The organism is Pseudomonas haemolytica, from assembly GCF_009659625.1.
Classification (GTDB): domain Bacteria; phylum Pseudomonadota; class Gammaproteobacteria; order Pseudomonadales; family Pseudomonadaceae; genus Aquipseudomonas; species Aquipseudomonas haemolytica.
The window spans coordinates 169941-227044 of record NZ_VOIW01000003.1; the positions used below are offsets into that span (position 1 = coordinate 169941).

General features: G+C 61.4%; 51 protein-coding genes and 1 pseudogene (2 of these 52 cut by a window edge). 15 read left to right on the forward strand and 37 right to left on the reverse strand.

The features are described from left to right. On the forward strand, positions 1-315 hold the 3' portion of the coding sequence (locus FRT59_RS11180; protein ID WP_153871232.1) for a CobW family GTP-binding protein. It extends 648 nt beyond the left edge of the window; 315 of the gene's 963 nt are visible here — the last part of the coding sequence; its start codon lies beyond the left edge, outside the window; the stop codon is at positions 313-315. On the opposite strand, the gene FRT59_RS11185 is transcribed toward FRT59_RS11180, so the two are convergent. Beyond that, positions 309-704, reverse strand: a complete 396-nt coding sequence (locus tag FRT59_RS11185; RefSeq protein ID WP_153871233.1) for a DUF3301 domain-containing protein — start codon at positions 702-704, stop codon at positions 309-311. The two genes, FRT59_RS11180 and FRT59_RS11185, sit on opposite strands and share 7 nt — an antisense overlap. Positions 705-821: 117 nt before the next feature. On the opposite strand from FRT59_RS11185, the gene pdxY reads away from it, so the two are divergent. Beyond that, positions 822-1694: a pyridoxal kinase PdxY gene (gene pdxY, locus FRT59_RS11190; RefSeq protein ID WP_034116511.1), complete on the forward strand. Its 873-nt coding sequence runs from the start codon at positions 822-824 to the stop codon at positions 1692-1694. 79 nt (positions 1695-1773) lie between these two features. Here pdxY and FRT59_RS11195 read toward each other — a convergent pair whose 3' ends face one another. Then, on the reverse strand, positions 1774-2259 hold the full coding sequence (locus FRT59_RS11195) for an acyl-CoA thioesterase (protein ID WP_034116510.1): 486 nt from the start codon (positions 2257-2259) through the stop codon (positions 1774-1776). Between the two features lie 297 nt (positions 2260-2556). Between FRT59_RS11195 and FRT59_RS11200 the strand changes: the two genes are divergently transcribed. Then, entirely contained in the window at positions 2557-4320 is a 1764-nt protein-coding gene (locus FRT59_RS11200) for a cation:proton antiporter (protein WP_034116509.1), read from the forward strand. A 16-nt stretch (positions 4321-4336) separates the two neighbouring features. Here FRT59_RS11200 and FRT59_RS11205 read toward each other — a convergent pair whose 3' ends face one another. From FRT59_RS11205 to uvrD, 3 genes are all read right to left on the reverse strand, one after another. Continuing rightward, positions 4337-4744, reverse strand: a complete 408-nt coding sequence (locus FRT59_RS11205) for an SMI1/KNR4 family protein (RefSeq protein ID WP_017739032.1) — start codon at positions 4742-4744, stop codon at positions 4337-4339. 135 nt (positions 4745-4879) lie between these two features. Continuing rightward, entirely contained in the window at positions 4880-5749 is an 870-nt protein-coding gene (locus tag FRT59_RS11210) for a Tim44 domain-containing protein (protein ID WP_153871234.1), read from the reverse strand. Positions 5750-5937: 188 nt separating this feature from the next. After that, positions 5938-8121: a DNA helicase II gene (uvrD, locus tag FRT59_RS11215; protein ID WP_153871235.1), complete on the reverse strand. Its 2184-nt coding sequence runs from the start codon at positions 8119-8121 to the stop codon at positions 5938-5940. A 279-nt stretch (positions 8122-8400) separates the two neighbouring features. On the opposite strand from uvrD, the gene FRT59_RS11220 reads away from it, so the two are divergent. The 3 genes from FRT59_RS11220 to FRT59_RS11230 all read left to right on the forward strand — a co-directional run bounded on the left by FRT59_RS11220 (position 8401) and on the right by FRT59_RS11230 (position 12728). Then, complete coding sequence (locus tag FRT59_RS11220; RefSeq protein WP_153871236.1) at positions 8401-11274, forward strand: putative bifunctional diguanylate cyclase/phosphodiesterase; 2874 nt, start codon at positions 8401-8403, stop codon at positions 11272-11274. A gap of 163 nt (positions 11275-11437) precedes the next feature. Then, entirely contained in the window at positions 11438-12304 is an 867-nt protein-coding gene (gene hexR / locus FRT59_RS11225) for a transcriptional regulator HexR (RefSeq protein ID WP_003177007.1), read from the forward strand. Between the two features lie 226 nt (positions 12305-12530). Further along, the gene (locus tag FRT59_RS11230; protein ID WP_153871237.1) at positions 12531-12728 is read left to right on the forward strand and encodes a PA3496 family putative envelope integrity protein; all 198 of its coding nucleotides are present in this window, start codon (positions 12531-12533) and stop codon (positions 12726-12728) included. On the opposite strand, the gene FRT59_RS11235 is transcribed toward FRT59_RS11230, so the two are convergent. Beyond that, the gene (locus FRT59_RS11235) at positions 12658-13632 is read right to left on the reverse strand and encodes a LysR family transcriptional regulator (protein ID WP_153871238.1); all 975 of its coding nucleotides are present in this window, start codon (positions 13630-13632) and stop codon (positions 12658-12660) included. The two genes, FRT59_RS11230 and FRT59_RS11235, sit on opposite strands and share 71 nt — an antisense overlap. A gap of 195 nt (positions 13633-13827) precedes the next feature. On the opposite strand from FRT59_RS11235, the gene FRT59_RS11240 reads away from it, so the two are divergent. Together FRT59_RS11240 and oadA are read left to right on the forward strand one after the other, a co-directional pair. Next, positions 13828-15243, forward strand: coding sequence for an acetyl-CoA carboxylase biotin carboxylase subunit (locus tag FRT59_RS11240; RefSeq protein WP_003195732.1), 1416 nt, complete (start codon positions 13828-13830; stop codon positions 15241-15243). 11 nt (positions 15244-15254) lie between these two features. Further along, entirely contained in the window at positions 15255-17063 is a 1809-nt protein-coding gene (gene oadA, locus FRT59_RS11245; protein ID WP_034116504.1) for a sodium-extruding oxaloacetate decarboxylase subunit alpha, read from the forward strand. 83 nt (positions 17064-17146) lie between these two features. On the opposite strand, the gene FRT59_RS11250 is transcribed toward oadA, so the two are convergent. Both FRT59_RS11250 and FRT59_RS11255 read right to left on the reverse strand, forming a co-directional pair. After that, complete coding sequence (locus FRT59_RS11250) at positions 17147-18430, reverse strand: autotransporter outer membrane beta-barrel domain-containing protein (RefSeq protein WP_153871239.1); 1284 nt, start codon at positions 18428-18430, stop codon at positions 17147-17149. Between the two features lie 95 nt (positions 18431-18525). Then, positions 18526-18735: pseudogene (locus tag FRT59_RS11255) on the reverse strand (hypothetical protein); the annotation flags it as partial. Between the two features lie 184 nt (positions 18736-18919). Between FRT59_RS11255 and FRT59_RS11260 the strand changes: the two are divergent. Together FRT59_RS11260 and FRT59_RS11265 are read left to right on the forward strand one after the other, a co-directional pair. Beyond that, entirely contained in the window at positions 18920-20245 is a 1326-nt protein-coding gene (locus FRT59_RS11260; RefSeq protein ID WP_153871240.1) for a type II toxin-antitoxin system HipA family toxin, read from the forward strand. Then, the gene (locus tag FRT59_RS11265; RefSeq protein WP_153871241.1) at positions 20242-20514 is read left to right on the forward strand and encodes a helix-turn-helix domain-containing protein; all 273 of its coding nucleotides are present in this window, start codon (positions 20242-20244) and stop codon (positions 20512-20514) included. The genes FRT59_RS11260 and FRT59_RS11265 overlap by 4 nt, the downstream gene beginning before the upstream one ends. Before the next feature lie 50 nt (positions 20515-20564). Here FRT59_RS11265 and FRT59_RS11270 read toward each other — a convergent pair whose 3' ends face one another. The 3 genes from FRT59_RS11270 to FRT59_RS11280 are packed head-to-tail and all read right to left on the reverse strand — an operon-like array spanning position 20565 to position 22328. Next, the gene (locus FRT59_RS11270; protein ID WP_153871242.1) at positions 20565-21236 is read right to left on the reverse strand and encodes a GNAT family N-acetyltransferase; all 672 of its coding nucleotides are present in this window, start codon (positions 21234-21236) and stop codon (positions 20565-20567) included. Positions 21237-21246: 10 nt separating this feature from the next. Beyond that, complete coding sequence (locus tag FRT59_RS11275) at positions 21247-21693, reverse strand: GNAT family N-acetyltransferase (protein WP_153871243.1); 447 nt, start codon at positions 21691-21693, stop codon at positions 21247-21249. Further along, on the reverse strand, positions 21690-22328 hold the full coding sequence (locus FRT59_RS11280) for an FMN-binding negative transcriptional regulator (RefSeq protein ID WP_153871244.1): 639 nt from the start codon (positions 22326-22328) through the stop codon (positions 21690-21692). The genes FRT59_RS11275 and FRT59_RS11280 overlap by 4 nt, the downstream gene beginning before the upstream one ends. 87 nt (positions 22329-22415) lie before the next feature. Here FRT59_RS11280 and pdxR point away from each other — a divergent pair, with 87 nt between their 5' ends. Further along, the gene (gene pdxR / locus FRT59_RS11285) at positions 22416-23954 is read left to right on the forward strand and encodes a MocR-like pyridoxine biosynthesis transcription factor PdxR (protein ID WP_153871245.1); all 1539 of its coding nucleotides are present in this window, start codon (positions 22416-22418) and stop codon (positions 23952-23954) included. A gap of 2 nt (positions 23955-23956) precedes the next feature. Here pdxR and FRT59_RS11290 read toward each other — a convergent pair whose 3' ends face one another. From FRT59_RS11290 to aspA, 26 genes are all read right to left on the reverse strand, one after another. Next, positions 23957-28591, reverse strand: coding sequence for a dermonecrotic toxin domain-containing protein (locus tag FRT59_RS11290; protein WP_153871246.1), 4635 nt, complete (start codon positions 28589-28591; stop codon positions 23957-23959). A 125-nt stretch (positions 28592-28716) separates the two neighbouring features. After that, on the reverse strand, positions 28717-29808 hold the full coding sequence (locus FRT59_RS11295) for a polyamine ABC transporter substrate-binding protein (RefSeq protein WP_153871247.1): 1092 nt from the start codon (positions 29806-29808) through the stop codon (positions 28717-28719). After that, the gene (locus FRT59_RS11300) at positions 29805-30839 is read right to left on the reverse strand and encodes a histone deacetylase family protein (RefSeq protein WP_153871248.1); all 1035 of its coding nucleotides are present in this window, start codon (positions 30837-30839) and stop codon (positions 29805-29807) included. Before FRT59_RS11300 ends, FRT59_RS11295 begins: the two co-directional genes overlap by 4 nt. A 133-nt stretch (positions 30840-30972) precedes the next feature. Next, positions 30973-31965, reverse strand: a complete 993-nt coding sequence (locus tag FRT59_RS11305; protein WP_153871249.1) for an AraC family transcriptional regulator — start codon at positions 31963-31965, stop codon at positions 30973-30975. Between the two features lie 50 nt (positions 31966-32015). Further along, a complete protein-coding gene (locus FRT59_RS11310) occupies positions 32016-32993 on the reverse strand; it encodes an asparaginase (RefSeq protein WP_153871250.1) in 978 nt (325 codons plus the stop codon). Between the two features lie 83 nt (positions 32994-33076). Next, positions 33077-34528, reverse strand: coding sequence for an alanine/glycine:cation symporter family protein (locus FRT59_RS11315; protein WP_034116697.1), 1452 nt, complete (start codon positions 34526-34528; stop codon positions 33077-33079). A 308-nt stretch (positions 34529-34836) separates the two neighbouring features. Continuing rightward, a complete protein-coding gene (locus FRT59_RS11320; RefSeq protein WP_153871251.1) occupies positions 34837-36066 on the reverse strand; it encodes a hypothetical protein in 1230 nt (409 codons plus the stop codon). A 475-nt stretch (positions 36067-36541) separates the two neighbouring features. Further along, positions 36542-37501, reverse strand: coding sequence for a PDR/VanB family oxidoreductase (locus FRT59_RS11325; protein WP_153871252.1), 960 nt, complete (start codon positions 37499-37501; stop codon positions 36542-36544). After that, entirely contained in the window at positions 37494-37901 is a 408-nt protein-coding gene (locus tag FRT59_RS11330; RefSeq protein WP_034116490.1) for a Rid family hydrolase, read from the reverse strand. Before FRT59_RS11330 ends, FRT59_RS11325 begins: the two co-directional genes overlap by 8 nt. Next, positions 37898-38932, reverse strand: a complete 1035-nt coding sequence (locus tag FRT59_RS11335) for an aromatic ring-hydroxylating oxygenase subunit alpha (protein WP_153871253.1) — start codon at positions 38930-38932, stop codon at positions 37898-37900. Before FRT59_RS11335 ends, FRT59_RS11330 begins: the two co-directional genes overlap by 4 nt. A 21-nt stretch (positions 38933-38953) precedes the next feature. Then, entirely contained in the window at positions 38954-39181 is a 228-nt protein-coding gene (locus tag FRT59_RS11340) for a recombinase-like helix-turn-helix domain-containing protein (RefSeq protein ID WP_034116488.1), read from the reverse strand. A 1-nt stretch (position 39182) separates the two neighbouring features. Beyond that, a complete protein-coding gene (locus FRT59_RS11345; protein WP_034116487.1) occupies positions 39183-39500 on the reverse strand; it encodes a hypothetical protein in 318 nt (105 codons plus the stop codon). Positions 39501-39502: 2 nt separating this feature from the next. After that, positions 39503-40645 (reverse strand): FAD-dependent monooxygenase, encoded by a 1143-nt coding sequence (locus FRT59_RS11350; protein ID WP_153871254.1) that lies wholly within the window; start codon positions 40643-40645, stop codon positions 39503-39505. A gap of 13 nt (positions 40646-40658) precedes the next feature. Further along, positions 40659-41624: a VOC family protein gene (locus FRT59_RS11355; RefSeq protein WP_153871255.1), complete on the reverse strand. Its 966-nt coding sequence runs from the start codon at positions 41622-41624 to the stop codon at positions 40659-40661. Beyond that, positions 41624-43117, reverse strand: coding sequence for an aldehyde dehydrogenase (locus FRT59_RS11360; protein ID WP_153871256.1), 1494 nt, complete (start codon positions 43115-43117; stop codon positions 41624-41626). The genes FRT59_RS11355 and FRT59_RS11360 overlap by 1 nt, the downstream gene beginning before the upstream one ends. A 10-nt stretch (positions 43118-43127) precedes the next feature. Then, positions 43128-43931, reverse strand: a complete 804-nt coding sequence (locus FRT59_RS11365; protein WP_034116483.1) for an aspartate dehydrogenase — start codon at positions 43929-43931, stop codon at positions 43128-43130. 10 nt (positions 43932-43941) lie between these two features. Continuing rightward, positions 43942-45624, reverse strand: coding sequence for a thiamine pyrophosphate-binding protein (locus FRT59_RS11370; protein WP_153871257.1), 1683 nt, complete (start codon positions 45622-45624; stop codon positions 43942-43944). Then, a complete protein-coding gene (locus tag FRT59_RS11375) occupies positions 45617-46414 on the reverse strand; it encodes an SDR family oxidoreductase (RefSeq protein ID WP_153871258.1) in 798 nt (265 codons plus the stop codon). The genes FRT59_RS11370 and FRT59_RS11375 overlap by 8 nt, the downstream gene beginning before the upstream one ends. A 1-nt stretch (position 46415) precedes the next feature. Continuing rightward, positions 46416-47249 (reverse strand): IclR family transcriptional regulator, encoded by an 834-nt coding sequence (locus tag FRT59_RS11380; protein WP_034116480.1) that lies wholly within the window; start codon positions 47247-47249, stop codon positions 46416-46418. Continuing rightward, positions 47246-48124, reverse strand: a complete 879-nt coding sequence (locus FRT59_RS11385) for an alpha/beta fold hydrolase (RefSeq protein WP_153871259.1) — start codon at positions 48122-48124, stop codon at positions 47246-47248. The genes FRT59_RS11380 and FRT59_RS11385 overlap by 4 nt, the downstream gene beginning before the upstream one ends. Before the next feature lie 4 nt (positions 48125-48128). Continuing rightward, entirely contained in the window at positions 48129-48668 is a 540-nt protein-coding gene (locus FRT59_RS11390) for a cupin domain-containing protein (protein ID WP_034116478.1), read from the reverse strand. 13 nt (positions 48669-48681) lie between these two features. After that, a complete protein-coding gene (locus FRT59_RS11395) occupies positions 48682-49449 on the reverse strand; it encodes an SDR family oxidoreductase (protein WP_411829004.1) in 768 nt (255 codons plus the stop codon). Further along, positions 49446-50219, reverse strand: coding sequence for an ABC transporter permease (locus FRT59_RS11400; protein ID WP_153871260.1), 774 nt, complete (start codon positions 50217-50219; stop codon positions 49446-49448). Before FRT59_RS11400 ends, FRT59_RS11395 begins: the two co-directional genes overlap by 4 nt. 28 nt (positions 50220-50247) lie before the next feature. Next, the gene (locus tag FRT59_RS11405) at positions 50248-51240 is read right to left on the reverse strand and encodes an ABC transporter substrate-binding protein (protein ID WP_153871261.1); all 993 of its coding nucleotides are present in this window, start codon (positions 51238-51240) and stop codon (positions 50248-50250) included. A 39-nt stretch (positions 51241-51279) separates the two neighbouring features. Next, positions 51280-52116 (reverse strand): ABC transporter ATP-binding protein, encoded by an 837-nt coding sequence (locus FRT59_RS11410; RefSeq protein WP_233094206.1) that lies wholly within the window; start codon positions 52114-52116, stop codon positions 51280-51282. 427 nt (positions 52117-52543) lie between these two features. Beyond that, positions 52544-53968: an aspartate ammonia-lyase gene (gene aspA, locus FRT59_RS11415; RefSeq protein WP_153871263.1), complete on the reverse strand. Its 1425-nt coding sequence runs from the start codon at positions 53966-53968 to the stop codon at positions 52544-52546. A gap of 182 nt (positions 53969-54150) precedes the next feature. Between aspA and FRT59_RS11420 the strand changes: the two genes are divergently transcribed. The 4 genes from FRT59_RS11420 to FRT59_RS11435 all read left to right on the forward strand — a co-directional run. After that, positions 54151-55074 (forward strand): LysR substrate-binding domain-containing protein, encoded by a 924-nt coding sequence (locus FRT59_RS11420; protein WP_034116472.1) that lies wholly within the window; start codon positions 54151-54153, stop codon positions 55072-55074. 248 nt (positions 55075-55322) lie between these two features. After that, complete coding sequence (gene purE / locus FRT59_RS11425; protein WP_003176980.1) at positions 55323-55814, forward strand: 5-(carboxyamino)imidazole ribonucleotide mutase; 492 nt, start codon at positions 55323-55325, stop codon at positions 55812-55814. 11 nt (positions 55815-55825) lie between these two features. After that, the gene (locus FRT59_RS11430; RefSeq protein ID WP_034116471.1) at positions 55826-56908 is read left to right on the forward strand and encodes a 5-(carboxyamino)imidazole ribonucleotide synthase; all 1083 of its coding nucleotides are present in this window, start codon (positions 55826-55828) and stop codon (positions 56906-56908) included. Positions 56909-57017: 109 nt separating this feature from the next. Beyond that, positions 57018-57104: the start of a GlsB/YeaQ/YmgE family stress response membrane protein gene (locus FRT59_RS11435; RefSeq protein WP_005792540.1), read on the forward strand. 159 nt of this gene lie beyond the right edge of the window; the window shows 87 of its 246 coding nt (coding positions 1-87); it begins with the start codon at positions 57018-57020; its stop codon lies beyond the right edge, outside the window.

Sequence of the window (57104 nt, forward strand, 5' to 3'; positions counted from 1 at the left end):
ATTTGGAGTGAGCCTGCGTTGCCGATCTTTTTGAGCCAGAACCAGGAGGGTGGCTGGAGTGTTGGTTGGCGTTGGCATCCGAGCCAGCAATTCGATGTCAGCCGCCTGCATCACTGGCTATCAAGCCTCGACTGGCGCCGTGCCAAACTGGTTATCCACAGCCTCCAGGGCTGGGTCTCGGCCAACGCTGTGGATAACAGCCTATTGGCCTGGCAAGCCAGTGAATGGCGGCGGGATTCGCGGATTGAATTGATCTTCAGCGAACCACAGGACGTGGCCGCATTGCAGGCTGACCTGGCAGCCTGCCGTTACTGACGTTTCTTGGTGGCATGGTCCTGGCGCCATTGGCTCAATTCGATCACCTCGGCGCTGGGCAACGGCTCCTTGGCCTCGAACGGGTAGGGCGCCAGTTCGATCTGCGCACTGTGGGCACCGAACTGGGTGATGACCCCGGAATGACGGGTTTCCCCGGTCACGGTGAACTCGAAATTGTAGATACGTGCCAGGCGCCGCCGGCCATTGGCATCCTTCACGAAACCGATGCGTTTTAGCGCCACCGCACCGTCGAGCAGCTCGATATCGAGCTTGGCGCAATGCTGCTTGACCCGCTCCAGAGCCCGTTCACGCAGGCCGTGGTTGTGCCAAACCCAGGCGGCGCCGGTCGCCAGCAGCATCAATACGAAGATGTTTCCCAGGGTCAGCATTCCATGAACTCCAACAAAGTGAGAGCAGCTTAACTGTGTCGCCGGTCTGTCGTACAGGTTGCGTTTAGTCGCATACTGCGCGGCCAGAATTTCAACGGCTTTACGGAAACCTCCCGCATGAAACGCACACCTCATCTGCTTGCGATCCAGTCTCATGTGGTCTTTGGCCACGCCGGAAACAGCGCCGCCGTGTTCCCCATGCAGCGGGTCGGGGTGAATGTCTGGCCGCTCAACACGGTGCAATTCTCCAACCACACACAGTATGGACAGTGGGCGGGCGAAGTGTTGGCGCCGCAGCAAATTCCGGCGCTGGTGGAAGGCATTGCCGCGATTGGTGAGCTGGGCAACTGTGATGCGGTGCTGTCCGGGTACCTTGGCAGTGCAGACCAGGGCCGCGCTATTCTTAGCGGTGTGGCACGTATCAAGGCGCTCAACCCCAAGGCGCTGTACCTGTGCGACCCGGTGATGGGCCACCCGGAAAAGGGCTGCATCGTGCCGCAGGAGGTCAGCGATTTCCTGTTGGATGAGGCTGCGGCCATGGCGGATTTCCTCTGCCCCAACCAACTGGAGCTGGACAGTTTTGCCGGGCGCAAGCCGCAATCGCTGTTCGATTGCCTGGGCATGGCTAGGGCGCTGCTGGCGCGTGGGCCGAAGGCGGTACTGGTCAAGCACCTGGATTATCCAGGCAAGCTGCCGGAGGGTTTTGAGATGCTGCTGGTGACCGAAGGCGGCAGCTGGCATCTGCGTCGGCCACTGCTGGCATTCCCGCGTCAGCCGGTGGGTGTGGGCGATTTGACTTCAGGCCTGTTCCTGGCGCGGGTGCTGCTGGGCGACAGCCTGGTGGCAGCCTTTGAGTTCACCGCCGCAGCGGTGCATGAAGTGCTGCTGGAAACCCAGGCTTGCGCCAGTTATGAACTGGAGTTGGTTCGGGCTCAGGATCGCATCGCCCATCCGCGTGTGCGGTTCGAAGCCACGCCGATCAGTCTGTAAGTATGCAAAACCAGTGTGGGAGGGACGGTGCGACGATTCGACTTGCTCCCACATTTGGATTGGGTTTGCAGATTTTGAACTAAGGCGCTTCGTCTTTGATTTCCCGGTAGCGCTTTTCCAGCTCCTGGCGAATCTGCCGGCGTTGCTGGGCCTGCACAAAGCGGCGTTTGTCTTCGCTGTTCTGCGGCTGCAGGGGCGGCACGGCGGCGGGTTTGCGTTGGTCGTCTACAGCCACCATGGTGAAGAAGCAGCTGTTGGTATGGCGCACCGAGCGCTCACGGATGTTTTCGGTCACCACCTTGATGCCCACTTCCATCGACGTATTGCCGGTGTAGTTGACCGACGCCAGGAAAGTCACCAGCTCACCGACATGGATCGGCTCGCGAAAAATCACCTGGTCCACCGACAACGTGACCACATAACGACCCGCATAACGGCTGGCGCAGGCGTAGGCCACTTCGTCGAGGTACTTGAGTAGCGTGCCGCCGTGGACATTGCCTGAGAAGTTGGCCATGTCAGGGGTCATCAGTACCGTCATCGACAGCTGGGCGTTTCCGGGTTCCATAGCACACTCACGGGTTGTAGGCATTGGTTTGGGGGGGCGGGCACCTCTGCGGGTGCTGGAGTCTTTGCAGCGCCATCCCTAACGGGACGCCAGTGGGCGGCTTGCCGTCACGCATGCATCGATCTGTTTCCATATATTGCACCGGCTTTTCAGCAGAAGTCGCGGTGTTAACCTTCAAAAGCCCATCTCAGGGCTTTTCTTACGTTCAAGGCAGACTTTTCCTTCCGCTCTTTGAGGCCGTACAAAAGCGCGGCCGGAAGTGGGAAAAGCGCCGATACCCTCAAGGAGCCCCTCGCCATGCACGCCATCAGCTTCATCCAGGACTTGGCCGTGATCATGCTGGTGGCAGGGGTGGTCACCATCCTGTTTCACCGCCTCAAGCAGCCGGTGGTGCTGGGCTATATCGTCGCCGGCTTCATTATCGGCCCCCACACCCCGCCGTTTGGCCTGATCCACGATGAAGACACGATCAAGACCCTGGCTGAGCTTGGGGTAATCTTCCTGATGTTCTGCCTGGGCCTGGAGTTCAGCCTGCGCAAGCTGTTCAAGGTGGGGGCCACGGCGTTTATCGCGGCGTTCCTTGAGATCGTGCTGATGATCTGGATTGGCTACGAGATCGGCCGCTGGTTCGACTGGAGCACCATGGACTCGCTGTTTCTCGGCGCGATCCTGGCGATTTCCTCGACCACCATCATCGTCAAGGCCCTCAATGACCTGAAGATGAAAGACCAGCGTTTCGCCCAGCTGATTTTCGGTGTGCTGATCGTCGAGGACATCCTGGGTATCGGCATCATTGCCTTGCTGTCGAGCATCGCCGTCAGTGGCACAGTCAGCTCCGGCGAGGTGTTCTCCACGGTCGGCAAGCTTTCTCTGTTCATGATCGTCGCGCTGGTGATCGGCATTTTGCTGGTGCCGCGCCTGCTGGCTTATGTGGCCAGGTTTGAAAGCAACGAGATGCTGCTGATCACCGTGTTGGGCTTGTGTTTCGGTTTCTGCCTGCTGGTGGTGAAGCTGGAATACAGCATGGTGCTCGGGGCGTTCTTGATTGGCGCGATCATGGCTGAATCCCGGCAATTGATTAAGATCGAGCGCCTGATCGAGCCGGTTCGCGACATGTTCAGTGCGATCTTCTTTGTCGCGATTGGCTTGATGATCGACCCGAATATCCTGCTGCAATACGCCTGGCCGATTGCGGTGATCACCGTCGCCGTGGTGCTGGGCAAGATGCTTTCCTGCGGCCTGGGCGCATTTATCGCCGGCAATGATGGGCGCACTTCGCTGCGGGTCGGCATGGGGCTGTCACAGATTGGTGAGTTTTCTTTCATCATTGCGGCGCTGGGGATGACCCTGCAGGTGACCAGTGATTTCCTCTATCCGGTAGCAGTAGCGGTTTCGGCGATTACGACCTTGCTCACCCCCTACCTGATTCGCGGTGCCGACCCGTTGTCATTGAAGATCGCGGCGGTAATGCCCAAGCGCATGAGCCGTGTATTCGGCATGTATGGCGAATGGCTGCGCAGCATTCAGCCTCAGGGCGAGGGCGCGATGCTGGCCTCGATGATCCGCAAAATCATCCTGCAGGTAGGGGTAAACCTGGCGTTGGTGATCGCGATCTTCTTTGCCGGCAGCTTTTTCGCCGCGCGCATCGGTGGGTATCTGGAAGGCTGGGTCAGTGACCAAAGCTGGCAGAAGGCATTGATCTGGGGTGGGGCACTGCTGTTGTCGCTACCGTTCCTGATTGCGGCGTATCGCAAGCTCAAGGCGCTGTCGATGTTGCTGGCGGAGATGAGCGTGAAGCCGGAGATGGCCGGGCGGCATACCCAGCGTGTGCGAAGGGTGATTGCGGAACTGATCCCCATTTTGTCGCTGCTGGTGATCTTCCTGCTATTGGCAGCCTTGTCGGCCAGCATTCTGCCGACCAACAAGTTGCTGGTGTTGATTGCCGTGGTCACGGCGGCGGTAGCGGCGGTGCTCTGGCGCTGGTTTATCCGTGTGCATACGCGGATGCAGGTTGCCCTGTTGGAAACGTTAGATAACCACAAGGATACGCCGGACCACTAAAGGCTGGGTGTGGCGCTCAGCTTTCCAGCCAGACGTCCCGCGCCCAGTGCCATACCGATTCCCAGGTTTCTTCGGTGACGAGCTCTTCCTCGCCGGACCACAGCACCACGGTGCCGTCTTCTTCGACGCAGTAGTAGTCGTCGCCGTCCTGGCAGATCGGGATCATGCTGCGGTCGACGCCAGCATCCCAGGCGTTGGCGGCAACGTCCGGCAGGTAGGTGTGGGATTGTGGGTCGGTGACGGTCACCGGTTCCAGGCTGCCATACACCACGTCGCTGACGGTGAGCAGGAACTCACGGAAGACAAACGGGATATCGATGAACAGTTGTTCTTCGATTTCCACCAGTTGGTCTTCGTCAGGCAGCTCCAAAGGAACCGGTACCGGTTCGTTGGCTTCACGCAATTGTTCGATGATTTCTTCCACGGCCGGGATCCTCTTGCTAGATGGCGCGGTTTATAGGGGCGTTTTATACAGTAGCTCGCTATAAGTGCAACCGTGAAATAGAAAACCCCGGACAAGTCCGGGGTTTTTGTTATCGCTTGCTCAAACGTGCTGGTTTCAGCCGTTCTGGCGGATACCGGCGACCAGCCATGGCTGATTGTCACCCTGTGGGCGTTCCATGTTCCAGCTTTCGCTGAACACTTCACCCTGGTCGAAACGCGAGGTCTTCGACACGCCGCTGAATGTCAGGGTGGCGATGGTCTTGTCGGCGCGATCATCCACACCGTCCAGTTGTACGCGCAGGTCGTCGATGTAGGTCGACTGGAATGCTTCACCGATTTCGGCACGTTCGCGCTTGAGGAACTCCAGCAGTTGCGGGGTCACGAACTCGGAGATCTTGTCCATTTCGTTGGCGTCCCAGTGCTGTTGCAGGGACTGGAAGTGGCTGCGGGCCGCTTCGACGAAACGTTCTTCGTTGAACCAGGCCGGTGCATTGATCACCGGACGGGCGGCGGCAGGGGCTGCCGAGCCACCGAAGATCGAACCCATGGCTGGCTTCTGCTCGAACACTTCACGCTGCATCGGCGCGCCGGCTGGAGCCAGGTGCTCCTGCTGCTTGCGGCGACGGGCGGCGATAAAGCGGAAGATCACGAAGGCGATGACGGCCAGGATCAGGATGTCGAAGATCTGCATACCCTCGAAGCCGCCGCCCATGAACATGGAAGCGAGCAGGCCACCGGCGGCAATACCGGCCAGAGGGCCCAGCCAGCGCGAAGCACCGCCGGCCTTGGCAGCAGCGCCAGCGGCACCGGCTGCGCCCGCAGTGGCGGCAGCACCGCCGGCACCCGCGGCTGGAGCCATCTGGCTGGTCTGGTGAGTCGGTGCCGCGCCCGAGCTTTTGCCGCCACCGAAGCGTTTGGCGTTGGCGTCGATGCTCATCGTCAAGCCGATGCACAGCGCCATGGCGATGCTAAGAAAACGTTTCATAAAGGGAATTCCCATTTGTGGATTGCACGCGCGCCATGTTGCACAGGTGTCGTGACAGTGGCTAGCGGCATAATGTTTCGGGCTTTTGCGTAAGACCGAATCCGAAGGGTCTGTAGGACGTACGACAGATATTGGCCCGCGCTTGTTAAAAACAAGGGCAGGCCAAAACCTTCATGTAGGCAAATGTTTCAGACCGCTTCGAGCTTCGCGTAACCCATCATCAGCCACTTGCTGCCTTCGGCGAAGTTCACCTGCACCCGGGCCTGGGCGCCGGCGCCTTCGAAGTTGAGGATCACGCCTTCGCCGAAGATCGCATGCTTGACCTGCTGGCCGAGGCTGAATGGGGTTTCCGGAATTTCGGAACCGGCAAACATGTTGCTGGAGTTCTGCTGCTGGCCACCGCCGAACGGACGGCTGACGCTGTTGGACAGGCGCACTTCCTGGATCAACCCCTTCGGCACTTCACGTACGAAGCGCGATACCTTGTTGTAGGTCTCGCTGCCGTACAGGCGTCGGGTTTCGGCGTAGGTCATCACCAGGTTCTGCATCGCCCGGGTAATGCCCACATAGGCCAGGCGGCGTTCTTCCTCAAGGCGGCCGGGTTCTTCCAGGCTCATCTTGTGGGGGAACAGACCTTCCTCCATGCCCACCAGGAACACATACGGAAATTCCAGGCCCTTGGCGCTGTGCAAGGTCATCAGCTGGATGCTGTCTTCATGCTCATCGGCCTGGGTATCGCCTGCTTCCAGCGACGCATGGCCAAGGAAGGCGGCGAGCGGCGTCAGCTCTTCGTCTTCCTCGGTGTTTTCGAAGGCGCGGGCGGCGCTGACCAGCTCCTCAAGGTTTTCTACCCGGGCCTGGCCTTTCTCGCCTTTTTCCGCCTCGTGATAGGCGATCAGCCCGGACTGCGCGATCACGGTCTGGGTCATCAGGTGCAGAGGCATTTCTGCGCACTTGGCGGCCAGGTTCTCGATCAGCTCGACAAACACGCCCAACGCCCCGGCAGCGCGGCCGGTCAGGCCTTTGTTGGCGATCAGCAAGCGCATGGCTTCCCACATCGACACATCGGCATGGCGCGCATGATCGCGGATCGCTTCTACGGTTTTCTCACCGATGCCGCGGGCCGGGATATTGATCACCCGCTCCAGCGCCGCATCGTTGCCGCGGCCTTCCAGCAAGCGCAGGTAGGCCATGGCGTTCTTGATTTCGGCACGTTCGAAGAAGCGCTGGCCGCCGTAGATACGGTACGGAATACGCTCGCGCAACAGGGCTTCTTCCAGCACCCGCGATTGGGCGTTGGAACGGTACAGGATCGCGATATCGCTGCGGGCCAGGCCGGTCTTCAGTGCGCTTTCGATGGTTTCCACCACGTAGCGTGCTTCATCGTGCTCGTTGAACGCCGCGTACAGGTTGATCGCCTCGCCTTCGCCGCCGTCGGTCCACAGCTCTTTGCCCAGGCGCCCGGTGTTGTTGGCGATCAAGGCGTTGGCAGCCTTGAGGATCCCGGCGGTGGAGCGGTAGTTCTGCTCCAGGCGGATGGTCACCGCGTCCGGGAAGTCTTCGGAATACTGGTAGATGTTCTCGATTTTCGCGCCGCGCCAGCCGTAGATCGACTGGTCGTCATCGCCCACCACCATCAGGCTGTCGCCGCCCTTGGCCAGCAGGCGCAACCAGGCGTACTGCACGGCGTTGGTGTCCTGGAACTCATCCACCAGGATGTGGCGGAAGCGTTTCTGGTAATGGGCCAGCAAACCTGGGTTGTCACGCCACAGGTCGAGAGCGCGCAGCAGCAGCTCGGAGAAGTCGATGACGCCGGCGCGCACGCAGGCTGCCTCGTAGGCTTCATAAATGCTGCGCATGGTGGCCAGGAACAGGTCGCCGCTGGCCTGGATATGTTGCGGGCGCAGGCCCTCATCTTTCTGGCCGTTGATAAACCATTGGGCCTGGCGCGCCGGCCAACGTTGTTCATCGAGGCCCAGTTCGCGGATCACGCGCTTGACCAGGCGTTGCTGGTCGTCGCTGTCGAGAATCTGGAAAGTCTGGCTCAGCCCCGCTTCCTGCCAATGCGCCCGCAGCAGGCGGTGCGCCAGGCCGTGGAAGGTACCCACCCACATGCCGGCCGGGCTAATGCCCATCAACTGCTCGATGCGGTGGCGCATCTCGGCAGCGGCCTTGTTGGTAAAGGTCACCGACAGGATCGAATGCGGGGACGCGTTTTCGACCTGGATCAACCAGGCGATACGGTGCACCAGCACTCGGGTTTTACCGGAGCCAGCACCGGCCAGGACCAACTGACGGCCAACGGGGGCCGCTACGGCCTGACGTTGGGCATCGTTGAGGGAGTTCAGCAAAAGAGAGAGATCATCGCGCATCGACGCATTCTATGGGCCTAAGGGAGCTCGGGCAAATCCCAATGCCAGGTGGTCGACGGAAAACATCCGGCACGCTACCGACCGGGCGAACATTCTGTCGGGAGGGATGACCGGTTGGTCATGGACTGCAGCCCGCGCCGCGTCTTGCTCAAGCTGTCTGGGCCAAAGGTTTGCGGCCAGTTTCTGCGAGTTTTTTATGACCTGGAGCAGTTTGGCCCAGGCGCCTGCTTGTGTATGCTCCGTCGACGTTTCGGGCTCACCATTATAAGAACACCGCCTATGACCCTTAGCACCGACCTGTTTGGCCCCTCGGCGGCGCCGGCGCAGGTCATCCGTAAACACTATGCAACCGAAATGGCGGTCGAGCGCACGCGCCTGCTGTACCAGGGCTCGTTGCTGCCGACGCTGCTGATGCTGGTCAACGGCCTGGTCTGCGCCTGGTTACTGTGGAACCCGCAGCAATACCTGCTCGACAGCATCTGGTTGCTCTGGCTGCTGGCCTTGGTGGCGATGCGCGTGATTCAGGTGGCGGCCTTTGATTCGGCGATGCCCAGCCGTCAGGCCCAACCGGTGTGGCGGCGAATGTTTATGCTCGGCTCGGCGGCCAGTGGCCTGACCCTTTCCTTTGCGGCCATCGTCCTGGTGCCCGCTGACAGCTTTATGCATCAGGCCTGGGTGTTTGGCCTGATTGGCGCCGCTTCATTGTCGGCCAGCGTGGCCTACGCCGTTAACCTTTGGGCCTTCTTGTCCTTTGCCTTGCCGTGCCTGTTGCCGGCCATCGTCTACCTGTTCTGGAATGGCACACCTCAGCAGCAGGGCTGGGGCGTGCTCGGCCTGATCCTGCTGGCGTCACTGAGCCTGGTGGCATGGCAAGTCAACCGCCTGATCCAGCGCGGGCTGTCGCGCCGCTTCCAGAATCAGGCGCTGATCGAGCATTTGCAGCAGGCGCAGCAGCGCAGTGAGCAGTTGAACCTGGAGTTGGTACGCGAAGTGGAGCAGCGCCGCCAGGTAGAGCAGGACCTGCGCGAATCCCAGGTCGACCTGCAAGACCGCGTGGCGCTACGCAGCCACGAACTGGATGCCGCCAGCCTCGCTCTGAATAAAAGCGAAGCGCGGCTCGCCATGGCCCTGCAAGCCAGCGAGCTGGGCTTGTGGGATTGGAACCTGCAAACCGACGAAGTCCACCACACCCAACTCAAGGAGCTGTTCGGCCTGGAGCCCGAGTACGTCACGGCGATGCTCAGCCACCTCAAGCCGCGCCTGCACCCCGACGACCTGCCGTTGCTCAAGCGCGCGCTGGTGGAGCATCTCAAAGGCCGCAGCGAGGACTACCAAGTGGAGTACCGCGTGCGCCATGGCGATGGGCATTGGGTGTGGATCCAGGACCGCGGGCGTGCGGTAGAGCGTGCGCCCAATGGCCGTGTGACCCGCATGCTCGGCACGCGCCGCGATATCAGCGCCAGTAAAGCCCTGGAAGAACAGCTACGGCTCGCCTCGACGGTGTTCGAGGCGGCCAGCGAAGGCATCGTGATCCTTGATCCCGAGTACGTGCTGATCGCGGTGAACCAGGCATTCAGCCGTGTCACCGGTTTTGACATCGACGACATGCTCGGTCGCAATGTGGTGGAACTGCCCAGCAGCCGCGATGCGCGACGCCACTTCCCGGTGATCCGCCAGGCGCTGCTCAGCCACGGCACCTGGCAGGGCGAGTTGGTGGAAACGCGCAAGAACGGCGAGCTCTACCCGCAGTGGCTGCAATTGAACGTAGTGCGCGATGTTCGGGGAAACGTCAGCCATATCGTGGGCTTTTTCGCCGATCTGTCGGCGCGGCGCGAATCCGAGGAGCGTATGCGCTACCTCACCCACTACGACGAGCTGACCGGCCTGGCCAACCGCTCGTTGTTTCGCGAACGGCTACGCGAGGCGCACCAGCGCGTTCGCCAGGGTGGCCGCAGCCTGGCACTGCTGCATATCAACCTGGATCGTTTCAAGTTGCTCAATGACAGCTTGGGTCATGAAGTGGCCGACCAACTATTGCAGAAAATGGCCCGGCGTTTGATCAATGCGCTGCCCGAAGCCGACACCATCGCGCGCCTGTCCGGCGATGAGTTTGCCGTGCTCTTTGATGCCTATGGCAACTTGTCGAGCCTGGCGCGCGTGGCGACGCGGCTGCTGGCAAAACTGCGCGTGCCGGTGACGGTGGAAGGGCATGAGTTGGTGGTCAGCGCTTCCATGGGCGTCAGCCTGCTGCCGGACAATGCGCGGGAAATTTCCGCGTTGGTCAGCCAATCGAATATGGCCATGCAGCATGCCAAACATTTGGGCGGAAATAACTTCCAGTTCTACACCGACAGCCTGCAAGCCAGCACCCTCGAACGTTTGCAACTGGAAAACCACCTGCGCAAAGCCATCGAGGAACGCCATCTCAGCGTGTTCTACCAGCCCAAACTATGCCTGGCTACCGGCAAGCTGAATGCCGCCGAGGCGTTGATCCGCTGGGAGCATCCGCACTGGGGCATGGTGCCACCGGGGGACTTTATCGGCCTGGCCGAAGAAACCGGCTTGATCGTGCCGTTGGGCGAGTTCGTGTTGCGCCAGGCCTGCTGGCAGGCCTGCGAGTGGCAGCGCCAGGGGCTGGCGCCGATTCGGGTATCGGTCAACCTGTCGGTGCATCAGTTGCGCCAGGGCAAGCTGGTCAGCCTGGTACGCCAGGTGCTGGAAGAAACCGGCCTGGATCCGCAATACCTTGAGCTGGAACTGACTGAAAGCCAATTGCTCGACAGCGTTGAGCACATCATCGCCACCTTTCAACAGTTGCGCGATTTAGGGGTGAAACTGGCCATCGACGATTTTGGCACCGGTTATTCGTCCCTCAGCTACCTCAAGCGCATTCCGGTGGACTACGTGAAGATCGACCAGACCTTTATCCGTGGCCTGGGCCAGGGGCGTGAGGACGCGGCTATCACCCGTGCAATCATCGCCATGGCCCATGGGTTGGCGCTCAAGGTCGTGGCTGAAGGCGTGGAAGATCAGCAGCAGCTGGATTTCCTGCGCGGTGAGCAATGCGACGAAGTGCAGGGTTATCTGATCAGCCAGCCGATGCCGGCCAAAGGGCTGGCAGATTTGTTACGGAAAAATGCAGATTTTTCTTAACGCAGCGTAGGCCGCCTTTATGGCTACATAGCGCCTGCCCGCTGAAACCAGAGGGGAGCAGGGCGATTTAGTGATGCATCGAACGGGCAAAACGACAATTCCTGTAGTATAACTACAAGCTTGCTACATCCCTGGCGCCTGCCAATAACAAGAGTCCTGCCCTTTGAACCTGTTGCAACATATCGCCCAGTCGCGCCACCTGTTACGCAAATCGGAACTCAAGGTTGCCGATCATGTGCTGCTTGACCCTGCGGCTGTGATGCACAGTTCCATGGCCGACCTGGCCCACAGCGTGGGCATCAGCGAGCCCACCATCGTGCGCTTCTGTCGCGCCATTGGCTGCTCCGGGTTCCAGGATTTGAAACTCAAGCTGGCGCAAAGCCTGGCGGCCGGTGCCAGCTTTGGTCAGTTTGCGATCCATGAAGACGACTCTGTCGCCGACTACAGCCTGAAAATCTTCGACACCACCTTGCACACCTTGATGGAAGTGCGCGAGAAGCTCGACCCGGTGGAGCTGCAAAAGGCTGTGACGGCCATGTCCCAGGCCCAGCGCGTCGAGTTCTATGGCTTTGGTGCCTCAGGTGCGGTGGCTGCCGATGCCCAACACAAATTCTTCCGCCTGCTGCTGACGGCCGCGGCCTACAGCGACCCGCACATGCAGGCGATGTCGGCGGTGACCTTGAAACCCACTGACGTGGCGATTTGTATATCCCAGTCCGGCCGCTCCAAAGACTTGCTGATCACCGCCAACCTGGTGCGTGAGAGCGGCGCCTCGCTGATCACCCTGTGCCCGAGCCAGACGCCGTTGGCGGAACTGTCCACAGTAAACCTGGCGATCGACGTGCATGAAGACACCGAAATCTATACGCCGCTGACCTCGCGTATTGCCCACCTGGTGGTGATCGATGTGCTGGCGATGGGTGTGGCCATGGCCCGTGGGCCGAGCCTGGTCAACCACCTCAAGAGCGTGAAGCGCAGTTTGCGCAGCCTGCGGTTGTCGCCCAAATCCGTCAAAGCCCTCGACGACTAAAAAACTGTACACAGCACCCAATGTGGGAGGGGCGGTGCGACGATTCGACTTGCTCCCGATAGCAGTAGGTCAGTCAATGAGTTTGTGACTGAAACTCCGCTATCGGGAGCAAGCCCCCTCCCACATTGGAATCTATTGTGTTTCCAGAATCTTCATCAGGCTGTCATCGCCCGGTCATCCCCCGCGCCCATCCTGTACTCCCCGTACTCGCATTGGGAGACTCCAAATGACCCGGCACTCCGAAGACAGCAACAGCACCGTCAAGACCCGTCGTCAGCAGGAAGACCAGCGCCGCATGGCGTTCCGTCGCGCCATCGAAGACCGTTGCCAGGAGCGCCAACTGCTCCAGAGCATCAGTGACTACCCGGAGCTCCATTGGCAGGCACCCGTGGCTGCCCAGCGAAGCGCTCAGCCAACGCGCTGATTTGCACACGTTCGCTGCGGATAAAGCCCAGGAATGCATGGGCCACTGGTGACAGGCGTTTAGCCTTGGCCTGCACCAGGCACCAACTGCGGTACAGCGGCAGTTCTTCCACCGGCAGCTCCTTGAGCCCGCCGGTGGCCAGTTCCAGGTTGACCGCGTGGCGCGTCAGCAAAGCCACGCCCAACCCTGCGCTCACACATTCACGCTGCGCCTCGGCCGAGGCCACTTCTACTGTCTGGGTGAAGTGCACGCGTTTTTCCTTGAAGTATTCCTCGCAGGCCAGCCGCGTCCCGGACCCCGGTTCGCGCAGCAGCAGCGTGTAAGGCTCCAGGTCTTGCAGGCGCAGCGGCCCTTGCAGGCTCAAAGGGTGGTCGAGGGGAGCCACGGCGACAATCGGATTATTAAGAAACGGCAGGAATTCCAGGCCCATGTCCTGGGGCACCATGGACATGATCACCAGGTCATCGCGGTTGTCCGAAAGCCGGCGAATGACTTGGGCGCGGTTGACCACGGTCAAATGCAATTGCACCTCCGGGTGCTGGCGCTTGAAGGCGGCAAACAGGTGCGGCACGAAGTACTTGGCGCTGGATTCCACCGCCAGTTTCAGTTGGCCCTGCAGCGAGCCCTGCATGTCCGAGAGCTGCATGTCGAGGTTTTCCAAGCGCCCGAAAATATCGCGGCTGGCCCGTTGCAGGGCCTCGGCGGCCTCGGTCATGTAGAGCTTTTTGCCGACATAATCGAACAGCGGCTGGCCGATCAGTTCTTCCAACTGGCGGATTTGCAGGCTGACCGCTGGTTGTGTGAGAGACATTTCTTCGGCTGCACGGCTGTAGGAGCGCAAATCGCAGACCTCATGGAAGATCTGCAATTGACGTAAAGTCAGTCTCATCAATGACTTACGCATGTTCTACATCCTCTCATCCCAGGCTATGCGGCCAACTATAAGTCTTTGCTTATACACAACCCAATAATTATTGATTTTTGTTAATTCTCCGGTGCGCATAGTGTGTGTCTCGCGACTGTCATGAAACATTTGGTCACGCGCCGACCCGGCTTCAGCGGGTCGAAGACGCAGCAATCGGCTCAAGGGAATTTCCAAGTGATAAAAAAGATCCTGATCGCCAACCGTGGTGAAATTGCCGTACGAATCGTGCGTGCCTGCGCCGAGATGGGCATTCGCTCGGTCGCGGTTTACTCGGACGCCGACCGCCACGCGTTGCACGTCAAACGTGCTGACGAAGCCCACAGCATTGGTGCTGAGCCGCTGGCCGGCTACCTCAACCCGCGCAAGCTGGTGAACCTGGCAGTGGAAACCGGTTGTGATGCGTTGCATCCCGGCTATGGCTTCCTGTCGGAAAACGCCGAACTGGCAGACATCTGCGCCGAACGTGGGATCAAGTTCATTGGCCCATCCGCTGAAGTGATTCGCCGCATGGGCGACAAGACCGAAGCGCGCCGCAGCATGATCAAGGCCGGTGTGCCGGTGACGCCGGGCACCGAGGGCAACGTTGCCGACATCCATGAAGCCCTCACCGAAGGCGACCGCATTGGTTACCCGGTGATGCTCAAGGCCACCTCCGGTGGTGGCGGTCGCGGCATCCGTCGTTGCAACAGTCGCGAAGAACTCGAACAAGCCTTCCCCCGTGTCATCTCCGAAGCCACCAAGGCCTTCGGTTCGGCGGAAGTGTTCCTGGAAAAATGCATCGTCAATCCCAAGCACATCGAGGCGCAGATCCTCGGTGACAGCTTTGGCAACGTGGTGCACCTGTTCGAGCGCGATTGCTCGATCCAGCGCCGCAACCAGAAGCTTATCGAGATTGCTCCTAGCCCCCAGCTGACCCCCGAACAGCGTGCCTACATCGGCGACCTGTCGGTGCGTGCGGCCAAGGCCGTGGGTTACGAGAACGCCGGCACCGTGGAGTTCCTGCTCGCCGAGGGCGAGGTGTACTTCATGGAGATGAACACCCGGGTGCAGGTGGAACACACCATCACCGAAGAAATCACTGGCATCGATATCGTCCGTGAGCAGATCCGCATCGCTTCGGGCCTGCCGCTGTCGGTCAAGCAGGAAGACATTCAGCACCGTGGTTTCGCGTTGCAGTTCCGTATCAACGCCGAAGACCCGAAGAACAACTTCCTGCCCAGTTTCGGCAAGATCACCCGTTACTACGCACCCGGCGGCCCCGGCGTGCGCACCGACACGGCGATCTACACCGGCTACACCATCCCGCCGTTCTACGACTCCATGTGCCTGAAACTGGTGGTATGGGCGTTGACCTGGGAAGAAGCCATGGACCGCGGCCTGCGTGCCCTGGATGACATGCGCCTGCAAGGCGTGAAGACCACCGCCGCCTACTACCAGGAAATCCTGCGCAACCCGGAATTCCGTAGCGGCCAGTTCAATACAAGCTTTGTGGAAAGCCACCCTGAGCTGACCAACTACTCGATCAAGCGCAAACCCGAAGAGCTGGCCCTGGCCATCGCCGCCGCCATCGCCGCCCACGCAGGCCTGTGAGGAACATTCCAATGACTAAAAAGATCTTCGTAACCGACACCATCCTGCGCGACGCCCACCAATCGTTGCTGGCCACCCGCATGCGTACCGACGACATGCTGCCGATCTGCGACAAACTCGACAAAGTCGGCTACTGGTCGCTGGAAGTCTGGGGCGGCGCGACCTTCGACGCCTGCGTACGCTTCCTCAAGGAAGACCCGTGGGAGCGCCTGCGCAAACTGCGCGCCGCGTTGCCCAACACCCGCCTGCAAATGCTGCTGCGTGGTCAGAACCTGTTGGGCTACCGCCACTACAGCGATGACGTGGTTAAAGCTTTTGTCGCCAAGGCTGCGGTGAATGGTATCGACGTGTTCCGCATCTTCGACGCCATGAACGACGTGCGTAACCTGCGCGTGGCCATCGAAGCGGTCAAAGCTGCCGGCAAACATGCCCAGGGCACCATCGCCTACACCACCAGCCCGGTGCACACCGTCGAGGCCTTTGTGGCTCAGGCCAAGCAGTTGGAGTCCATGGGCTGCGACTCGATCGCGATCAAGGACATGGCCGGCCTGCTGACGCCGTACGCCACAGGCGAACTGGTCAAGGCGCTGAAAGCCGAGCAGAACCTGCCGATCTTTATCCACTCCCACGACACCGCGGGTTTAGCCGCGATGTGCCAACTCAAGGCCATCGAAAACGGTGCCGACCATATCGACACCGCTATCTCCAGCTTCGCCTGGGGTACCAGCCACCCGGGTACCGAGTCGATGGTCGCCGCCCTTAAAGGCAGCGAGTTCGACACCGGCCTGAGCCTGGAGCTGCTGCAGGAAATCGGCCTGTACTTCTACGCCGTGCGCAAGAAGTACCACCAGTTCGAAAGCGAATTCACCGCCGTGGACACCCGCGTGCAAGTCAACCAAGTACCCGGCGGGATGATTTCCAACCTGGCCAACCAGTTGAAAGAGCAGGGCGCCCTTAACCGCATGGGCGAAGTGCTGGCCGAGATCCCACGTGTACGTGAAGACCTCGGCTTCCCGCCGCTGGTCACGCCGACCTCGCAGATCGTCGGCACCCAGGCGTTCTTCAACGTGCTGGCCGGCGAGCGCTACAAAACCATCACCAACGAAGTGAAGCTCTACCTGCAAGGCGGCTACGGCAAGGCGCCGGGCACGGTGAACGAGAAACTGCGTCGCCAGGCCATTGGCAGCGAAGAAGTGATCGACGTGCGCCCGGCTGATTTGCTCAAGCCGGAAATGACCAAGCTGCGCGGCGAAATCGGCGCGTTGGCGAAGTCCGAAGAAGACGTGCTGACCTACGCCATGTTCCCGGACATCGGGCGCAAATTCCTCGAAGAGCGCGACGCCGGCACCCTGGCGCCGGAAGTGCTGCTGCCGATCCCTGAAGCCGGTGGCGTGGCCCGTGCGGGTGGCGAAGGTGTGCCGACCGAATTCGTCATCGACGTGCACGGCGAAAGCTACCGCGTGGACATCACCGGTGTCGGCGTGAAGGCCGAAGGCAAGCGTCACTTCTACCTGTCCATCGACGGCATGCCGGAAGAAGTGGTGTTCGAGCCGCTCAACGAGTTTGTCAGCAGCGGCGGCAGCAAGCGCAAGCACGCCACTGAGCCGGGCCATGTCAGCACCGCGATGCCGGGCAACATCGTCGACGTGCTGGTCAAGGAAGGCGACGTGGTCAAGGCTGGCCAGGCCGTGCTGATTACCGAAGCCATGAAGATGGAAACCGAGGTACAGGCAGCGATTGCCGGCAAGGTGACCGCTGTTCATGTGGCCAAGGGCGACCGGGTCAACCCTGGCGAAATCCTGATTGAAATCGAAGGCTGATCACAGCCTTCGAGACTAACGTTTAATCCTCGGGGGGGCAGGTGCCCTCCTTTTTTTTGCCTGCCGTTGAGCGATTGGCAGGCTTAGAAGATCATTTTCCACTGCCCCATCAGGCCTTGGTTGCTGCTATCGGTACCGGCTTGGCTGGTATAGGTCAGGCCGATGCTGTGGTCTGCCGATAAGGCGAGGTCCAGGCCCGCTTGCAGGTCGAGGCTATTGCGATCCAGGGCAGTGCCCGTGATGGTGAAGCCGTCAATCAGGTCCGGCGCATGGCGCGAGGTTTGGCGCACCTGGCTGTCAACGTCGCCATAGCGGTGTTTCCAGCTCGTGCTGAGGTGGGGCGTGAGGCTCAAATTGTTATCAAACCGATACACCGTTGCCAGGCGCAGGCCGAGGGTACTGTTCAGGTTTTGCTGGGTCTGTGAGCCAACGTTCAACGCAGTCAGGCCACCACGCTCTTTGAAGCCTTCGCGTTGATAACGTTGGTAGCCGATGCCGGCGAAAGGCTCGACACTGAAATCGGCGCTGCCCAGTTGATAGCCCAGCTCGGAGAACAGGGTTTGGCTGTTGGCGTTGTAGTTGCCTTTGAGCTGCTCCTTGTAATTCAGGGCGGCGACATTGCGTTTGTTTTGCCCGGCATGGTTGCTGTAGACCGCCCCGAGGCGCAAGGCGAATGGGCCGTCCTGGCGCACCGCGTAGCCACCCAGGTGCCAGCTGTCGAGGTCGGCGGCAAAACGTGGGGCGTCGAAGCGGCTGGAGGTTTTTGCACCCATGACACCGATGCGCCAGGCGTGGTCGAGTGCCCAGTCAGCGCCCAAGAGCAAGCCTTGGGTACCATGTTTCAGCCCGGCGCTACCGCGCTGTGAGTTAAGGTTGCCGCCGTTGCCCAGGCCCTGTACCCAGAAGTGGCCGTCGTCATTAGCAGGCAGCGTGCGCAAGGTGGAGAGCAATTGGTTGCTCAGGTGCTGCGTGGTGTTCTGTGTCGCGCCAGCCAGGTTGGCGTTTTGGCTACCGGCCAATTGTTCAAGGACTGCGCCGATACCACCGGGCTGTTTGCTCAGTTCCTCAAAGTCTTTTTGCAGGTCTTTGAGTTCTTCCGCGTCCCAAAAGCCGGAGCTCACAAGGTCCATCAATGCCGGCTCCAGGACTTTGGCAACCTGCAGGCCGTTGTGCGAGGTGGCCTGTTGGGTGATGTGTGCCGGGTAGGGCGGTGGGAGGAGCGGGCCCCCGTCTGTGGGGATGGCCGCGTCATAGAATTGATTCAAACTGGGCTTGTATTCGATATCGCCTCGCGCTTGCGCAGGTTGAAAACTGGCGACAACCGCAAGGCTGATGGCAACTGCGATTCTTTGGCGTGCAAAAGACATGAATTCCCAACCTCTGATGTATGAGGCCGGGAATTTAGCGAGCTGGCGTGGCGATAACTGTCAGGTTATCGACTCCTGGTTTGCGGGAGTTGTCTCTAGTACGGCGCGATTAAAAAACTCATCTGCCATTGGCCGGTCAGTGCATGATTGCGGCTGTTGCTGCCCAGTTCACCGGTGTAGCCCAGGCCCAGGCGATGCCGGGCTGACTGGCCCACCTCCAGGCCCGCTTCCGGCAGCAGGCTGTCGCGATCCAGGGCGCTGCCCTCCACGTTGAAGGCCGTGCCGCCGGCCAGGAAAGCCTGGCGTGGAACGTGTCGAGGAGATGACGGGGAGCTTGATTTGCAATTTAATGCGTAAATTCTTCAAATTTCGTTTTTAATCTGCATTAAAGTGCATTTTTCGCGCGTGCACACAGAACCTATCTGCACTATATTGCAATCAGAGAGCGATTTTTTAATTTGTGAATGCATTAAATTGCAGGTAAACGCCATGGTCAGCCTGACTCTACAAATCTATACCAAGGGAAAGTGGCAGGACGCCATGCTCCTGACTTTTGATACGCCGCAACAGGGGTTCAAAAGCCGGTGCAGCTTTGGTTATGACCAGCGCTACCTGGTGAGCCACCTCGATGAGTTGGCGACTCCCTTCGCTACGTCCGTGAGCACCGGATTCCCCCTGCAATGGGAAGGCGGTAGGTCCCAGCATGCGCCCGCCTTCGTGCATGACATCGCACCGGCGGGTGCCGCTAAACGTTTTCTGATGGCGCGTATTGGCCGGGAAAAACCAGATGACATCAGCGCAGAGCTTTTTCTGCTGATGCGCAGCACGCCCGCTCCCATCGGCCATATGCGGATCAAAGAATCGATTGAGGCCTTGGACAATCAGCCTGCCATAGGATTTGAGCGTGATGAAGTCATCCAGCGGGATAACCGTTTTCTCGAATATGCCTATGAACAAGGCGCGGCTATCGGAGGAGCCACAGGCGCGGGCGGCGAGGCGCCGAAGCTGCTGCTGACGGAAAACCACGGCGGTTTGTTGTTCCCGGATGCAGTTCTGGATGACGAACAGGTCAAGCAGCATTGGTTCGTGAAGTTTGCGCGCAACAAAGGCACGCAGATGGATCAGGATATTCTTCGTAGCGAATACCACTATTACAAAGCTTTGCAGACCTTGGGAATTGATACCGTGCCTTCGTCAGGATTGTCACTGGAGGAAGCAGGCAAGCCCAGTTTGTGGATGCAACGCTTTGATCGAGGTGTCACTGAGCATGGGGTCGAGCGCTATGCCGTGGAGTCGATTTACTCATTGGCGGGTGTCACTGAACCTGGCAGTGCCATGGCGCATCGCGAGGTTGTGGAGCTGCTGGTCGGGTTGTGGCGGGAGGCGGGCCAGTCCAGTGAAGTACCGGCCTTGGTTGCTGAGTACCTCAAACGCGATCTGCTGAACAAAATCCTCGGTAACTCGGACAACCATGGTCGCAATACCTCGATCATTCGTGAAGCGAACGCCTTGCGCCTTGCCCCTATTTACGATTTGGCGCCGATGGTGATGGACGACGAGGGCATCACGCGCACGACCAAATGGCCCAGGGCGCTTGAGCGGGCGGGCGACGTGAACTGGAAGGGTGTGTGTGATGTGTTGGGCGACCTTGTCGACAGCCGGAAGTTGTTCGAAGACCTGAGGGTAGCGGCGCAACAGTTTTCAGCCTTGCCAGAAATCCTCAATGCCAGCGGCCTGCCGGCTGTGACGATGAATCATCCGGGCATTGCCTTGAAAAATTTGCCGCAGCGCCTGAAAGAGTGGGGACTGAAATGAGCCTGACCGTTGAGGAACGAACCCGGCTGATAGAAAGCATCCAGGATGCCTTGGCGGATGGCACGCTGGAAATCGCCGCAGCGGTACGCCGCCTGCGCACCGAAGTCACCGGCCTGCATCAGAGTCAATTCGCCAAGATGTGCAAAATCTCCGTGCGTACGTTGGTGCATATTGAGCATGGCGAAGGGAATCAGACGCTGAAGTCGTTGAATGCGGTATTCAGGCCGTTTGGTTTGAAGATGGGCGTGGTGAGGGTCCGCAGAAGCTAAGACATGCCTGGACTTGTGGTGAGAGGGCAAGCCACTCACCACAACAATCATCAGGCCCGGCACTCGGCCAACGTTTTCACCTGCCCATCACCGCTCTGATTCCCTTCCGACAACCATTCTTCAAAGCCCGCGCCCACCTTCGGCCATTCCGAATCGATGATCGAATACCACGCGGTATCCCGGTTCTTGCCCTTGACCACCGTATGCTGGCGGAACACCCCTTCAAAGCTGAAGCCCAAGCGCTCGGCCGCGTACTTGGAGCGGGCGTTGGCGTTGTTGCATTTCCATTCCAGGCGGCGGTAGCCCTGCTCGAACGCATGCTTGGCCAGCAGGTACACCGCCTCAGTGCTTTTGGGCGAGCGCTGCATTGGTGCGCCGAAGGTGACGTGGCCGATTTCGATGCGGCCTTGTTCGGGGACGATCGACATCAGGCTGAGAATGCCTTGGACCTGGCCGGTCGCGCGGTCGATCACGCTGAAAAAATACGGGTCGTTATGGGCCGCGTGATTGTTCAGCCAGGCATCAAACGTGCTGCGTTCAGGGAAGGGGCCATAGGGCAAATAGTCCCACAGCTTGGGATCGGCACCAGGGCCTTGCAGGGCGTTGAACAGGTCATCGCCGTGGCGCGCAGGGTCAAGTTTTTCCAGGCGGATAAACCGCCCTTCAAGCCGTTGCACCGTGGGCGCAGGGACGCCTTTCCAGTTGGCGAGGGAAGTGGGCATGCTGCGCTCCTTAAAGACCTTTGCGAAATTGGATGAAGCCAGGGCGTTCGGCGATGCGTTCGTAGAGTTGGATCGCGGTGGCATTGGTTTCGTGGGTTAGCCAGTGAACCTTGCAGCAACCGTCAGCCTTGGCGGTGGCGTAGACGAATTCGATCAGTTTGCGGCCCACACCGGTGCCGCGTTGATTCGGGTCTACCAGCAAATCCTGCAGGTAGCACGCGTTCTCGATGCTCCAGTTGGAGCGGTGGTAGATGAAGTTGACCATGCCCACCGCCTTGCCGTCCTTCCAGGCCAGGGCCGAGTGGGTTGGCTCGCTGGTATCGATCAAGCGCTGCCAGGTGCTCTGGCTGACGGCGTCCGGCAGTTCGGTGTTGTAGAACGTCAAATACGCCTGCCACAGCGGCAGCCAGGCGGCCTGGTCGGCGGCGGTGACCGGGCGGATGTCGATCGGGCTCATTCTGAAACTCCTTGGGGAATAAAGCGGGCGAGGGTCTGGTCGCGCACATCCACGCTGGCGGCCAGGCCTTCGCGCACGCCGTTAATGTCGGCCTCGCTGCGGTTCTGGCTGAGTTTGCGCTTGCCGACCAGTCGCTCGATCGGCAGGGCAAAGCCGACGATAGCCTTGAGCATGCCGTCAATGTAGTCGGCCGGGGCGTCGCTGACTTTCCACGGCTGGGTGCGCTGGCCTTCATGGCGGTCGGTCAACGCCGTGACCACGGCCAGCAAGCGTTCGGCGTCGGTAAACACTTCGGGCTCGCCGTAGGCATGCACGGCGATGTAGTTCCAGGTGGGTACCACTTTGCCGTGTTCGGCCTTGGCCGGATAAAACGCCGGGCTGACGTAGGCGTCGGCACCGGCAAAGATCACCAGGGCCTGGCTGCCATTTTGCAGATCACGCCACTGCGGGTTGGCCTTGGCCAAGTGCCCGTAGAGGGTGCCATGGGCGCCTTCATCGGGGTTGAGCAACAGCGGCAGGTGACTGGCTTGCAGGCCTTGCTCACCAAAGGTCACGAGTTGCGCCAGGCGGGTGTGCTGGATCAATTGCTGGATTTCGGGCAAATCATCGAGGGCAAAGGCGCGGGGTGTGTACATGAAAGTTTTCCTTGGCGAATGCCTGCATCCTAGGCAGGCTAATGGTTCGTTGTAAGAGCCATCTAGCGCCAATTTCATAGGTCCAATATGCCGCCTGTTTCGCCGCCGTTGTCATTCAACCCTGCCGGGATCGAGCTGGATCGCCGCCAGGGCCTGACTCGGCAGCTGTATGAAGCTTTGCGCCAGCGCGTACTGGACGGGCGGCTGGTCAGTGGCACACGGTTGCCCGCCACGCGCGATCTGGCCGCGGCGTTGTCGATTTCGCGCAACAGCGTGGTACGGGCCTACGACCAATTGTATGCGGAGGGCTTCATCGAAAGCCGTGTCGGTGATGGCACTTACGTAGCTCAATTGCCTACCTCTGAAAAACTATCCACAAAAGTATCCACAGGCTTATTAACAGGCTTATCCCCAGCCTTATCCACAAAACGGGTGAATTCATCGGAAGACCTGGACCCTGAAGTTATCCACATTGCGGGTTTGGCGCGGATTAAAAACAACTTTCTCCCTAGCCCGCCAGCAGGGCCACCGCGGGCATTTCGCGTGGGTGTGCCGGCATTCGATCTGTTTCCGTTCGAGGTGTGGGCCAAGCTGAACGGGGCGTTCTGGCGCAAGCCGGACCTTGAGCAGCTGTGTTATGGCGACCCGGCGGGTGACGGCCGCCTGCGCGGGTTGATTGCGGCTTACCTGCGCAGCTCCCGGGGCATGCAATGCAGCGCTGAACAAATAGTGATCACCAGTGGCGCACAGCAGGCAATTAGCCTTTGTGCACAGTTGCTGGTGGAGCCGGGGGACGGCGTTGCAGTAGAAAACCCTGGCTATCGTGCGGCAGGCCATGCGTTCGCCCTGGCCGGTGGGCGACTGCATGGCGTGCCGGTGGACAGCGAGGGCATCGACTGCCAGGTGCTCAATACGTTGGGTGATTGCCGCGTGGCGTATGTCACACCCTCGCACCAGTACCCTTTGGGTGTGGTGATGAGCCTGGCGCGCCGCCTGGAACTACTGGCATGGGCCGAGCGCAAGAACGGTTGGATTATCGAGGACGACTACGACGGTGAATATCGCTACAGCGGCGCGCCTCTGGCGCCGTTGGCGGCCTTGGACCGCAGCGCACGCGTGCTGTATGTCGGCACCTTCGGCAAGGTGGCGTTCCCGGCCTTGCGCCTGGGCTATCTGGTACTGCCCCCAGGCTTGGTGGGCGCCTTTACCCGGCGCCGCGCCGTGGATATGCGCCATTCCGAGGTCAGTACCCAGTCAGTGATGGCGGAGTTTATGGCGGCCGGGCATTTCCAGCGGCATATCCGGCGCATGCGGCGTGCCGCGCTGAGTCGCCGCAATGCCTTGCTGGCCGGTTGGCCCAGTGGGTTGCCAGGTGTCGGCGAACTGCCCAGCGTTGCGGCGGGGCTGCACTTGACGGTGCGTGTGGACAGCCTGGCGCGCGAGCAGCAATTGCTGGCCCAAGCCGTCGCTGGCGGCGTAGAAGTGAACGGCTTGAGCAGTTATTGGCTACCCAGCTCTGCGACGCCCGCCGACCAACGCGCCGGCCTGGTGCTGGGCTTCGCCGCCGTGCCGGAGGCGGCGATCAGCGACGCGCTGGCACGGCTGCGGGCGGCATGGCAGGGTTGAGGTCAGCCTTCGAAAAACAGTGATTTGGCCAGCCGCGGGCTGATTTCACTGCGGTGAATGTCGATCAGGTCTTTGTCGCTGGTGCCGATGCGCTGTACCTTGCCGCCGAGTTTTCGCTGCTGGCGGGTTTTGAGGTGCCCCGCGCCGTCGATAAAGTCTTCGAGGGCTGCCTTGGATGACGAGTAGTGAAAGTGCGCATACCACAGCACGGTATTGTTTTGGCTGTCGCGGATTTCATATTCGTCCAAGTAGTTGCTGGGGCCTTTGAGGCGTTGACGATTAGTTACCTTGGCAATCTTCACCAGCCCTTGATCGTGCAACCATTGCAGTCGCGCCGCCGTGGGCGGTTGTTGTTTGATCATATCGATCCGCGTTTGGGTGCCCAGCTCATATAGGCGCTTGGCGCTCTCATTGAGATTGCGGTTGAGCGTGGCGGCTGAAGGGCGGTCGCTTTCGGTGAGATTGAGTTGGGTCAGGGCCGCCTCCACCGTGGTCACGGCCTCCTCCAGGCGTGCCGCTTGTTGGTGGAACATTTCTTCGATTTCTACCGGTATGCGCTCCGGATTGCGCGAGCGGGCCAACATGCGTTGGGTAAAGGCTCTTTCTTCATCCAGCAACTGTTGCCCGGCGTTGAGGCTTACTCCCAGGTCGGCTGGCCTTGAGCCTGCCGGGGGAGCGGTGGTTGCTTTGTGCTCGACCCAAACCCCAGGATTTTTTTCGTGGAAGGTGGCGATGACCTTGCCGGTCAGAGGGGCCTTGACGTCCACCAACGTGGCGTCGTTTTCCCGTGGCTCTCCGACCACGGTGCCTTTGAAGCGAGTCTTGATGATTTTGCGTTGAGGTTGCTCGGGTGGTTTCGATGGGCTGGGCTTGGGCTCCAAGGCTTTGCGTTTGCGCAACGACTGCACCAGTTCACGCAGGGCCTGTTGATGAAACTCGTCAATGCGTTGGCGCAGGTTTTCCAAGGGCTCGCGTTGGAGTTGCTCAGTGTAATCGGCGTGCAGGTCCAGCAGGCGCTGGTCAACGACCGAGAGTTGCTCAGCCAGGCTGTTGAGCACGTCGATGCGTTCATCCAGGGTGCTGTCCTGAGGCTGACTCATGAGGTCGGTGAGGCTCTGCACATTCAGCTCGGCGGCATCGACGATGTCGCCTAACTGTGCGCGGACATTGGTCAATACTTCGCTGTCGCCAGCATTGATGCACAGGTAGCGTGACACGCTGACCATCAGGTTCTTGAGGTCGGACAGCGTCATATTGGGTAAGGCGCGCACTGTCGACTGGATGACTTTGGCACCCTCTGCGCCGAGGTTTTCCAGCTCTTTGAAACGGCCGGTCACGTACTCCAGGCGCATGATCATTTCCAGGCTCTGGGTTGCAAGGCTTTGGGCGACTTGTGTCTGCAGCGCGGGCTCTACGGGCTCCGACGTTTCCAGCACGTCCAGGGAGGCCGTCAAGGCGCTACGGTAGGTGGGCAGCTGTTCATCGATCGCCGCTCGGGTCAACGCCAGTTGGTTTCCCAGGTAGCTGATCATGTAGCTCTGGTAATCGGGCACCGTGTCGATGATGCCCAGGGACCTGAGTTGGCGAATCGGCACGTCGTACTCCAGCAAGCGTGCATTCACATCACTGATAAAGGATTGGCGACGTGACTCGGTGGACGGCCCCGGCTGCGAATCAATGGTGGCAAGGGCAGCGGAAAGGTCGCTTTGCCGACCCAGTTCAGTGGAATTGAATTCAGCGAGGCTTTTGCGCAGCTCTTCAATACGCGAAGGCTTCTGGCCCTGAGCTGCTTTGCGGCGATTGCGAAACCCTCCACCGCGCAGGCGCAGGCGGGTATCGACGAACCATTTTCCGGCCATGTTATTGATCAAGAGCGGGCCGGAGCGTGTTGGGCTGAGCGAATCGATAATGACCACATTGTCGTTGGCGTCCACCTGCACTTCGAACCAGCGCTCACCGACCGGGGCGTACCATTTGCTGTCGGCGGGGTACAGATAGTGATGGGTACCGGGCTGTTTGTTCTGCTCACCCAATGCCGCGGGCCGTTCTACTTTGAAACTGTCCAACCGCATGCCCAGGCTTGATGAGGTGCGGCTCAGTGCGCCGCTGCTGTGCAGGGCGCCAGGGTGCAACGTGAACAGGTCGGCGCTGGGCAGGTCTGGCATTTGCACCGAGGTGATCTTGGGCACCGGCAATGCCGGCTTCTCTGGGACGTCGATCAATACCGGCTCCTCGGGTGCCTTGAGGCTTAACGGTTCGCTCGTCTGCTGCGTGGTCGAATGACGCGTGGCCGCATGCAGCACCAAGGCCATGCTCAGGTTCAGCCAAAGGTCCACCAGCGAGGTCCAGGGTGTTGGCTCGTCTGGGGCATTGAGGGCTTTTTCGACCTCTTCCAGGTCGCTCATGATTTGCCACATCCACGCGGCGACACCCACCGTTGGGCCAAGGAACGGCAGGACTGCATTGAAAATCTGCCAGCCGGCCTGGCGATAGGTCGCCCAGCGTTTTTGCACGTTGGATACGGACTGGCGAGTCGCAAGTTCGACCATGGCATTGGCATTGGCCTTGAACAACGTCCCCAGCATGTCATTGCCCAGCACTTCGTCACTGAGGGTCAGAGGGCCGCTCATATACACAACGGTGGCGGGTTCGACCAAGGCTCGGGCAAGGGTCCATGGCGAGGGCCAGGTATCGGGGAACACGTATTGCGCATAGTTGAAGCGTACTTCTTCGGGCAACCACGCCAGCACCGATTCACGTAGTTGCCGCTCATGTTTGATCGCATAGAGCAGGTTTTGCCGGGAGGGGAACTGGCGCAGCACCGGTTCAAGCGACGGGCGGTACAGCAGACAAGGGCCCGTATCGGCGGTTTTTGGCTCGATCAGGAACATGTTGGTGACCGCATCCTTGCTGTTGCCGGGGCGCAGCGTGGGGATGAAGGCCAATTGACGGATGACGATTTCCTGCCCGTCCACCTGGCGTTGGTGCGCGTCGGTTTTCAACACGGCGGCGACGTAGCGGTAGCCGAGCTCATTGATGTCGTTGCGCGCCTGGATCTTCCATTGCAAGGCCAGCAGCGGTAGCTGCACCTGCAAGTGGTCGGTGTAGAGCAACTGCCGAGCCGCAGACTGAGTCGAGTCTGCGAGCAGCGTACGCTTGATCAGCGCCGGGTAGTGCTCGCCGATATCCAGCTCTGTGATCACCTCCTCGAGGTAGCTATAGGGCAGCCAATCGGGCGCCGGAGCGCCGTTGTATTCCACGCTGGTGTCTCCGGTGGGCAGGCCGGTGAGATTTTCCAGGGCGAGGTCGACCAGGTTGCGTCGCGTGATGTCGACCTGTCCGGGTACCGTGAACGTCCCCCAGATGACAGGGCTGCGGATGACCACCTCGACTTTGTCAGGTTTGATCCTGGTGCCGCGTATACGGCCTCTGAGTCGGTTCTGTAGCTGTGTACGGGCGTAGTCGCGTATCGGTGCAATACCGTCCAGGAATGAACGGCCTTGGTTGTGCGTATGCACCTGCGCCAGGTTGATGAGGTAGCGGCCATAGGCAGCGGCATCGGTGTCGCTGGCGTTGGCCAGCCAGTCGGGTATGCGCTGTTGAATCTGGCGAATGCTCGACATGGAGTGAGCGCTCAGCTCTTCTATGCTGGGTACTGCGCGGGTGAGGCTTATGGGGGCGCTGGGTTGGCTGTGTGGCTCGCGGTCTTGGGCCGCACCTAACTGGCCGAGGGTGTCGATTTGCATGGCGATCAGGGCACAGGCCAGGCTGTCGAAAAAGTTGCCGGTCGGTTCAGACAGGCGCCATTGCAGCGCTATATCCTGTTGCGCGCCGGTCACTTGGGTCGCCAGGTTTTCGCCAAGCGCTTGCAATGAGTCAAATTTCTCGTAGCCGCTGACCAGCGAGTGGGTGAGGATTCGGGTTGTTTTTCCGTGCTCGCCGATCAATACCGCCTTGTCCAGTACGCCGGCATGGTGGGTCTGGCCATTGCGCAGAATATCGACATCAATCAGATAGGCCCGGCTTTTGTACGGGTTCTTGAGGCTGCGGTTTTCCTGTTGGGGGGAGTGAAACAGCATGCGGGCCATGGCACAGTCATCGGCATCCCAGCCTTCCACCGTGCTCACGTTCCATACCTTGCCCAGTGAGTTGGCGAACACTTGCCAGCGCGGGCCGCTGCTGCCGTTCGATTGGTTCCAGTAATCCAGTTGCTGTTCCTGAAACGCAGTGAACAGCAGCGGCGACAGCTCATTGATCAAGCGCCCCACGGCATCGATCTTCACCGGCAGGTGCACGTCATTGCTGGCACTGGGTTGGAGTGAAAGGTAATGCTCGCCGTCGATATAGATGACAGGGTCGGGTGATATGGCCTGGCGTGCGAGGACGGAAGTGAGCGGTTCGAAAAAACCATCCAGCGAAACGATTTTATCGTCAACGATTTGCCAGCGCGGTGTACAGACCATGGCCAGGTCCGGGTTGATGTCCACCGTGGGGTACTGCTCGCGCAGGGCGCTGCGCAACGTGGCACTGGCCACTTCCCGGCTGGTGGGGCCGGCGGTCATTTGGGTCAGCAGTTCATAGACATTGGGCGGTCGATCGTTTTGAGGCGTATCCGTGACGGGCGTGCTGTTAGGCATCTGCAGTTCCTTGGCGAGCGTTGGCCCGCGCGGCAGCGACGGGCCTTGGGAGGCGCAAGGTAACGATTCCAGATACGGCGAGAACGGTAGATAAATAAGGGCAAGCAAGCCCGCCCCGCTAAGGGTCAGGTACCGGACTTGATCTTGGTCCAGGCCCGCGTCCTGGCGCGTTCGGCATCACGGCCCAGGGGTTTGAGCGTGTAGAGCGTGGCCATCGCCGCATCGGTAGGGTACAGGTTGGGGTTATTGCGGATCGCCGGGTCGACCTGCTCGGTAGCGTCCTTGTTCGGGTTGGGGTAGCCAACAAAGTCACTGATCGGCGCAATCACCTGGGGTTGCAGCAGGTAGTTGATAAAGGTGTAGGCGTCCTGCGGGTTTTGCGCGCCCTTGGGTATGGCGAGCATGTCGAACCAGATCGGTGCGCCTTCCTTGGGCAGGCGCATGTCCACGGTTACGCCGTTTTTGGCTTCTTTGGCGCGGTTGGCAGCTTGAGAGAAACTGCCGGAATAACCCACGGCCACGCAGATATCTCCGTTGGCGATATCGGCCATGTACTTGGAGGAGTGGAAGTAGGTGATGTAGGGGCGGATTTTCATCAACAGCGCTTCGGCCTTGACGTAGTCCTTGGGGTTGCTGCTGTTGGGGTCCAGGCCCAGGTGCTGCAATGCCAGGGGCAGGATCTCCGAGGGCGAGTCCAGCAGCGCCACGCCGCACTGCTTGAGCTTGCTGATGTTCTCTTCCTTGAAGATCAGGTCCCAGCTGTCCACTGGCGCATTATCCCCCAGCGCTGCCTTGACCTTGGCCGGGTTGAAGCCGATGAGGATGGTGCCGTACATGTAGGGCACGGCAAATTTATTGCCCGGGTCATTGGCTTCGATCAGTTTCATCAGCTTAGAGTCGAGGTGTTGCCAGTTTGGCAGTTGGCTGCGGTCCAGGGGCTGAAACACCAAGGCTTCGATCTGCTTGGCCAGGAACACGTTGGACGGCACCACCACGTCATAACCTGAGTTGCCGGTGAGCAGTTTGGCTTCAAGGGCTTCGTTGGTGTCGAAGATGTCATACACCAGTTTGATCTTCGGGTTCTGCGCCTTGAAGTCTTCAAGTGCCTTGGGCGTGATGTAGTCGAACCAGTTGTAGACCTTGAGGGGTTTTTCTTCGGCGTGGGCTGCGCCGCCGAGAACGGCTGCACAGAGGGCGAGTGACTTGAGCATGTTCATTGGGTGGCCCCCTCGAAACCTTCGAGAACGTTGACGGCATTGATGCCGATTTCTTCCACGGCGTAGCCGCCTTCCATCACGAACAGCGTCGGCTTGCCCAACCGCGCGATGCGCGCCCCCATCGCCAGATAATCCGGGCTGTCGAGTTTGAACTGTGAGATAGGGTCGTCCTTGAAGGTGTCCACGCCCAGGGACACCACGATGACATCGGCGCCGTAGCGCTCGATCTCTTGACAGGCCTCTTCGAGCGCTGCGCTCCAACTCTCCCAGCCGGAACCTGCCGGCAGGGGATAGTTGAAATTGAAGCCTTCACCCGCGCCTTCACCCAGCTCGTCGGCATAGCCCAGGAAAAACGGAAACTCCGCCTCCGGATGCCCGTGGATCGAGGTGAACAGCACATCACGGCGGTCATAGAAAATCGACTGGGTGCCATTGCCGTGGTGATAGTCCACATCAAGGATCGCGACCTTTTCATGGCCCTGGTCGAGAAACGCCTGGGCGGCAATCGCCGCGTTATTGAGGTAGCAATAACCGCCCATCAAATCGCGGGCGGCGTGATGCCCCGGCGGGCGACACAAGGCAAACGCTGCGTTGGCACCTTGCGCGATGGCGTGTTGTGCGGTGAGTGCGACCTGCGCCGCACTGTAGGCGGCTTGCCATGTGCCGGCCGTAATCGGTGCACCGCCGTCAAAGCTGTAGTAACCCAACTGGCCGTGCAGGCTGGTGGGTATCACCCGGCGCAGGGTGCGCGCTGGCCAGGTGTAGGGCAGCAGGTCGCCGTCCTGGCCGAATTCGGTCCAGCGCTCCCACGCACCTTTGAAGAAGTCGAGGTAGTCGCGGCTATGAATGCGTTGCAGCGGTGCCAGGCCAAAGTCCTGCGGGGCCTGCACCGGGCCCAGGTCACGCGCCTTGACGCGTTGCAGTACATGGTCGGCGCGCGAGGGCATTTCGAAGCAGGGCATCAGTTGCCCGTCCATCAATTCGCAGCGGCCGTGGTGCAGGTGGTGATCGTCCGAGTAGATCGTCAGCATATTGTTGTTCTCCGCAGGCTGTATCAGTGGGTCCAGTCTTGCGGCGGGCCGATTTTAAGAGAACGGCAGGAGCGGCCAAAAGGGGATAAATAAGGCCAAATTGTTTGTCCGAAATTCGCCCCTCGATGGGGCGTCATGCGCGAAATTGGCTCGGTGCCAGTCCGCTCCAACGCACAAATGCATGCCTGAAACTGGCGGTCTCGCTGAACCCCAGCGCCTCTGCAATCTGGTAGATCGGCCACTGGCCTTCAGCCAACAGTTGCTTGGCGCGCTCGAAGCGCAACTCGTCCAGCAGTTCTTGATAGCTGCTGCCCAAGTCGTGCAGATGTCGGCGCAGGGTACGCGCTGAACAGTTCATTTGCTCGGCCAAGCCTTCCAGGCCAGGTGCGGCGTTGAGTTGGGCGGTGAGTAGCTGGCGAATCCTGCCCAGCCAGGCCTGGCGCCCGGTGAACTCCAGGTTCTGTTTGCGGCAGCGTTCAGCCATGGCCTGGTGGGTAATGGCATCAGCCAAGGGTAGTGGCTGCTTGAGCCAATGCTTCTCGAAGGCAAAGGCGTTGGCCGTGGCTTGAAACTGCATCGGGCAGGGAAAGTGTTCTGCGTAACGCGTGCGGTAGTCCGGGGCATCGTGTTCAAAGCGTGCAGCGAGTAGCGGTAGGGGCTGGCCGAGTAGGTCGTCGCAAATCACCTTGAGTGACGTCAAGCACAATTCAACGTTGAACGTTTCCAGTGTGGGATTTTCTCGGTAGTCGCTGGCGGTGAACCAGATTCGCTCGTCGTTCTCTTCAAGGCTGAGCTCGAAAAGTGTTCCCAGCAGCGCCGGATAACGCAGCGCGAGGCGTAAAGCGTCACCGAAGGTGGCACTGGTGAGTAGGGCGTAACCGAGCATGCCGTAAGCCGAGACATGCATCTGGCGGCCGAGCTCCAGGCCCACATCCGGGCGCAGGGCGACCGCGTTGGCACACACGCGCATTTCCTGATTGGTGGTGATGCGGGTGTCGGCACGGCTCAAGTCGGCTGCGTAGATACCGCTGCCGGCCAGCAGTGCGTCGGCGGACAGACCTTCGGCTTTGAAGGTGTTGAGCACCAGGGACACGGCATTGAGGGTGGTGAGGTGGGAGTGCAACATGGGAACTTCCAGCCAGGGGGTGGCTGGAAGTGGAGCAATTTGTATGCCGGTCAGCTCAGTTCGCCGCACAGGTCGAGCTCTACCAGGCGGCGAATTTCGGCCGTGTCCAGCCCGGCGCCGATCAAGGCATTGAGTTTGCCGAACGCCGCTTCACGGGTCATGCCACCACCGGATAGCACGCCCACGCCGCGCAAACGGCTGCCAGCTTCGTACACGTCCAGTTCCACGCCGCCCTCATGGCATTGAGTGATCGCTACCACCACCACGCCTTGGTCCTGTGCGCGCTTGAGGCTGGCGAGGAACGCTGGGTTATCGCTCGGCCCGGTGCCACTGCCGAAGCACTCCAGCACCAGCGCCTGGATACCGCTGTCGATCAACGCATCCAATTGCCCGGCGGCGATGCCCGGCACCAGCGGCAGCACGCCGACATTGGCCAGAGCCTTGTCGTGACGGTAATCCATCGCGGCGGGAAGGTTATCGGCCTGGGCTACGCCGCCATTGCGTTGCAAGGCTGCAAATGGATGGCGCCCGAAACTGCGGACCTTCGCGCAACGGGTCGGAGCCATCAGCGCGCCGTGGAAGTACAGGTGCACACCCGGTGCGAGACCTTCGCCCAATGCCTCCAACGCACCGCTGACGTTTTCCCAGGCATCGCTGTCCGGCACACCGGCAGGCAACATGGAACCGGTGAACACGACCGGTACCGGCAAGCCCAGCAGTTGAAAACTCATGGCCGCCGCGCTGTAGGCCAGGGTGTCGGTGCCGTGCAGGATCAGTACGGCATCGCAACCCTCGTCCACCGCTTCAACCACGGCGACGCGCAGGCGCTGCCAGTAGGCCGGGGTCATGTTGGCGCTATCGATCAGCGGCGACATTTCGCGAAAGCGCCAGGCGGGCACTGGCTGCTTGGCAAGCTGCTCACGCATGCGTGCTTCAAAACCCGACGCGGGGGCCAGGCCGTTGGCGCTGGCTTGCATACCGATGGTGCCGCCGGTGTAGAGCACCATGACGTTGTTAGCTGGTTGCATGAAAAATCTCCTGAACGAAAAACGCCGCCGGGCCCAGAGCATGCCCAAGGCCGGGCGGCGTGTCATCTACCTAGGGGGCGTTCTCAGCGTTGCGTTTGAGCGCTCGGTTCAGCGGATGCTTGAGCGGTTGGCTCAGGCTTCACCGGGTTGGCCGGCCAGGCCTTGCGGTCCAGGTCCAGGTCAGGGAACTGGCTGGAGTCGAACACCGGGGTCTTGATGCCTGCCGCGCGCTGGTTGTCGTAGTCGTTCAGGATGCGCATGGCGATCTTGAACAGGAACGCCAGGGCGAACAGGTTGACGAACGCCAGCATGGTCATGGTGATGTCGGCGAAGGCGAACACGGTGCTCAGGTTCTCGATCGAACCCCAGAAAATCAGCACCAGTACCAACGCGCGGTAGCCCATCAGCACCTTGCGATTGTTGCCGACCAGAAAGCGCAGGTTGCTCTCGCCCAAGTAGTAGTTGTACATGATCGAGGTGAACACGAACAACGCCAGGGCCACCGAGATAAACATCCGGCCCCAGTCACCCACTACCGCCGCCAGGGAGTTCTGGGTCAGGGCAATGCCGTCGCCTTCAAAGCCTGGGGTGTAGAAACCGGAAAGCAGGATCAGCAACGCGGTGCAGGTGCAGATGATGAACGTGTCGAGGAACACGCTGAACGCTTGCACCACGCCTTGGGCGATCGGGTGTTCTACCGAAGCGACTGCTGCCACGTTAGGCGCACTGCCCAGGCCGGCTTCGTTGGCGAACACGCCGCGCTTCACGCCCATGATGATTGCGCTGCCCACCAGGCCACCGAAGGCTTGGTCGAGGCCGAAGGCGCTCTTGACGATGGTCGCGAGCATGGCGGGTACGTGGTCGAATTGCAGCACGATCACGTACAGGGTCACCGCGATGTAAACCAGGGTCTTGACCGGCACCAGCAGGTCGGCAATCGAGGCGATACGCTTGATCCCGCCGATGAACACCAGGCCCAGCAACACCGCCAGCGCCAGGCCGGTGTAGGTGGTATCCAGGCCGAAAGCGTTGTTCAGCGAGTGGGTCACAGCGTGGGCTTGCAGGCCGTTGAAGGCAAAACCGAAGGTCACCAGCAGCAGGAACGCCATGACCATGCCCAGCCAGCGTTTGTGCAGGCCATGCTGGATGTAATACGCCGGGCCGCCACGGTAGGTACCTTCAGCGTCCGTGCGCTTGTACAACTGGCCAAGGGAGCACTCGATAAAGCTCGACGACATGCCCACCAGTGCGGTGACCCACATCCAGAACACGGCGCCCGGGCCACCCAGGGTCACGGCAATACCGACGCCTGCGATGTTACCGGCACCGACGCGGCCGGCCAGGCTGAGCATCAGCGCCTGGAACGAGCTGAGTTGGCCGGCGCTGCTCTTCAGGCTGTCTTTAAACACCGAGAACATATGGAAAAAGTGACGCAATTGAACGAAACGCGAGCGGATCGTGAAATAACCGCCGAGCCCGACTATGAGCACGATCAGTACTTTCCCTGAGAGGAAGTCGTTGATGACTTCGAGCATGGAGTGTTCCTCGCTGATTTTTCTGATGGCAAACGCAGGACGGTCCGACGCATCGCTCAGCACCAGGCAGTGCACGACGCTTCGATCCCCATCCTTTTGCGGGTGTTGTTATTCATGCGCTTTCGCGTTGTATCCGGGCCTCGTTACCGACGGCCGCAGACGCGAAGAGGGGCGGCACTATACCTAGGTGAGCGCCAGACGTCTGCAAACAACGCAACGGGGCGAGGAACGGTAAGCGGGTCAAGGGGCTGGATCGATTCATGCGTCAGCGGGGTCGCGCCGATCCAGAGCCCCTGTGTGCGTCAGGCTTAGAAGTAATACCCGATGTTGACGTTAGTGCGGTAATACCACTCATTGCTGCCCACCGAACTGGTGTTGGTAAAGCCGCTGCCATTCTCTGCGCCGCCGTAGGGGTTGGCGTTCCTGGCCCAGGTCAGGTCGACCCAAGCCATCACCGGCATCGCCAGGAACTGTGCGCCCACGGTGAACATCTGCGAGTCATCCCAGGCGCTCTTGTCTTTCATCATCCGACTGTAGTCGGTGTACAGCTTGACCTTCTTCAACTGCCCCAGCGTTGGCGTGTAGACGTCATAACCGAGGTTGACCGAGGCCAGGCTGGCCTTAGAGGCGATCAGGTACGCCGGGGTCAGGCCATTGCCGCCCATCAGCACCGAATCCTTGCTGACGCCGGCAGGGTTTTCGGGATCGTATTCGTAGCGGATGGCCTGGGTGGTGACCGTCCACAGGCCCTTGCTGATGACGGCGTGCACACCCGCGGCCCAGTAGTCGCCATCATCCTTGGTGGTGGCGTTGTACAACTGGGCGGTGGCCAGCGACGCGCCGATCTCGGTCTTCCAGCCATCGTTGTTGAACGTTCGCGCCACGCGGGCGTTGAGCTGGTTGCGTTTTTCGTTGTCTTGGCGCGACTGTGTGAAGGCAATCGCATTGTCCTTCAGGTCGGCATAGCGCCCCACTTCAGGCGAGTAGCGAATATCACTGGGCAACATGCGCGGGAAGAAGCCCAACTGCACATCCCAATCCTGGTCCTTGTAGCTGTACTTGAGGCCGGTGCCGGCGCTCACTGCATAGCCCATGAAAAACGGTAGGTGGTAACTCCAGCCAAATTGCGGGTATGGCTCCAGGCCAAACGGCTTGAACGGCGCCCCCAGCTGCAGGTTCGAGTTTGCATTGAGCCGATAACCGACGAACCCACGGTCGATGGAGCGTTTGCCATCGTCCTGGAACCAGTAGCCGATATCGCTATAGAGGCTCTTGTAGGTGGCCTGTACATCCAGGCGGAACGTGTCGAAGAGGAAGCGACCATTGTTCTCGGTGGTGCCCCAATGCTCGTCGCGATAATTGGTGCGCAACGCGCCGCCAATATCCAGGCTGCTGTCACCGGCTTCACTGCGCCAGGAAATATGCGGGAAGGGTTTGTTGGCGGCGTTGGCCCGCACTGGCTCGGAAGGTATCGGTTCGGCGGCGAAACTGGTGAAACTGGCAAACATCAACCCTGCACATAAGACATGACGCTTCATATCGACCTCACCTTGTAATACTCGGCTATACCGGGTGATCGGCAACACTCGTCCACTTGCCTTTAAAGGCAACTAAGGAGGGAGCGGGTCTTACCGGGTTTAAGTGTTGGTTATTATTGTTTTATCGGTGAAACGCTGTTTGATCAGTGGGCGCATAGGAGTAGAGCAGGAAGTGTGCCAGGCAGCGTACTTGTTTTTATTTACATAAAAGACGTTTAAAAACAATTGTTTATATAAGAGACAAATCAACTTGTATAACCCATGAAACAGGCAGGAAAGTGGGTAACAACATTGCCCGTGATAGGTGCGTCTTTATTGCACGTTGCCAGCGAAGTGGGCACGCCGATGTTTTATGGACGAACTGTAGGAGCGAGCTTGCTCGCGAAGAGCTTAAGGGCAACGCGGTTATTCAGGATAAACCGCGTTATCGTTAACGTTCTTCGCGAGCAAGCTCGCTCCTACAGGGGGTGGGGGGTTAGAGGTCGAGCACCAACCGTTGGCTCTTGCAGCCGGAAACACACACCATCATCGACTTGTTCGCCGCACGCTCGGCCTTGGTCAGCACCCCATCGCGGTGGTCGATCTCACCTTCCACCACCCGCGTTTCACAGGAGCCGCATACCCCTTCGCGGCAGCTGTGGTCAATGTCGCAACCGGCTTCGAGTAGCACATCCAGCAAGCTCAAACCGGGTTCCACCGTCAGCGTCTTGCCGGATTTTTTCAGTTCCACGCTGTAGCTGTTCCGGGCATCTTCGCTGGGCGCCAGTTCGGCGGCGGTAAAGCGCTCGATATGCGCATGGGGGTAACCCAGGCGCTCACAGGTGCTCTCAAAGGCATCCAGCATCGGCGTCGGCCCGCAGCAGTAGAAGTGCGTATCTGCCGGTTGGCCGGCGAGGTAGGCGGCGAGGTCGGGCGGCACGCCTTTTTCGTCATTGAAGTGGTACACCACCCGCGCATCGAGCCCGTTCAACGCCTCCACCAACGCCGCTTCCTGGCGCGAGCGCGCGCAGTAGATCAGCTCGGCGGATTTCCCCTGGGCCAGCAGCTGGCGGAACATGCAGTAGATCGGCGTAATGCCGATGCCACCAGCCACCAGCACACTGTGGCTGGCGCTCAGGTCCAGCGCGAAGTTGTTGCGTGGCGCCGAGATCGACAGCGGCATGCCGACCCGCAGTTGGCTGTGCACATATTCCGAGCCACCCCGGCTGTTGCGGTCACGCAGGATGCCGACGGTATAGCGCCCCTGGTCGCTGGGAGAGTTGAGCAGCGAGTAACTGCGCACCAGGCCGTTGGCCAGGTGCAGGTCGATGTGCGAGCCGGCCTCGAACGGCGGGAACACGGTATCGCCCAACGGCCGAAACTCGACGCTGATGATGCCTTCGGCTTCATAGCGCAGAGTGTGCACGCGGGCGGTGAGCAGGGAGGGCTTAGACATCATTCACCTCTGTGACGGTACGCAGGTCGACATCGAGCCGGGCACTGGCCTCGATCTCGACCCGTAGTTCAGGAAACACCAGCGCGCTGACGGCCACCAGGGTCGACGTGGGAAACACTGCCTGCCCGCCGAAAAAATCCCGACGGGCGCGGCCCACCTGGTCCTTGTCGGCAATATCGGTGAGGTACACCGTCAGCCGGTAGATAGTGCCGATATGCCCACCGGCAGCCTCCACCAGGGCCTGGATCTTGCCCAGCACCACCAGGGTCTGGGCGTAGCAGTCCAGGGTCGCCTCGCGGCTGGCGGGGTGCGCAGTCATCCCCGACATCACCACCTCGCGACCGATCAGCAGCGCATTCGACCAACTGGCCCCGGCGGGCGCCACCACGACCGGGTTCATGGCAGCTGCTTCGCTGCGATCAGTTCAAGCTGGGCCTTGGCCGCGTTCTTCAGGTAACGGCGCATGCGCACCACACCCAGATCGTGCTGGTAGAGGTTTTCGCGCTGGTTGGCGTCCGGCTCCATGAACTCCAACAGCACCCGATCCTGTTCCAGCACTGCCCAGTGGCGGGCTTCCAGGCGGTTCTTGTAGAGGAAGCGCCAGGTGTCGCGCTGCCAGCCGGTCAGCGGTCGGCAACGCCAGTGGAACACGGCTGACAGCGCGCGGCTGCTCGGCGTATAGCTGCCAATAATGGTGAAGTTGCCGCCCGGGCCGCCGGTTTTCGGGTAGGGGATTTCCAGGCGCAGCCAGTGGCAGCCGTTGTCCATGAACTCGGTCCAGTCGAAGTTCACCCCGCGCTGGCCTTCCTTCTCGAAGAAGAACCCGTTGTCGGTGTCGCGGGTGACGAACTTGGCGGTGGCTTCGCCTTCGCTCATCGAGTGCGACATCTTGTGCAGGTAGGTGCCATGCATCGGGTCCATGACGTTGTCGATCACGTAGCGGTAGTCACCTTTCCACTCGGTGTAGCAGACAAAGCTGCTCCACTCAGGGGAAGTAAGCTGCTCGGGCAACACCAGTTCCGGCGGTGTCTGCAAGTGCGGGTCGGTGGCGTTGAACAAAAAGATCGCACCCGCCGCTTCGCGCGTATGGAACATGCGGGTCGGGCGGCTGCCCTCGAGTTTGCAGCCGGGGCTGCCCGGCACCTTGGTCACGGTGCCGTCACAGCGCACTTCGATGCCGTGATACGGGCACTGCAAACGATCACCCAGCACCGGGCCCTGGGACAGCGGCGCGCCGCGATGAGGGCAATGGTCTTCCAGGGCATGGACGCGGCCATCGTTGTCTCGCCACAGGGCAATCTTGTAGCCAAGGCGGCGCACCGACACCGGCTTTTCCCCCAGCAGGTCCGAGGGTAATACCGGGAACCAGAGGTCTTTGAGGCCATTGGCCAGATGGTTTTCAACAGGGTCGACGGTCAGTTGCGTAGTCATTGTTTTATTCCTTCTGCCGGGTCATTCGCCCAGCCGGGCCATCAGGGTTTGATAGGCATCTGCCGTCCACTCGCCGCTGGTCAGCGGGCAGGGCGGGCCGGCCAGGTTGAGGTGGGCGAGCAGCGCCGGCAGCTCGGTCACGCCGTTGCCGAAGGCGCGTTCGATGGAGTCACCCAGCAGCTCTTCAAATTGGGTATTGGGCCGTTTGCGCGCCTGATGGGGTTCGAGGAATCGTTCGGTAGTGCTCATCTCATTGACCTCCGTTGCGTACCCGTTCGCGGATCGTTTCGCGCACCGGGATAAAGTCGTATGTCGGGAAAACCTCGGTGCTGAATACGCCCCACGCCGAGCGTTCAAGCTCGACGTTGAGGGCGGGCAGCAGGCTTGGTGGCAGGCGCAGCGTGACGATCTGGCCCAGACCCATGGCCACGGTCCAGCTCACCAGCTCCACGCCCTGGGGCGGAAAGCGTTCCCACCAGTCCTGCTGCTTCATATGCCGCTGAATGTCTTCCAGGTTCTTCGATTGGTCGTGCTTGAGCAGCACAGTCACCAGCAAGGTGTCGCTCATGTTCAGGCCGCGCTTTGTGTGGGGACGGTCCAGGCGTCGTAGCCATAGACCCAGTCGGCGTTGCCGCCGTCCTTGAGCCACTGGTTGCCGCGCGAGCCGATCTGGATCTGGCTGGTGCGTTCCAGGCGCGCCTGCTGGTAAGCCTGCAAGGCGTCAGCGACCTGGGCTTGACTGTCGAGGTCTTGCAGATAACGGGCGAGCACCACGGCATCCTCGATGGCCTGGCCGGCGCCCTGGGCCATGAACGGCATCATCGGGTGGCAGGCATCGCCCAGCAGGGTGATCGCGCCCTTGGACCAGAACGGCAGCGGGTCGCGCTCATACAACGCGGTCTTGAGCACATCGCTGCACGCATCCAGCAGGGCACGGGCGTCGGGGTGGAACGCCTGATAGTGGCTGCGCAGCTCGTCAGCATCGCCTGCGCTGGTCCACGACTCTTCGTGCCAGCTGTCCTGGGCGGTGGTGGCGAAGATAAAGATGTCCTTGCCCTGGTTGAGCGGGAACGTGACGATCTGGCTCTGCGGGTTGGGGCCCCACCACTTGGTAAAGGCCTGGATATTCGGCACATGGGCCACGCACTCGGCCGGCACTACGGCGCGGTACGCTACCACCCCGGTAAAGCGCGGGTGCTCTTCGCCAAACAGCGCGTTGCGCACCACCGAGTGGATGCCGTCGGCGCCGATCAGCACATCGCAGCGGTGCTGGCTGCCATCCTTGAAGTGCAGGCAAATGCCGTCGTCATGTTGCTCAACCCGTTCGGCGCGCTTGGCGAACTGCACCTGCTCCAGCGGGAACACCTCAGCCAGCGCTGCCAGCAGGTCGGCGCGGTGGATAGTCAGTTGCGGGGCGCCGTATTTCTGCTCGGCGGCGTCGGACATTTCCAGGCGCGAAGTCTCTTCGCCGCTGTCCCACATCCGGCTGATGCGATGGGTCGGCCGGGCGGCAGGGATGCGCACGGCGGCGCCAATGCCCAGGCCATCCAGCGCACGTACCGCGTTGGGGGTGAGGTTGATATCGGCACCGACCCGCAAAAAGGCCTTGGACTGTTCGAACACAGTGACCTGGTGACCGGCGCGATGCAGGGCGATGGCGGCGGTCAGGCCGCCGATACCGGCACCGGCGATAGCAATATTCAGGGAAGGCATGGGCGACTCCTGCTCAGGATTTGGGTTTGTCGGTGAGGAACTTGCCTTGCGGCGCCTCCACGTGTTGCTGGCGCCGGGTATTACCGTCGATACCGCCGGCAATCGCCCATTCGGCGAACACCGTGGGGCCCGGTTCAAAGGTGCGTGGCTGCCATTCGCCGGTCAGTTGGTCTTCGTCGGCGTAGTACTCCACCAGTGCGCCGGCCGGGTTTTTGAAGTACCAGAAAAACGCCGAAGACACCGGGTGGCGCCCGGGGCCGATCTCGGTCGGCCAGCCGCTGCGGGACACGTGCATGCCGCCGCCAAATACCTCGTGCACATCGCGAACGGTAAAGGCCACATGGTTCAGGCCGGCCCGTGGCGCCGGCAGTTGCAGCATGAACAGGTCGTGGTGGCCGCCTTCCTCGGCGGTGCGCAAAAAGGCGCCACGATCCGGGTAGCGGTCCGAGGCCTGGAAGCCGAAGCGCTCGTGGTAGAAGGCTTCGCAGGCGTTCACGTCCTTGACGAAAAACACCACGTGGCCGACCTCGATCGGTGTGGCGCGCTCGTAGATCGGTGCGGCCTTGTTGATCCGGCCCTTGGTCTGCCAGGTGTTGTGGCCGCTGCACTCGATCTCCAGCTCGCGCTTGCGCGTCACCTGCAGGCGGATCGCCAGGCCGTTGGGGTCGGTGCAGCCGATGCGTCCGTTGCCCTCGACAAACCCCGGGTCGTTGGCGATACGTTCGGCGTATAGCGCCAGGTCGGCAGCGTCGGCCACGCCCCACACCACTTCGCGCACGGTGGAACCGGCTTCGATGGCGGGCGGCAGGCCCGGTTTGTTCAGGTCGGCCAGTACCACGCGGCAGCCGTTGAGGGTCTCGAAAACCACCTCATCGGGTTGGGTGCTGACGAGGGTCAGGCCCCAGTCGCTGAAAAAACGCACGCAGGTGTCGAGGTCTTCGACGCCATAGGTGACTTCATCAATACCTAAAACGCTCATCACGCTACCTCGTGTGGCACACCGGCCCAGGCCAGTGGCTGTTGGTTCATGCCCCAGTAAAGGCTCTTCTGTTCCATGTATTGCAGGATCCCCAGGCGCCCTTTTTCGCGGCCCAGGCCACTGTCGCGCCAACCGCCAAATGGCGTGGAAATCGAGAACTGCTTGTAGGTGTTGATCCACACCGTGCCGGCCTGCAAGCGCCGGCCCAGGGCCCAGGCGCGCTTATAGTCGCGGGTCCAGATCCCCGCTGCGAGGGCGTAGAGGCTGTCGTTAGCCTGTTCCAGCAGTTGCTCTTCATCGTCGAAGGGCATGGCCACCAGCACCGGGCCGAAGATTTCTTCCTGGCACACCTGCTGTTGGTTGTGCAGGCCCTCAAGGATGGTCGGCGGGTAGAAGTAACCCTGGTCATACACGCCACCGCTGGGACGCTGCCCGCCAAGACGCAGGCGCCCGCCTTCGGCCAGGCCGAGGGCGACATAACGCTCCACCGATTCACGATGGTCGGCGCTGATCAGCGGGCCCATCTGCGTGTTTTCGTCAGCCGGGTCGCCCATGCGCAGGTTGGCGGCGGCGGCCACCAGGCGTTGCATGAAGGGTTCGTACAAGGCGCGCGCGACAAACAGTCGCGAGCCGGCAATACACGCCTCGCCCGAGGAGCTGAAAATGCCGTACAGCACGCCCGCTACTGCGTGGTCGAGGTCGGCGTCATCAAGGACGATAGTCGGCGACTTGCCGCCCAGCTCCAGGGATACCGGCATCATCTTGTCGGCGGCGATATGGGCGATGTGCTTGCCGGTGCGGGTACCGCCGGTAAACGACACGCGCTTGACCAGCGGGTGGCGGGTCAGCGCATCACCCAGCAGTGTGCCCTTGCCTGGCAGCACGCTGATCAGGCCCTTGGGCAGGCCGGCTTCCTCGCACAAACGTGCCAGGCGCAGCGCCAGCAGCGGGGTGATTTCCGCCGGCTTGATCACCACCGCATTGCCCGCCGCCAGCGCTGGCGCGACCTTTTGCGCCTCGCTGGCAATCGGCGAGTTCCACGGGGTGATTGCGGCAACCACACCCATCGGCTCATACACGCTCATGCTGACGAAATCACCGCGCGACGGGGTGATGGTTTCTTCCAGGGTTTCGCAGGCGGCGGCGAAGAACTGGAAGGTGCCGGCAGCACTGGCCACCAAGGCGCGGGTTTCATTGATCGGCTTGCCGTTGTCCTGGCGCTGCAACTGCGCAAGCTCTTCGCTGTGCAGGCGGATCAACTCGGCGATGCGGTACAGCACGCCGGCCCGTTCGTGGGGTTTACGCTGGGCCCAGCCGCTGTGCAGGAAGGCCTGGTGCGCGCCCTGGATGGCGTCTTCCACATCCTGTAAATCGGCGGCATTGAGCCAGGCAACGGCTTCGCCGGTGGCCGGGTAGCGGCTGGCGTAGCGCTCGCCACGGCCCAGGCGCCAGTGGCCGGCGATGCAGATCGGTAAAGTCTGTTCGAGGGTCATCGACGGGCTCCTAAATTGAGATGGCATGGGCGTGGTTGCCCAGCGCACGAACCACGCTGTACACCGTCAGCGCCGAGGTCTTGGGGTTGGCCAAAAGCGGCTTGCCGCGCAGGCTCAACTCGAAACGGCCAAAGGCGCCACGGGCTTCGAAGTGGTGGACGTTTTCGTCGCTGTGGGGGTCGGCGATCAGCGTGACGTGGGTGCGATCCAGGCCCAGCCCGGCCAGGGACAGGGTCGCGGCGACGTTGGCGTTTTTGGGGTACAGCCGCGCGGCTTCGCGGGCACTGCCCTGGAAGATCACCGTGGCTTCGCTGATGCTGTCCAGGTCGCAAGCCTGCTCGCCGGGGGTGTTCTTCCAGGCACGGGCCGGCTTGCGCCCGGTGTAGTTGACCGAGTCCAGCCCGCCGACCTTGGCCGCTGACAACGCATCAATGCCGCCAATTGCACCGGGCAGCAGCTCAATGCGGGTCTTGCCGCGTGCGGCGGCGGCCTCCAGGCGTTCCACCAGGCCCACCTCAGACAAGGCGCCCACCGAGACAATCAGGCAGGCAATACCGCGCTCCAGGGCCGGCAGCACATGTTCCTCGATGGCCCGGTGACCGGCGCACTCCACCAGCAGGTCCGGGCGTGTATCAGCCGGTAATGCCGTGAGCACTTGCGGTGGTTGTTTGAAACTGGCCAGGCGCTGGCGCACCAAGGCCTCGGAGCCCTCGGAAGCGATGACGTAGTCCACGCACAACTGCGGATCGCTCTCCAGCAACTCCAGCACGCCGACGCCAATGGCGCCGCAGCCGATCATGGTGATATGCAACATGCGGCGATCCTCAGGCGGTGGCCTTCTGGGTTTTGGTTTCGCTGTTGGGCGGGCCGGCGAACTGAGTGGCGAAGTTGCCCACGCTGAGCATGTCCACTTCCAGCAGGAACGGGCCGGGCTGGCTCAGCGCACTGTCGACCACTTTGCCGAAGTCCTTGAGGTCGGTGACCAGGCCGTGGCGCAGGCCCATGGATTCGGCGAGCTTGGTGTAGTCCGGGGTGTGCAGATCGACGTAGCAATGCCGGCTGCCGTAGACCGCGTCCTGGATATTGCGGATCACCCCGTAGCGCTGGTCGTTCATCAGCAGGATCACCAGGTTGGCGCGCTCCTGCACCAGGGTCGCCAGTTCGCCGAGGTTGAGGATGAAACCGCCATCGCCCGCCAGGGCAAACACTTTGCGTTCGGGCGCGGTTTCAGCCGCCGCCACTGCGGCACCGATGCCCATCGCCAGGCCCTGGCCAATACCGCCACCGAGGGCGTGAACCCCGGCACGCGGGTGGTACAGGTTGAGCAGCCGGTTGCCCCAGATGCTGTTGGACAGGGTCACATCGCGCACCCAGGAGAAGTTGCGCCCGGTGCTGGCCTGCAATTGCTCGACCATCGCCGAATAGGGGCCCAGGTCCGCCACCAGTTGGCTGCGCGATTGCTCACGCACGGCCTTCAGCTCGACGAGGAACTGCGGGTCGGTGTGCAGGCGGCCCTCCAGGCGATCAGCCAAGCCGTCCAGGGCCAGGGCCGCATCGCCGCAGATAAACAGCTCGCTGGCATAGCTGCGGCCTTCGATGGCCGGGTTGGCGTCGATGCGCAAGGTGTTCTGCGGCAGCTTGAGCGCGTACTTGAATGTCTCGTTACTGCGCAGGCGCGAACCTGCGATCAGCAATGCATCACAGGTTTGCAGGAACTGCTCGACGCGCTTGTTCTGCGAAAACGCTCCCAGGCAACGCTCGTCGTCTTCATTGACCACGCCGCGCCCCTGGGTCGAGGTGATCACGCCAACGCCCATCGCCAGCAGGCGTTTGACCTGCGCCCCGGCATGCCGCGCACCGCCACCGAGCCAGAGCATCGGGCGCTTGGCACTGGCCAGGCGCTCGGCTACCAGGTCGAGCGCTTCCGGCGCCGGCACGGCGACCGGAATCGGCAGTGGCGACAGGTCGGTGGGCATCGGGATAAAGGTCGACTGGATGTCGATCGGGATCTCGACGCTGACCGGGCCGGTCGGCGCGGTCAGCGCGGTCTGCACCGCAAGCTTCAGGGTGCTGATGGCGGTCTCGACGCTGCGCACGCGGAAGGCGGCCTTGGACACGGCCTTGAGCATGTTCAACTGGTCGCGGGCTTCGTGGATATACGCCAGCTCCTGGTCCAGGTACGGCGTCTCGATTTGCCCGGTGATATGCAGCAGCGGGGTGCCTGCGGTCTGTGCTTCAACCATGGCGCCAGCGGCATTCCCGGCGGCGGTGCCGGTGGAGGTCAGGCACACGCCCAGGCCGCCGGTGGTGCGGGCATAGGCATCGGCCATGTTGGCGGCGCCGGCTTCACCCCGGGCCATGACAAAGCGGATATTGCCGCGCACGGCGAAGGCATCGAGGATCGGCATATTGTGGATCGAGATCACGCCAAACGCGGCCTTGACGTCGCATTGTTCGAGAAAGGCGGTGATGGCAGCGCCCACGGTGACAGTGTTTTCATTACGCATGGCGGGACAGGCCTCCGGATACATCGATATGGCTGCCTGTGGTGTAAGCCGACAGAGGCGAGGCCAGAAACAGGATCGCGCGGGCCGCTTCAATCGGCAGGCCCAGGCGCCCCAGGGGAATATGTTTTTGTTGGGCCAGGCGGGCGGTCCATTGCGCCCAGTCGAGGTCGCGCTCTTCACGCGCTTCGAAGCGCCTGCGCCATTGCCCGGATTCCACCAGGCCAATCAGGATGCCGTTGACACGGATGCCCTGCGGGGCGAACTCAGTGGCCATCGAGCGCACCAGGTTCTTGATCCCGGCGCGGGCGGCGGAGGTCGCGACCATGTGCGGCTCCGGCTGGCTGGCCAGCAGCGAGTTGACGCAGACAATGGCGGCGTCGACCTGGCTTTGCAGTTGCGGCTTGAAGGCGCGGACCGGGTTGATCACCGAAAAAAACTTCAGGTTCAGCTCTTCGGTCCAGGCGCTGTCGGTGGTGTCGGCAAAGGTCGAGACCCGGCCTTGCCCGGCGTTGTTGATCAACACGCTGGCGTCGCCAAGCGTGGCCCGGCTGATGCTGGCAAAGGCGTTGACTGATTCGCCGTCGAGCACATCGCAAACCTGAGCCAGCAATCGGGCCTGCGGGAAGCGTTGGCGCAGGCTGGCTTCGGCACGGTCCAGGCGATCGGCGTCGCGCCCACAGAAGGCCACGGCGGCACCGGCCTCCAATAGCAATTCGACGCACGCCAGGCCGATACCCGAGGAGCCACCGGTGACAATCACGGTGCGGCCCTGCAATTGATAAAGGCTCATCTCAATCTCTCATCAAGGCAGTGACGCGAGGTTGCCCGCTGTGGGCGCCGCCGTTGTAGTTGAGCAGGCGCGACAGTTCGTCGGCACTGCGCCGCACTTGGGTCAACAGCTCTTCAAAATTCACGTGAGCGATCTGCGTGGTGGGGATGGTCACGCCGAGGGCTGCAACGATGCCGCCGCTCTGGTCGCGCACGGGCGCGGCCACCGTGGAAATCGCCGACTCAAAGAAGCCTTCGCCGCTGACAAAGCCGCGCTGGCGATCGGCCTGGACCAGGTCGAACAGCTCCATCACGGTTTTTGGCGTGCAATGGGAGTGCTGTTCCAGGTGCTCCTCGGGGTACAGTTCGCGCAGTTCGGCCAGTGACAGATCTTCGAGGAGGATGCGCCCCAATACCGTGGCATGGGCCGGCAAACGGGTGCCGACGTTGACCGCGTTGGAGAACACCGAAGGTGGCGAGACTTTGGCTACGTAAACGATGGAGCGTCCGTCGCGCACCACCAGGTTGCTCGGGTAGTTAACCCGGTCGCACAACCGCGCCAGCAGCGGCTGGCCGAGTTCGGTCAGCTCCAGCGACGCCAAGTACTCGAAGCCCAGGCGCAGCACCGACATGCCCAGGCGGTATTCGTTACCGCTGCGCGTCACGAAGCCCATGGTTTCCAGGGTGGTCAGCAGGCGGAAGATCGTCGAGCGCGGCAGCGCCAGGCGCCGCGCCAACTCCGGCGCGGTCAGGGTGCGGTTGCGCCGGCTGAACTCGCAGAGCAGCAGCAAGCCGCGCTCCAGGCCCGGCACGATGTATTTGTCCTGGGCATCCTTCAGCAGATCTGAGTCGTTCATAAGGTTTTACCTGTCAGGGATTGTTTGAGGGCGTAGGCCAGGCGACCGGCAACCACCAGCGGTTGTTCGATGGGGCTGGCATGGCCTGCGTCGGCGATCAGGTTGAAGCTGGCACCCAGGGCCTTGGCCACGCCCAGGCAGGTGTCGGGCGTGGTGATGCCGTCGGCTTCACCGCAATGCACTTCGCAGGGCATCGCAGGTTGGCCGTGGCGAAGCAGGTCATCGCCGCACAGCAGTTCGATGGCCTGGCGATAACCCACCGGGTTCAGGCGCGCCATGTTCCATTGCACCCAGGCCAATACTTCGGGCTGGGCGCGGGGCGAGAGCATGTGGGCGCTGCGTTGCTCGGCCAGCCCGGCGATGCCCAGGCGTTGCAGGTTGGCCAGGCGTTGCTGGCGTACCTGCTGGCGCTGCGGGCTACGCTCTGGCGCGCCATAGCCGCGAGCGGGGCTGATCAGCACCAGGCGGCTCACCCGTCTGGCCTGCGCGCTGCGAGCGAATGCCAGGGCGGTCAGTGCGCCCAGGGAATGCCCCACCAGCACGCACTCTTCAACATCCAGCGCATCGAGCATCTGCGCCAGGCGGGCGGCGTATTGCTCGGCTTTAGGTACTTGCGATTCCAGGGGGCTGGAGTCGCCATAGCCGGGCGCGTCCCAGGCAATGACCCGAGCCTGGGCCGCCAGATGCTGTGCCACCTGCAGCCAGGACGCCGCGCCGGAACCGATGCCGTGCAGCAACACCACCGCAGGCCCCGTGCCGCATTCGCGCAGGGCCTGCTGGCCACCCGCCGAGGCGACCCGTTGCTGGGGGAAATCGCGCTGCAGTTGGGCTTGCAGATGAGCCGTCGGCGCGGCTTGAGTGAGTCCTGGCAACATGGGCTTACCCGCGCTTGATCGAGGCCAGAGGGTGCTCTGGCGGATAGGTCGGGGTGATCGGCTTTTTCGCGCCGAGCATCACGCACATCAGCGCGTCTTCGTCGCCGATGTTGATCTCTTCGCGGTACACGCCGGGTGGCACGGAAATCACGTCGCGGTCGGTGAGGATGGTCTCGAAACGCTCGCCGTCCTTCTCGAGCACGACCTTGAGTTTGCCGCGCAGTACGAAGAACACTTCTTCGACGTCAATGTGCAGGTGCGGCGGGCCTTCGTGGCCGGCCGGGATCACCATGGTGGAAAAGGTGAAGTGCTCGGACGGGATGGTGTTCATGTCGGTGCTGATGCCGGTGCCGCCGGTGCCGATATAGCGCATTTGCGCGCGGCGGAACTTGGGGTCGTAGTCGGCCTGGAACTTCAGCGCATCCCAGTCGTACTTGCGCGTCTCGTAGCGGGCGATGCGCGTGCTCATCCAGCTTTCCAGACTGGCGCCGGCAGGGCGGTCCCAGCTTTTCGGGGTGTCGTTTTCGGCAGATAGATCAGTCATGACAGTCTCCAGATCAAGGCATGACGAACCCGCCGTTGACCGGCAGGGTTTGTCCAGTGATGAAGCGGGCAAGGTCGGACAGCGCAAACAGCACGGCGCCGCTGACGTCTTCGGGTAATTGCGGGCGTTGCAGGGCCCGTTGGTCGTTGTACAAACGGTGGCGTGCCTCGGGTACGTAGGCGGTGGCTTCCACCAGCACCAGGCCGGGGGCGATGGCGTTGACGGTGATGTTGTCGCAGCCCAGCTCCCGGGCCAGGCTGCGGGTCATGGCGATGATTGCGCCCTTGCTGGCCACGTAGGCCAACAGGTTCGGCGCGCCCCACAACGGGGTGTCCGAGGCCAGGTTGACGATGGCGCCTTGGCCGCTGGCGCGCAGGGCCGGCAGGCAGGCGGTGGTCATCAGCCAGGTGCCGCGTACGTTCACTTGCATCACCTGGTCCCAGGTGTCGATGCTCAGTGCTTCGCAGCCCTTGCCGCCGGAGTTGGTGATCGAGGCGTTGTTCACCAGGCCGTCGAGGCCGCCCAGCAAACTCAGGGTTGATTCGATACACGCCTGGATGGATTCGGGTTGTGCCAGGTCCACAGTCACGGCCTGCACCTCCAGGCCCAGCGCGCGCAATTCACAGGCGGCCTGCTGCACACGCTCGTGCAGCACATCGGCAATCACCACCCGCGCACCGGCCTCGCCGATGGCCTGGGCAAAGGCATAGCCCAGGCCACGGGCGCCACCGGTGACCAGCACGCGGCGGCCTGTAAGCAAACGATCATGGCGGCTCATCATTGGGTGCTCAACATGGCTTTGGGCATGTAGTGCAGGACGCGTTTTTCCGCCCACACCACCGCGCCGTAGGCGATCACCCCAATCACGGTCAGCGCGACAATGGCGACGAACACCCCAGCCGTATTGCCCTGGCCCTCGGCGTCCACCAGCAAGAAGCCGAGGCCCTGGTTACCGCCCACCAGCTCGCCGACGGTGACGCCGATCACCGCCAGGGTCGAAGCGATGCGCAGTCCGGAAAACAGCGCGGCCATGGCCGACGGGAACTCCACCAGCCGGAAGATCTGCCAGCGGCTGGCGTTCATGGTGCGTACCAGGTTGATCATGTCCGGGTCGACGGTGCGGATCGCCGAGAGCACGTTGATCATCACCGGGAAAAACACGATCAGGATCGCGATCAGAATCTTCGGGTAGATGGTGTAGCCCAGCCACATTACGAACAGCGGCGCGAAGGCGACTTTGGGGGCGATCTGCAAGGCCAGAATGTACGGCGACAGCATGGCTTCGGCTGCCGGCGACAGGCCCAGTGATACGCCGATCATTACGCCGAGCAGGGCGCCGAGGGCGAAGCCGACGACGATCTCCAGCGCAGTGATCAGGGTGTGTTGCAGCAGGCCGCCGGTCTGCCACATCACCAGGCTTTCCTGGGCCACGCGGCTGAGTTTGGGCATGACGAACTCGGGCATGCCGAGCAGGCCGGGGCCCCATTGCCAGAGGACCAGGAACAGGATCATCAGCGCGACGCTACCGAGTACGGAGTTATTGCTTTTCATCGTGTGCGTACCTCAATGTCCCGGCGGTTCACTGTGCGGCGACCGGGCTGTCGACGAATTGGTTGGTGAAGAGCTCCTCAAGTGGGGTCGCTTGAGTGACGATGCCTTCGCTGACGTAGAACTGGCGCACCTTGTCCAGATGCTCCGGGTCGATGTGCCCGAGCACGGCCTGCTTGGCGTAGACGTGTTCGACGTAGAGCTTGAAGATCTTCTCCAGCGAGTCTTCCTTGCCGACATAGGCCGGTACTGCCTTGGCGAAGGTCACGGCGGCGGCGCGAGGGTCCTGGATGATGTCGCGCATGCCTTGCAGGGTGCCCTGGACCACGCCACGCACAATCTGTGGCTGCTGCTTGATGGCGTCGTCCGAGGCGAGGATCGCCTGGGCCATGCTTTCGAAGATCTGGTCCTGGGGGATCAGCTTGATCTGCAACCCGGCTTCCTCGGCATTGATCACCCAGTCCGGCACACCCGCCATGGCCTGGGCCTTGTTGGCGGAGAACAACTGCCAGACCCCAGCGGGGCCGGCGGCCTGGATGTTCACGTCGTTCTTGCCCAGCCCGGCTTTGCGCAGCGAGGCGAGCAGGGCGTAGTAGGTGGTGTCGGAGTACGACATCACCGTCATGGTCTTGCCCTTGAGGTCGCTGACGCTATTGATGTTGTCCTTGGCGTTGGTGGCGATCATGGTCACCCCGCCGTCTCCGAGCACCGCCACGGCGCGTACTGGAATGCCGTTGGCCCGCACCACAATCGGGGTGTCGCCGATGGCACCACCGATCAGGGCATTGCCGGCGCCGATCTGCTTGGCGACGTCCACGCCACCTTTGGCGGCGATAAAGGTCAGGTCCAGGTCCTGGGCGGCGTAGTAGCCTTTTTCCTTGGCGATGATCCACGGTGCAAACGCCGGCGAGTTGGGCGGCGCTGGCAGCAGGTAGGTGACCTTGGTCGGCTGTGCCTGGGCGGCACAGGCCACACCGAGGCTCAGGCTGAGGGCGCAGAGACGTTGAAACAGAGACTTGAGCATGGGGACTCCTGAATCGGTTGGGGGCCGCAAGGGCGGTGATCAGTGCAGTTCGGTGTCGGCGCCGACCTGGAGCAACTCCATCAGGCGGCCTACCAGCGGGCCGATTTCCGGCAGCTTGCGGCGCTCCAGGGGGTTGTCGCGAAATGGCAGGTCGATGCTGATTTCTTCGATGATCGTGCCGGGGCGGGCGCTCATGACCAGCAAGCGGTCGGACATGGCGATGCCTTCGATCAGGTCGTGGGTGATGAACAGCGCGGTCTTCTTTTCGTCGAACAGCATCCGCGCCATGTCCTGTTGCAGGATCATCTTGGTCTGGGCATCGAGGGCCGAGAACGGCTCGTCGAGGAACAGCACCTGCGGGTCGATGGCCAGGGTGCGGGCCAGGGCGGCGCGTTGGCGCATGCCACCGGAGAGCTGGAACGGGTAGTGATCGGCATAGCCATTGAGGTGGCAGCGGTCGAGCAGGTCCAGGGCCACCTTCTGCCGAGTAGCGGCGGCCACGCCCTGGATCTCCAGGCCCAGTTCGACGTTGCGGCGGATGCTGCGCCAAGGCATCAGCAGGTCCTTTTGCAACATGAACGCGACTTGCGGCACCGGCCCGGTGACCGGCTCGCCACCGACGAACACTTCACCTTCACTGGGGCGATACAGGCCCGAGCCCATATTCAGAATGGTGCTCTTGCCACAACCGGAAGGGCCGATGATCGACACCACTTCACCCCGGCGAATCTTGAAGTTCACCTCGCGAATGGCGAAGGGCGCGTCCGCTTTACCCTTGGCCGGGAAACATTTACCGACATTGCGAAATTCAATTTCAGTCGGCTCCAGCTCTCCCTTGAGAGCGGGGTTATTCCATTGGGGCGTCACGGCGTACATCTCTTTCACAGCCATCAGGTAGGTACTCTGGTCTGTTTTATAGGTGATACGCCGTTTAGTGCATGAACAATGCCAGTGGGTTATTTCCTACAAGGTTTTAGTAAATATCCTTTTGTATTAGTAAGTTGGGTTCAAGTGATTGAAAATACGATGTTTTGTATATGAAACATTGGTTCTTATATGGCACGAAACTGCACACTGCCCGGGCGTGCAGTGGGAAGTTGCGAGAAATGGGTGCTTTTTCAGGTAACGCGGGAAGTTACGAAGGGGCTTATTTGTTTTATATGTGAAACGCAGTTGTGCGTTTCTATATAGATATTTGCAGGGGCGAGCAGGCAAAAAAAAGGGCCTGAAGATCGAAATCTTCAAGCCCTCAAAAGGTGAGAGGTGTCTAGTCCCTCAACCTGGTGAGCGGTGCAACAAACGCTTAGGCCTTCAGCGGGACCAAGCGTGGGGCAATCATGTTTTCGGGGCGCAGGATGTCGTCGAGCATGGCGTCGTCGAGCAAGCCTTCTTCACGCACCAGTTCCAGCACGCCACGGCCGCTTTCAAGGGCGATACGCGCAATGCGGGTGGCGTTTTCATAGCCGATGTAGGGGTTCAGCGCGGTGACCAGGCCGATGGAGTGTTCCACCAGTTCGCGGCAGCGTGCTTCGTTGGCGGTGATGCCGACGATGCAGTGTTCGCGCAGCATGTCCATGGCACGTTGCAGCAAGCGGATCGAGTCGAAGATCTTGAAGGCGATCAGCGGCTCCATCACGTTCAGTTGCAGTTGGCCGCCTTCGGCGGCCATGGTCAGGGCCAAGTCGTTGCCGATCACTTGGAACGCCACTTGGTTGACCGCTTCCGGGATCACCGGGTTGACCTTGCCGGGCATGATCGAGCTGCCTGGCTGACGCGCTGGCAGGTTGATCTCGTTGATGCCGGTACGTGGGCCGCTGGACAGCAGGCGCAGGTCGTTGCAGATCTTCGACAGCTTCACCGCGGTACGCTTGAGCATGCCGGAGAACAGCACGAACGCGCCCATGTCGGAGGTGGCTTCGATCAGGTCGGCCGCCGGTACCAGCGGCTGGCCGCTGATGGTCGCCAGGCGTTGTACGGCCAGGGCTTGGTAGCGCGGGTCGGCGTTGATGCCGGTACCGATGGCGGTGCCGCCCAGGTTGACTTCGGTGAGCAGCTCCGGCGCCAGGGTTTTCAGGCGGGCCAGGTCTTCACCCAAGGTGGTGGCGAAGGCGCGGAATTCCTGGCCGAGGGTCATCGGCACGGCGTCTTGCAATTGGGTGCGGCCCATTTTCAGCACATGGCTGAACTCGGCACCTTTGGCGGCGAACGCCTGGATCAGGCTGTCGAGGCTGGCCAGCAGCGCGTCGTGGCCCAACAGCAGACCCAGACGGATCGCGGTCGGGTAGGCGTCGTTGGTCGACTGCGCCATGTTCACGTCGTTGTTGGGGTGCAGGTACTGGTACTCGCCCTTGTTGTGGCCCATGGCCTCCAACGCGATGTTGGCGATGACTTCGTTGGCATTCATGTTGGTTGAAGTGCCGGCGCCGCCTTGAATCATGTCCACCACGAACTCTTCGTGGAAATCGCCGCGGATCAGGCGGGCACAGGCTTCGCTGATGGCAGCGTGCTTGGCTTCGCTGAGCTGGCCCAACTCACGGTTGGCGTCAGCTGCGGCTTGCTTGACCATTGCCAGGCCGACCACCAATTTCGGGTAATGCGAAATCGGAACGCCGGAGAGACGGAAGTTATTCACGGCTCGCAGGGTCTGGATGCCGTAATACGCTTGGGCAGGTACGTCGAGTACGCCAAGCAGGTCTTTTTCTGTGCGGAATGATGCAGCGGAGGACATGACGGAAATCATCTCGATATGGACCCGGAACTGGCCGGAACGCTGCGAATGCTAGGCCTGTAGAACTTTTTGGGCCAATGCTGTTAAACACTGGCCTATGCACAAACGGCATAATGTGGATGTGACCCAGCTATGATGACGGGCGTGTGTGCCAAAATGGTGCATACCCGTGGGAGGATGTGATGAACCTTGAGAGCAAATGGCTGGAAGACTTCAGCGCCCTGGCGGCCACCCGCAGCTTTTCCCAGGCAGCGGAACGGCGCTTTGTCACCCAGCCGGCGTTCAGCCGCCGTATCCGCAGCCTTGAAGCGGCGTTGGGCCTGACCCTGGTCAATCGCTCACGCACGCCCGTGGAGCTGACGGCTGCGGGGCAGTTGTTCCTGGTGACCGCGCGCACGGTGGTCGAACAGCTCGGTGAAGTGCTGCGCCATTTGCATCACCTGGAAGGCGGGCAGGGCGAAGTCATGCAAGTGGCGGCTGCCCACTCCCTGGCACTGGGGTTCTTTCCGCGCTGGATCGCACAGCTGCGCAACGAGGGACTGAACATCGCCACGCGCTTGGTCGCCACCAACGTCGGCGACGCCGTGCACGCCCTGCGCGAAGGCGGCTGCGACCTGATGCTGGCGTTCTACGACCCGGACGCCGCGATGCAGATGGACGCCGAGATCTTCCCGTCCCTGCACCTGGGCAACACCGAGATGCTCCCGGTGTGCGCCGCCGATGCCGACGGCAAGCCGCTGTTCGACCTGGAAGGCGAGGGCAGTGTGCCGTTGCTCGCCTACAGTGCCGGGGCGTTCCTCGGGCGCTCGGTGAATTTGCTGCTGCGCCAGCGGGCCCTGCGTTTCACCACTATTTACGAAACCGCCATGGCCGACAGCCTCAAGAGCATGGCCCTTGAAGGCCTGGGGATTGCCTGGGTGCCGCAGTTGAGCGTGCGTGCGGAACTGGCCCGAGGCGAACTGGTGGTATGCGGCGGGCCGCAATGGCATGTGCCGCTGGAGATTCGCCTGTATCGCTGTGCGTTGGTGCGCAAAGCGAATGTGCGGTTGTTGTGGCGCAAGTTGGAAGGTGGGACGGCGCAGAGTCCGTCGGTCGAACGCGGTTAAGTGTGGAAGCTGGCTTGCCACAGCATTTAGTGGTGTTTTCGCTGACCTGAAAGTCAATAAAACCGCCGGTTTGGACGGTTAGACAGATGGTCATTCCAGGGGCTGTTTATCTGGATTATTACGGTATACTGCGCGGCCTTCGGCCGGTCCAACCGGCCTTAATTCGTACAACAAGCCACGCCGGATTTCCCGCGTGGCTTGTTGTTTTTTGACGCGCCTGCGGGCGCCCAGAGAGAAGAGGCACGACGATGAGTGCATTGGTTGGCGTGATCATGGGCTCCAAGTCCGATTGGTCCACCCTTAGCCACACCGCCGATATGCTGGAAAAACTCGGCATTCCCTATGAAGTGAAGGTGGTCTCTGCCCACCGCACCCCGGATTTGCTGTTCCAGTATGCCGATGAAGCAGAATCCCGTGGCATCGAGGTGATCATCGCTGGTGCCGGTGGCGCGGCGCACCTGCCAGGCATGTGTGCGGCCAAGACTCACCTGCCGGTCCTTGGCGTGCCGGTGCAGTCGGCGATGCTCTCGGGCGTGGATTCGCTGTTGTCCATCGTGCAGATGCCGGCCGGCATTCCGGTGGCGACTCTGGCGATCGGCAAGGCCGGCGCGATCAACGCCGCATTGCTGTCCGCCAGCATCCTGGGCGCCAAGCACCCGCAGTTCCATGCGGTGCTGAAAAAATTCCGTGCTGAGCAGACAGACAGCGTGCTGGACAATCCAGACCCACGCATCGCCTGAGGTTGTTGACGATGAAAATCGGTGTAATCGGTGGCGGCCAACTCGGTCGCATGCTGGCCCTGGCGGGCACTCCGCTGGGGATGAACTTCGCTTTCCTGGACCCGGCGCCAGACGCCTGCGCCGCCGCCCTGGGTGAACACCTGCGCGCTGACTACAGCGACCCGGATCACTTGCGCCAGCTGGCCGACGAAGTCGACCTGGTGACCTTCGAGTTCGAAAGCGTCCCGGCCGAAACCGTGGCCTTCCTGTCGCAATTCGTGCCGGTGTACCCGAGCGCCGAAGCCTTGCGCATCGCCCGTGATCGCTGGTTCGAGAAGAGCATGTTCAAGGACCTGGGCATTCCGACACCGGCCTTTGCCGACATCCAGTCCCAGGCAGACCTGGACGCCGCTGTCGCCAGCATCGGCCTGCCAGCCGTGTTGAAAACCCGCACCCTGGGTTACGACGGCAAGGGCCAGAAAGTTCTGCGCACCGCCGCCGATGTGGTCGGCACCTTCGCCGAACTGGGCAGCGTCGCCTGCCTGCTGGAAGGTTTCGTGCCGTTCACCGGTGAAGTCTCGCTGATCGCCGTGCGTGCCCGTGATGGTGAAACCCGCTTCTACCCGTTGGTGCACAACACCCACGACAGCGGCATCCTCAAGCTGTCCGTGGCCAGCACCGACCACCCGCTGCAGGGCCTGGCCGAAGACTACTCCAGCCGCGTGCTCAAGCAGCTGGATTACGTGGGCGTGATGGCGTTCGAGTTCTTTGAAGTCGACGGCGGCCTCAAGGCCAATGAAATCGCCCCGCGTGTGCATAACTCCGGGCACTGGACCACCGAAGGCGCCGAGTGCAGCCAGTTCGAAAACCACCTGCGGGCGGTGGCGGGCTTGCCGTTGGGCTCCACGGCCAAGGTCGGCGAGAGCGCCATGCTCAACTTCATCGGCGTGGTACCGCCGGTTGAGCGGGTGATCGCCATCGATGACTGCCACCTGCATCACTATGGCAAGGCCTTCAAGGCCGGGCGCAAGGTCGGTCACGCCAACCTGCGCTGCAAGGATCGCGCAACGCTGCAGGCGCAGATCCTCAAGGTCGAAGCGCTGATCGCCGAGTAATAAGCCGGGAGTCGGCGGGAACCATTGGTCACCGTCGTCTCTCTGATTGCAGGATGACAAAGCCTGACTAGGCTTTGTCATGACTCACATTCAATCAGAGGGAAATGCCATGGGTATCATTGGAACCATCTTTATCGGCTTGATCGTTGGCCTGCTGGCGCGTTTCCTCAAGCCTGGCGACGACAGCATGGGCTGG

Excerpts from the sequence above, each read along its gene's own strand:
- FRT59_RS11185 (WP_153871233.1), bottom strand. The coding sequence starts at position 704 with ATGCTGACCCTGGGAAACATCTTCGTATTGATGCTGCTGGCGACCGGC.
- pdxY (WP_034116511.1), top strand. The coding sequence starts at position 822 with ATGAAACGCACACCTCATCTGCTTGCGATCCAGTCTCATGTGGTCTTT.
- FRT59_RS11195 (WP_034116510.1), bottom strand. The coding sequence starts at position 2,259 with ATGGAACCCGGAAACGCCCAGCTGTCGATGACGGTACTGATGACCCCT.
- FRT59_RS11200 (WP_034116509.1), top strand. The coding sequence starts at position 2,557 with ATGCACGCCATCAGCTTCATCCAGGACTTGGCCGTGATCATGCTGGTG.
- FRT59_RS11210 (WP_153871234.1), bottom strand. The coding sequence starts at position 5,749 with ATGAAACGTTTTCTTAGCATCGCCATGGCGCTGTGCATCGGCTTGACG.
- uvrD (WP_153871235.1), bottom strand. The coding sequence starts at position 8,121 with ATGCGCGATGATCTCTCTCTTTTGCTGAACTCCCTCAACGATGCCCAA.
- FRT59_RS11220 (WP_153871236.1), top strand. The coding sequence starts at position 8,401 with ATGACCCTTAGCACCGACCTGTTTGGCCCCTCGGCGGCGCCGGCGCAG.
- FRT59_RS11230 (WP_153871237.1), top strand. The coding sequence starts at position 12,531 with ATGACCCGGCACTCCGAAGACAGCAACAGCACCGTCAAGACCCGTCGT.
- FRT59_RS11235 (WP_153871238.1), bottom strand. The coding sequence starts at position 13,632 with ATGCGTAAGTCATTGATGAGACTGACTTTACGTCAATTGCAGATCTTC.
- oadA (WP_034116504.1), top strand. The coding sequence starts at position 15,255 with ATGACTAAAAAGATCTTCGTAACCGACACCATCCTGCGCGACGCCCAC.
- FRT59_RS11250 (WP_153871239.1), bottom strand. The coding sequence starts at position 18,430 with ATGTCTTTTGCACGCCAAAGAATCGCAGTTGCCATCAGCCTTGCGGTT.
- FRT59_RS11260 (WP_153871240.1), top strand. The coding sequence starts at position 18,920 with ATGGTCAGCCTGACTCTACAAATCTATACCAAGGGAAAGTGGCAGGAC.
- FRT59_RS11265 (WP_153871241.1), top strand. The coding sequence starts at position 20,242 with ATGAGCCTGACCGTTGAGGAACGAACCCGGCTGATAGAAAGCATCCAG.
- FRT59_RS11270 (WP_153871242.1), bottom strand. The coding sequence starts at position 21,236 with ATGCCCACTTCCCTCGCCAACTGGAAAGGCGTCCCTGCGCCCACGGTG.
- FRT59_RS11275 (WP_153871243.1), bottom strand. The coding sequence starts at position 21,693 with ATGAGCCCGATCGACATCCGCCCGGTCACCGCCGCCGACCAGGCCGCC.
- FRT59_RS11280 (WP_153871244.1), bottom strand. The coding sequence starts at position 22,328 with ATGTACACACCCCGCGCCTTTGCCCTCGATGATTTGCCCGAAATCCAG.
- pdxR (WP_153871245.1), top strand. The coding sequence starts at position 22,416 with ATGCCGCCTGTTTCGCCGCCGTTGTCATTCAACCCTGCCGGGATCGAG.
- FRT59_RS11290 (WP_153871246.1), bottom strand. The coding sequence starts at position 28,591 with ATGCCTAACAGCACGCCCGTCACGGATACGCCTCAAAACGATCGACCG.
- FRT59_RS11295 (WP_153871247.1), bottom strand. The coding sequence starts at position 29,808 with ATGAACATGCTCAAGTCACTCGCCCTCTGTGCAGCCGTTCTCGGCGGC.
- FRT59_RS11300 (WP_153871248.1), bottom strand. The coding sequence starts at position 30,839 with ATGCTGACGATCTACTCGGACGATCACCACCTGCACCACGGCCGCTGC.
- FRT59_RS11305 (WP_153871249.1), bottom strand. The coding sequence starts at position 31,965 with ATGTTGCACTCCCACCTCACCACCCTCAATGCCGTGTCCCTGGTGCTC.
- FRT59_RS11310 (WP_153871250.1), bottom strand. The coding sequence starts at position 32,993 with ATGCAACCAGCTAACAACGTCATGGTGCTCTACACCGGCGGCACCATC.
- FRT59_RS11315 (WP_034116697.1), bottom strand. The coding sequence starts at position 34,528 with ATGCTCGAAGTCATCAACGACTTCCTCTCAGGGAAAGTACTGATCGTG.
- FRT59_RS11320 (WP_153871251.1), bottom strand. The coding sequence starts at position 36,066 with ATGAAGCGTCATGTCTTATGTGCAGGGTTGATGTTTGCCAGTTTCACC.
- FRT59_RS11325 (WP_153871252.1), bottom strand. The coding sequence starts at position 37,501 with ATGTCTAAGCCCTCCCTGCTCACCGCCCGCGTGCACACTCTGCGCTAT.
- FRT59_RS11330 (WP_034116490.1), bottom strand. The coding sequence starts at position 37,901 with ATGAACCCGGTCGTGGTGGCGCCCGCCGGGGCCAGTTGGTCGAATGCG.
- FRT59_RS11335 (WP_153871253.1), bottom strand. The coding sequence starts at position 38,932 with ATGACTACGCAACTGACCGTCGACCCTGTTGAAAACCATCTGGCCAAT.
- FRT59_RS11340 (WP_034116488.1), bottom strand. The coding sequence starts at position 39,181 with ATGAGCACTACCGAACGATTCCTCGAACCCCATCAGGCGCGCAAACGG.
- FRT59_RS11345 (WP_034116487.1), bottom strand. The coding sequence starts at position 39,500 with ATGAGCGACACCTTGCTGGTGACTGTGCTGCTCAAGCACGACCAATCG.
- FRT59_RS11350 (WP_153871254.1), bottom strand. The coding sequence starts at position 40,645 with ATGCCTTCCCTGAATATTGCTATCGCCGGTGCCGGTATCGGCGGCCTG.
- FRT59_RS11355 (WP_153871255.1), bottom strand. The coding sequence starts at position 41,624 with ATGAGCGTTTTAGGTATTGATGAAGTCACCTATGGCGTCGAAGACCTC.
- FRT59_RS11360 (WP_153871256.1), bottom strand. The coding sequence starts at position 43,117 with ATGACCCTCGAACAGACTTTACCGATCTGCATCGCCGGCCACTGGCGC.
- FRT59_RS11365 (WP_034116483.1), bottom strand. The coding sequence starts at position 43,931 with ATGTTGCATATCACCATGATCGGCTGCGGCGCCATTGGCGTCGGCGTG.
- FRT59_RS11370 (WP_153871257.1), bottom strand. The coding sequence starts at position 45,624 with ATGCGTAATGAAAACACTGTCACCGTGGGCGCTGCCATCACCGCCTTT.
- FRT59_RS11375 (WP_153871258.1), bottom strand. The coding sequence starts at position 46,414 with ATGAGCCTTTATCAATTGCAGGGCCGCACCGTGATTGTCACCGGTGGC.
- FRT59_RS11380 (WP_034116480.1), bottom strand. The coding sequence starts at position 47,249 with ATGAACGACTCAGATCTGCTGAAGGATGCCCAGGACAAATACATCGTG.
- FRT59_RS11385 (WP_153871259.1), bottom strand. The coding sequence starts at position 48,124 with ATGTTGCCAGGACTCACTCAAGCCGCGCCGACGGCTCATCTGCAAGCC.
- FRT59_RS11390 (WP_034116478.1), bottom strand. The coding sequence starts at position 48,668 with ATGACTGATCTATCTGCCGAAAACGACACCCCGAAAAGCTGGGACCGC.
- FRT59_RS11395 (WP_411829004.1), bottom strand. The coding sequence starts at position 49,449 with ATGATGAGCCGCCATGATCGTTTGCTTACAGGCCGCCGCGTGCTGGTC.
- FRT59_RS11400 (WP_153871260.1), bottom strand. The coding sequence starts at position 50,219 with ATGAAAAGCAATAACTCCGTACTCGGTAGCGTCGCGCTGATGATCCTG.
- FRT59_RS11405 (WP_153871261.1), bottom strand. The coding sequence starts at position 51,240 with ATGCTCAAGTCTCTGTTTCAACGTCTCTGCGCCCTCAGCCTGAGCCTC.
- FRT59_RS11410 (WP_233094206.1), bottom strand. The coding sequence starts at position 52,116 with ATGTACGCCGTGACGCCCCAATGGAATAACCCCGCTCTCAAGGGAGAG.
- aspA (WP_153871263.1), bottom strand. The coding sequence starts at position 53,968 with ATGTCCTCCGCTGCATCATTCCGCACAGAAAAAGACCTGCTTGGCGTA.
- FRT59_RS11420 (WP_034116472.1), top strand. The coding sequence starts at position 54,151 with ATGAACCTTGAGAGCAAATGGCTGGAAGACTTCAGCGCCCTGGCGGCC.
- purE (WP_003176980.1), top strand. The coding sequence starts at position 55,323 with ATGAGTGCATTGGTTGGCGTGATCATGGGCTCCAAGTCCGATTGGTCC.
- FRT59_RS11430 (WP_034116471.1), top strand. The coding sequence starts at position 55,826 with ATGAAAATCGGTGTAATCGGTGGCGGCCAACTCGGTCGCATGCTGGCC.